Source organism: Thiomonas bhubaneswarensis (assembly GCF_001418255.1).
GTDB lineage: Bacteria > Pseudomonadota > Gammaproteobacteria > Burkholderiales > Burkholderiaceae_C > Thiomonas > Thiomonas bhubaneswarensis.
Genome location: NZ_LIPV01000004.1, coordinates 168921 through 226033, shown reverse-complemented (window position 1 = coordinate 226033; position 57113 = coordinate 168921). Strand labels below are relative to the sequence as shown.

General features: G+C 64.2%; 52 protein-coding genes, 2 pseudogenes and 1 other annotated feature (2 of these 55 cut by a window edge). Of the genes and pseudogenes, 13 read left to right on the top strand and 41 right to left on the bottom strand.

Translation table 11 applies throughout. The features are described 5' to 3' along the window. The 10 genes in view from ASC45_RS07130 to fliO are tightly spaced (at most 43 nt apart) and all read right to left on the bottom strand, a layout consistent with a single transcriptional unit that may run on beyond the window. Positions 1 to 190 carry the 5' portion of a flagellar motor protein gene (locus tag ASC45_RS07130; protein WP_055450345.1) on the bottom strand. Its footprint begins 554 nt before the window's first position, so the window shows 190 of its 744 coding nt (coding positions 1–190); its start codon is at positions 188 to 190; its stop codon lies off the left edge, out of view. Positions 191 to 233: 43 nt separating this feature from the next. After that, positions 234 to 1001 carry a FliA/WhiG family RNA polymerase sigma factor gene (locus ASC45_RS07125; RefSeq protein WP_245609983.1) on the bottom strand — a complete coding sequence of 256 codons (768 nt, stop codon included), beginning with the start codon at positions 999 to 1001 and terminating at the stop codon, positions 234 to 236. A 19-nt stretch (positions 1002 to 1020) separates the two neighbouring features. After that, a complete protein-coding gene (locus tag ASC45_RS07120) occupies positions 1021 to 1869 on the bottom strand; it encodes a MinD/ParA family protein (RefSeq protein WP_055450343.1) in 849 nt (282 codons plus the stop codon). Positions 1870 to 1889: 20 nt separating this feature from the next. Beyond that, positions 1890 to 3323: a flagellar biosynthesis GTPase FlhF gene (flhF, locus tag ASC45_RS07115; protein ID WP_055450342.1), complete on the bottom strand. Its 1434-nt coding sequence runs from the start codon at positions 3321 to 3323 to the stop codon at positions 1890 to 1892. Between the two features lie 17 nt (positions 3324 to 3340). Beyond that, positions 3341 to 5446 carry a flagellar biosynthesis protein FlhA gene (gene flhA, locus ASC45_RS07110; protein ID WP_055450341.1) on the bottom strand — a complete coding sequence of 702 codons (2106 nt, stop codon included), beginning with the start codon at positions 5444 to 5446 and terminating at the stop codon, positions 3341 to 3343. A 6-nt stretch (positions 5447 to 5452) separates the two neighbouring features. Then, positions 5453 to 6574 carry a flagellar biosynthesis protein FlhB gene (gene flhB, locus ASC45_RS07105; protein ID WP_055450340.1) on the bottom strand — a complete coding sequence of 374 codons (1122 nt, stop codon included), beginning with the start codon at positions 6572 to 6574 and terminating at the stop codon, positions 5453 to 5455. Between the two features lie 21 nt (positions 6575 to 6595). Then, positions 6596 to 7387 (bottom strand): flagellar biosynthetic protein FliR, encoded by a 792-nt coding sequence (gene fliR / locus ASC45_RS07100; RefSeq protein ID WP_055450339.1) that lies wholly within the window; start codon positions 7385 to 7387, stop codon positions 6596 to 6598. Positions 7388 to 7403: 16 nt separating this feature from the next. Beyond that, positions 7404 to 7679, bottom strand: coding sequence for a flagellar biosynthesis protein FliQ (gene fliQ / locus ASC45_RS07095; RefSeq protein ID WP_055450338.1), 276 nt, complete (start codon positions 7677 to 7679; stop codon positions 7404 to 7406). A 13-nt stretch (positions 7680 to 7692) separates the two neighbouring features. Next, the gene (gene fliP / locus ASC45_RS07090) at positions 7693 to 8460 is read right to left on the bottom strand and encodes a flagellar type III secretion system pore protein FliP (protein WP_174514705.1); all 768 of its coding nucleotides are present in this window, start codon (positions 8458 to 8460) and stop codon (positions 7693 to 7695) included. Then, complete coding sequence (gene fliO / locus ASC45_RS07085) at positions 8457 to 8897, bottom strand: flagellar biosynthetic protein FliO (RefSeq protein ID WP_245609982.1); 441 nt, start codon at positions 8895 to 8897, stop codon at positions 8457 to 8459. The genes fliP and fliO overlap by 4 nt, the downstream gene beginning before the upstream one ends. Before the next feature lie 131 nt (positions 8898 to 9028). Between fliO and ASC45_RS07080 the strand changes: the two genes are divergently transcribed. Continuing rightward, the gene (locus ASC45_RS07080; RefSeq protein ID WP_055450412.1) at positions 9029 to 9412 is read left to right on the top strand and encodes a YccF domain-containing protein; all 384 of its coding nucleotides are present in this window, start codon (positions 9029 to 9031) and stop codon (positions 9410 to 9412) included. 171 nt (positions 9413 to 9583) lie between these two features. On the opposite strand, the gene ASC45_RS07075 is transcribed toward ASC45_RS07080, so the two are convergent. Together ASC45_RS07075 and ASC45_RS07070 are read right to left on the bottom strand one after the other, a co-directional pair. Further along, entirely contained in the window at positions 9584 to 10090 is a 507-nt protein-coding gene (locus tag ASC45_RS07075) for an HNH endonuclease (protein ID WP_211263354.1), read from the bottom strand. A gap of 533 nt (positions 10091 to 10623) precedes the next feature. Continuing rightward, positions 10624 to 11949 carry a UDP-glucose dehydrogenase family protein gene (locus tag ASC45_RS07070; protein WP_055450336.1) on the bottom strand — a complete coding sequence of 442 codons (1326 nt, stop codon included), beginning with the start codon at positions 11947 to 11949 and terminating at the stop codon, positions 10624 to 10626. Between the two features lie 402 nt (positions 11950 to 12351). Between ASC45_RS07070 and ASC45_RS07065 the strand changes: the two genes are divergently transcribed. The 6 genes from ASC45_RS07065 to ASC45_RS07040 all read left to right on the top strand — a co-directional run bounded on the left by ASC45_RS07065 (position 12352) and on the right by ASC45_RS07040 (position 21758). Continuing rightward, positions 12352 to 14070, top strand: coding sequence for a PHA/PHB synthase family protein (locus ASC45_RS07065; protein WP_082454307.1), 1719 nt, complete (start codon positions 12352 to 12354; stop codon positions 14068 to 14070). A 66-nt stretch (positions 14071 to 14136) separates the two neighbouring features. Further along, the gene (locus ASC45_RS07060; RefSeq protein WP_055450335.1) at positions 14137 to 15585 is read left to right on the top strand and encodes a bifunctional enoyl-CoA hydratase/phosphate acetyltransferase; all 1449 of its coding nucleotides are present in this window, start codon (positions 14137 to 14139) and stop codon (positions 15583 to 15585) included. Between the two features lie 2 nt (positions 15586 to 15587). After that, positions 15588 to 16775, top strand: coding sequence for an acetate/propionate family kinase (locus ASC45_RS07055; protein WP_055450334.1), 1188 nt, complete (start codon positions 15588 to 15590; stop codon positions 16773 to 16775). A gap of 20 nt (positions 16776 to 16795) precedes the next feature. Next, entirely contained in the window at positions 16796 to 18220 is a 1425-nt protein-coding gene (locus ASC45_RS07050) for a dihydrolipoyl dehydrogenase (protein ID WP_055450333.1), read from the top strand. A 21-nt stretch (positions 18221 to 18241) separates the two neighbouring features. Continuing rightward, complete coding sequence (locus tag ASC45_RS07045) at positions 18242 to 20629, top strand: plasma-membrane proton-efflux P-type ATPase (protein WP_055450332.1); 2388 nt, start codon at positions 18242 to 18244, stop codon at positions 20627 to 20629. Between the two features lie 10 nt (positions 20630 to 20639). Then, a complete protein-coding gene (locus tag ASC45_RS07040) occupies positions 20640 to 21758 on the top strand; it encodes an alpha/beta fold hydrolase (protein WP_055450331.1) in 1119 nt (372 codons plus the stop codon). A gap of 21 nt (positions 21759 to 21779) precedes the next feature. On the opposite strand, the gene ASC45_RS07035 is transcribed toward ASC45_RS07040, so the two are convergent. From ASC45_RS07035 to ASC45_RS07025, 3 genes are all read right to left on the bottom strand, one after another. After that, positions 21780 to 24032 (bottom strand): nitric oxide reductase activation protein NorD, encoded by a 2253-nt coding sequence (locus tag ASC45_RS07035; RefSeq protein ID WP_245609981.1) that lies wholly within the window; start codon positions 24030 to 24032, stop codon positions 21780 to 21782. Positions 24033 to 24042: 10 nt separating this feature from the next. Next, a complete protein-coding gene (locus ASC45_RS07030; RefSeq protein WP_055450329.1) occupies positions 24043 to 24849 on the bottom strand; it encodes a CbbQ/NirQ/NorQ/GpvN family protein in 807 nt (268 codons plus the stop codon). Positions 24850 to 24938: 89 nt separating this feature from the next. Continuing rightward, the gene (locus tag ASC45_RS07025; RefSeq protein ID WP_055450328.1) at positions 24939 to 26324 is read right to left on the bottom strand and encodes a ribulose-bisphosphate carboxylase; all 1386 of its coding nucleotides are present in this window, start codon (positions 26322 to 26324) and stop codon (positions 24939 to 24941) included. Positions 26325 to 26449: 125 nt separating this feature from the next. On the opposite strand from ASC45_RS07025, the gene ASC45_RS07020 reads away from it, so the two are divergent. Beyond that, the gene (locus ASC45_RS07020; RefSeq protein WP_055450327.1) at positions 26450 to 27415 is read left to right on the top strand and encodes a LysR family transcriptional regulator; all 966 of its coding nucleotides are present in this window, start codon (positions 26450 to 26452) and stop codon (positions 27413 to 27415) included. Positions 27416 to 27613: 198 nt separating this feature from the next. Here ASC45_RS07020 and ASC45_RS07015 read toward each other — a convergent pair. Continuing rightward, positions 27614 to 28871, bottom strand: a protein-coding gene (locus ASC45_RS07015) for an IS3 family transposase (protein ID WP_141655747.1) whose coding sequence is annotated in 2 segments (ribosomal slippage) — positions 27614 to 28586 and positions 28585 to 28871 — 1260 coding nt in all. Because the reading frame shifts where the segments join, the coding sequence is not laid out codon by codon here. Then, positions 28478 to 28593: a sequence feature (AL1L pseudoknot), on the bottom strand. (Overlaps the previous gene by 116 nt.) A 49-nt stretch (positions 28872 to 28920) precedes the next feature. After that, a pseudogene (gene istA / locus ASC45_RS07010) lies at positions 28921 to 30015 on the bottom strand (IS21 family transposase); the annotation flags it as partial. A gap of 199 nt (positions 30016 to 30214) precedes the next feature. On the opposite strand from istA, the gene ASC45_RS07005 reads away from it, so the two are divergent. After that, positions 30215 to 30904, top strand: a complete 690-nt coding sequence (locus ASC45_RS07005; RefSeq protein ID WP_055450325.1) for a hypothetical protein — start codon at positions 30215 to 30217, stop codon at positions 30902 to 30904. Positions 30905 to 31220: 316 nt separating this feature from the next. Here ASC45_RS07005 and ASC45_RS16020 read toward each other — a convergent pair. Further along, positions 31221 to 31415, bottom strand: a pseudogene (locus ASC45_RS16020) (IS3 family transposase); the annotation flags it as partial. 138 nt (positions 31416 to 31553) lie between these two features. Continuing rightward, positions 31554 to 32180, bottom strand: a complete 627-nt coding sequence (locus tag ASC45_RS15485) for a LysE family transporter (protein WP_072242998.1) — start codon at positions 32178 to 32180, stop codon at positions 31554 to 31556. A gap of 92 nt (positions 32181 to 32272) precedes the next feature. On the opposite strand from ASC45_RS15485, the gene ASC45_RS06995 reads away from it, so the two are divergent. Beyond that, positions 32273 to 33235: an IS5 family transposase gene (locus ASC45_RS06995; RefSeq protein ID WP_055450324.1), complete on the top strand. Its 963-nt coding sequence runs from the start codon at positions 32273 to 32275 to the stop codon at positions 33233 to 33235. Between the two features lie 158 nt (positions 33236 to 33393). Here ASC45_RS06995 and ASC45_RS06990 read toward each other — a convergent pair whose 3' ends face one another. The 15 genes from ASC45_RS06990 to ASC45_RS06935 form a co-directional block, all read right to left on the bottom strand. Next, positions 33394 to 34623, bottom strand: coding sequence for a YcaO-like family protein (locus tag ASC45_RS06990; protein ID WP_167344844.1), 1230 nt, complete (start codon positions 34621 to 34623; stop codon positions 33394 to 33396). Next, positions 34610 to 35395 carry a nitroreductase family protein gene (locus tag ASC45_RS06985; protein ID WP_055450322.1) on the bottom strand — a complete coding sequence of 262 codons (786 nt, stop codon included), beginning with the start codon at positions 35393 to 35395 and terminating at the stop codon, positions 34610 to 34612. Before ASC45_RS06985 ends, ASC45_RS06990 begins: the two co-directional genes overlap by 14 nt. Next, positions 35392 to 36315: a 4-hydroxy-tetrahydrodipicolinate synthase gene (gene dapA / locus ASC45_RS06980; protein ID WP_055450321.1), complete on the bottom strand. Its 924-nt coding sequence runs from the start codon at positions 36313 to 36315 to the stop codon at positions 35392 to 35394. The genes ASC45_RS06985 and dapA overlap by 4 nt, the downstream gene beginning before the upstream one ends. 94 nt (positions 36316 to 36409) lie before the next feature. Then, positions 36410 to 36547, bottom strand: a complete 138-nt coding sequence (locus tag ASC45_RS16015; protein WP_245609980.1) for a hypothetical protein — start codon at positions 36545 to 36547, stop codon at positions 36410 to 36412. A gap of 170 nt (positions 36548 to 36717) precedes the next feature. Continuing rightward, positions 36718 to 37758 carry a TauD/TfdA family dioxygenase gene (locus tag ASC45_RS06975; protein WP_055450320.1) on the bottom strand — a complete coding sequence of 347 codons (1041 nt, stop codon included), beginning with the start codon at positions 37756 to 37758 and terminating at the stop codon, positions 36718 to 36720. Between the two features lie 2 nt (positions 37759 to 37760). After that, positions 37761 to 39230 (bottom strand): FAD-binding oxidoreductase, encoded by a 1470-nt coding sequence (locus tag ASC45_RS06970; protein ID WP_055450319.1) that lies wholly within the window; start codon positions 39228 to 39230, stop codon positions 37761 to 37763. Continuing rightward, positions 39227 to 40054: a hypothetical protein gene (locus tag ASC45_RS06965; protein WP_055450318.1), complete on the bottom strand. Its 828-nt coding sequence runs from the start codon at positions 40052 to 40054 to the stop codon at positions 39227 to 39229. Before ASC45_RS06965 ends, ASC45_RS06970 begins: the two co-directional genes overlap by 4 nt. Continuing rightward, positions 40051 to 41211 carry a M20 metallopeptidase family protein gene (locus ASC45_RS06960; RefSeq protein WP_055450317.1) on the bottom strand — a complete coding sequence of 387 codons (1161 nt, stop codon included), beginning with the start codon at positions 41209 to 41211 and terminating at the stop codon, positions 40051 to 40053. The genes ASC45_RS06965 and ASC45_RS06960 overlap by 4 nt, the downstream gene beginning before the upstream one ends. A 1-nt stretch (position 41212) precedes the next feature. Beyond that, positions 41213 to 42211: a class I SAM-dependent methyltransferase gene (locus ASC45_RS06955; protein ID WP_055450316.1), complete on the bottom strand. Its 999-nt coding sequence runs from the start codon at positions 42209 to 42211 to the stop codon at positions 41213 to 41215. A 623-nt stretch (positions 42212 to 42834) separates the two neighbouring features. Continuing rightward, a complete protein-coding gene (locus ASC45_RS06950; RefSeq protein WP_245609979.1) occupies positions 42835 to 43998 on the bottom strand; it encodes an aminotransferase-like domain-containing protein in 1164 nt (387 codons plus the stop codon). Between the two features lie 999 nt (positions 43999 to 44997). Beyond that, complete coding sequence (locus ASC45_RS16270; RefSeq protein ID WP_483855327.1) at positions 44998 to 45318, bottom strand: reverse transcriptase domain-containing protein; 321 nt, start codon at positions 45316 to 45318, stop codon at positions 44998 to 45000. Beyond that, positions 45252 to 45707, bottom strand: coding sequence for a hypothetical protein (locus ASC45_RS16265; RefSeq protein WP_483855326.1), 456 nt, complete (start codon positions 45705 to 45707; stop codon positions 45252 to 45254). Before ASC45_RS16265 ends, ASC45_RS16270 begins: the two co-directional genes overlap by 67 nt. 605 nt (positions 45708 to 46312) lie before the next feature. Continuing rightward, a complete protein-coding gene (locus ASC45_RS15700; RefSeq protein WP_156346980.1) occupies positions 46313 to 46474 on the bottom strand; it encodes a hypothetical protein in 162 nt (53 codons plus the stop codon). A gap of 5 nt (positions 46475 to 46479) precedes the next feature. Further along, positions 46480 to 46923 carry a GNAT family N-acetyltransferase gene (locus ASC45_RS06940; protein ID WP_055450314.1) on the bottom strand — a complete coding sequence of 148 codons (444 nt, stop codon included), beginning with the start codon at positions 46921 to 46923 and terminating at the stop codon, positions 46480 to 46482. After that, positions 46913 to 47410 (bottom strand): carboxymuconolactone decarboxylase family protein, encoded by a 498-nt coding sequence (locus tag ASC45_RS06935; RefSeq protein ID WP_055450313.1) that lies wholly within the window; start codon positions 47408 to 47410, stop codon positions 46913 to 46915. Before ASC45_RS06935 ends, ASC45_RS06940 begins: the two co-directional genes overlap by 11 nt. Before the next feature lie 71 nt (positions 47411 to 47481). Between ASC45_RS06935 and ASC45_RS06930 the strand changes: the two genes are divergently transcribed. Further along, complete coding sequence (locus tag ASC45_RS06930; protein ID WP_055450410.1) at positions 47482 to 47964, top strand: MarR family winged helix-turn-helix transcriptional regulator; 483 nt, start codon at positions 47482 to 47484, stop codon at positions 47962 to 47964. A gap of 93 nt (positions 47965 to 48057) precedes the next feature. Here the strand turns inward: ASC45_RS06930 and ASC45_RS06925 are convergent, their stop codons facing one another. Continuing rightward, positions 48058 to 49065, bottom strand: coding sequence for a LysR substrate-binding domain-containing protein (locus tag ASC45_RS06925; RefSeq protein WP_072242996.1), 1008 nt, complete (start codon positions 49063 to 49065; stop codon positions 48058 to 48060). Positions 49066 to 49173: 108 nt separating this feature from the next. On the opposite strand from ASC45_RS06925, the gene ASC45_RS06920 reads away from it, so the two are divergent. Then, a complete protein-coding gene (locus ASC45_RS06920; protein ID WP_055450312.1) occupies positions 49174 to 49488 on the top strand; it encodes a carboxymuconolactone decarboxylase family protein in 315 nt (104 codons plus the stop codon). A gap of 15 nt (positions 49489 to 49503) precedes the next feature. Continuing rightward, positions 49504 to 49905 (top strand): tautomerase family protein, encoded by a 402-nt coding sequence (locus ASC45_RS06915; RefSeq protein WP_055450311.1) that lies wholly within the window; start codon positions 49504 to 49506, stop codon positions 49903 to 49905. 69 nt (positions 49906 to 49974) lie between these two features. Here ASC45_RS06915 and ASC45_RS06910 read toward each other — a convergent pair whose 3' ends face one another. The 6 genes from ASC45_RS06910 to ASC45_RS06880 all read right to left on the bottom strand — a co-directional run. Then, positions 49975 to 50583, bottom strand: a complete 609-nt coding sequence (locus ASC45_RS06910) for a hypothetical protein (RefSeq protein ID WP_055450310.1) — start codon at positions 50581 to 50583, stop codon at positions 49975 to 49977. A 544-nt stretch (positions 50584 to 51127) separates the two neighbouring features. Then, on the bottom strand, positions 51128 to 51730 hold the full coding sequence (locus tag ASC45_RS06900; RefSeq protein ID WP_141655746.1) for a DUF7686 domain-containing protein: 603 nt from the start codon (positions 51728 to 51730) through the stop codon (positions 51128 to 51130). Positions 51731 to 51746: 16 nt separating this feature from the next. Continuing rightward, positions 51747 to 53969: a S8 family peptidase gene (locus ASC45_RS06895; RefSeq protein WP_055450307.1), complete on the bottom strand. Its 2223-nt coding sequence runs from the start codon at positions 53967 to 53969 to the stop codon at positions 51747 to 51749. Beyond that, on the bottom strand, positions 53966 to 55132 hold the full coding sequence (locus ASC45_RS06890) for an AAA family ATPase (RefSeq protein ID WP_055450306.1): 1167 nt from the start codon (positions 55130 to 55132) through the stop codon (positions 53966 to 53968). Before ASC45_RS06890 ends, ASC45_RS06895 begins: the two co-directional genes overlap by 4 nt. A 449-nt stretch (positions 55133 to 55581) precedes the next feature. Beyond that, positions 55582 to 56973: a TraB/TrbI/VirB10 family type IV secretion system protein gene (locus ASC45_RS06885; RefSeq protein WP_055450305.1), complete on the bottom strand. Its 1392-nt coding sequence runs from the start codon at positions 56971 to 56973 to the stop codon at positions 55582 to 55584. A gap of 11 nt (positions 56974 to 56984) precedes the next feature. After that, positions 56985 to 57113, bottom strand: the 3' end of a protein-coding gene (locus ASC45_RS06880; protein ID WP_055450304.1) for a TrbG/VirB9 family P-type conjugative transfer protein. It continues 837 nt past the right edge of the window; only the last 129 of its 966 coding nucleotides appear in the window; its start codon lies off the right edge, out of view; the stop codon is at positions 56985 to 56987.

Genomic DNA, 57113 nt, shown 5'->3' with positions numbered 1-57113 from the left:
GCAGCATTTTGAGCGAGCGGAAAAACACCTTGAGCGGGAACTGCAGCATGGTCGCGCCGGTGGTGCCGCCGATCACGATGAGAAAGGCCGTGCCCTGGATGATGGAGCTGATGTGGCCGCCTTCGAGCATCTGCCCCAGCAGGATGGAGCCCAGCGCAACCACGATGCCGATGACACTCAGAATGTCCATGAAGATTCCCCGTCCCTGTTCTGCCGTTTTTCTGTCTGGCCTGTCATCGTGCGGCGCGACGGCCCGATCCGGTTGCCGGTTGCTCGTGCGCCTGCAGCCTGGCCCTCAGCCGCATCACCGCCTGTTTCATGAGCTGGCTCACGCGCGATTCGCTCACCTCGAGCACGCGGCCGATGTCCTTGAGCTGCAGATCTTCCTGGTAATACAGCGACAGCACCAGCTTTTCGCGCTCGGGCAGGTCGAGGATGGCGGCCTGTAGATCGCGCTCCAGCTCGGCGTCCTGCAGCAACGCCTCGGGCAGCAGGCTGGCTTCGTCGGGCGTGCGGTCGGCGTAATCACCGCCGTCGTCGGGCGTGAGGTCTTCGAGGTAGACCAGCTGCATGCTGGTCTCGGCCAGCGCGTCGTAGTACTCGGCCAGCTCCCAGCCCAGATGCGCGGCGATCTCGCCGTCTTCGGGGTGGCGGCCCAGGCGCTGGGTGAGCAGCGCCTCGGCGCGCTCGATCTGGCGCTCCTTGGCGCGGCTGCGGCGGGGCAGCCAGTCGAGCTTGCGCAGTTCGTCGTAGATCGCGCCGCGGATGCGAATGGCCGCGTAGGTGGCGAACTGCGCCGGCGACTGCATTTCACCGCGGTCGAGCGCGTCCCAGAGGCCGATCATGCCCGCCTGTTCCAGATCGGAGAAATCGACCGATGCCGGCAGCTGCGCCGCCATCTGGCCCGCGATGCGCCGCACCATGGGCAGGTGCTTGGCAAGGCGCTCCTCGCGGGTTTCAGGGGCGGGGTAGAGGCCGGGTTTCATCCGATCGGGAGCCATGTGGTCGGTGCAGCGCGCGTCAAGCGGCCTGCTCTGCCCGCAGCCACTGCTGCATGAAGAATTCGATGCGGCCGCTCGGCCCCTGCGGCAGCGGCCAGTTTTTCACCCGGGCGGCCAACGCGGCAAAAGCGGCGGCGGCGGCGCTCTGTGGTGCGGATTCGACCACGGCGCGCTGGCTGCGCACCGCCGCGCGCAACGACGCGTCCAGCGGAATGCTGCCCAGCAGATCGAGCGAGACGTCGAGGTAGCGATCGGCCACGCCGGTAATTTTGGCAAACAGCGCCTGGCCCTCGCGCGCATCGCGCACCATGTTCGGCAGCAGGTGAAAACGCTTGAGACCGTGATGTTTGCTGAGCACTTTGATGAGCGCGTAGGCATCGGCTACCGAAGCGGGCTCGTTGTTCAGCACGACAATGAGATCCTGCGCGGCGCGGCTGAACGTGAGCACATCACCGGCGATGCCCGCGGCACAGTCCACCAGCAGATAGTCCAGAGGAACGTCGAGACTGCTGACCGCGTCGATCAGCCGCGACTGGGTGGCCACGTCGAGCGCGGCCATACTGGCCACGCCGCTGGAAGCCGGCAGCACCAGAATGTCCTGCGGACCGCGCACCAGCACGTCGCTGAGCTGCTTCTCGCCTGAGAGCACATGGCTGATGTTGTAGCGCGGCGTGAGGCCCAGCAGGATGTCGATATTGCCCAGACCCAGATCGGCATCGAACACCATCACCCGCTGGCCGCCACGCGCCAGGGTGATGGCCAGGTTGGCGACCACATTGGTCTTGCCCACGCCGCCCTTGCCGCTGGCGACGGTGATGACCTTGGTCGGGGGGCGCTGCAGGCGGCGCAGTCCTTCGGCTTGATCCATGATGCGTTCTCTAGTGAGGGTCAGGCCGAGGGAGATGACGCGGCCGCAGCGGCAGCGGACATGACGGGGGCGGAGTCGAAACGGGTCACGGGGTCGTGTTCCAGCAAAGCCGTGATCTTAGCCAGCGAAGGCACATGCAGGTCTTCCGGCACGCGCTGGCCGTCGGTGTAGAACCATAGCGGCACGCTGCTTTCGACCAGCCATTGCAGCGCGGCGCCGAAGCTCGGGCTCTCGTCCAGTTTGGTGAGAATCGCCGCCGCAACGGGCAGGCGGCGGTACAGCGCCCAGAGTTCGGCATACGCCGTCGGCGCCAGGCCCGCGCCCACCACCAGCAGGCGGGTGACGCTGTCGCCCAGTGCCTGCAGCCATTGCATCTGCTCGGCCATACGCACGTCGCGCGGGCTCAGGCCGATGCTGTCGATCAGCACATAGCGCCGGTCGGCGAAGTCGCGCAGATGCTGCTGCAGCTCCTCACCGTCGCGCGCCACCGCCACTGGCACGCCCAGAATGCGGCCGTAGATCTTGAGCTGTTCCACGCCGCCGATGCGGTAGGTATCGGTGGTGATCAGCGCCACCGTCCCGGTGCTGTGGCGCAGCACCAGCCGCGCGGCGAGCTTGGCGATGGTGGTGGTCTTGCCGGCCCCCGTCGGGCCGACCAGGGCGTAGATGCCGGGGGCCGACACCGGATCGGCCGCCACCTGCAAGCCCTTGCCGAGATACGCGGCCAGCGCGCCGCGCAGGTTCAGCGCCTGGCTGCCGAGCTGCCGCGCCCGCGCGGTGGAGAAGCCCAGGGACTGGAGCTGTTCGCCCACGGGGGTCAGCGGCCCGGCGTCGGCCAGGCCCGACATCTGCGACTGCATCCACTGGCGCAGATCCTGCAATTCATGGCGCATGGCGCCGAGTTCGTCCTGCGGCTCGGTGCGGCGATCGGTCCGGTGCGGCGGCGCTTCGGTGCGCTCGACACGACTGCCCGGCTGCGCGGCATGTCTTGGGGCGACGGCCAGAGCGGCTGCGTCTTTCTGTTCCAGGGTGATCGGTGCCATCGGCGCCGCTTGCATGGCGGCACTTGCGCTGGCGGACGCCGCCACGCGCGCCACGGCGGGTAAGGGCAGATCGTCGGCGGGCTTGGGCGTCGCATGGGCTGTTCCCTCCCGCCCTGCCGCAACGCTCGGCATGGCTGCAACGGCACTGACCTGCGCTGAATGCGGCTCGCTGCCTGTTGGCTTTGGAGTCGTGTGGGCTTGCGGCGCCGTTGCTGGTGCCGCGGGCTTCGCCGCCTCGGGTTCATGCTCCTCCGACGGAAATCGGCTGGCGTCGAAGTCCACCGCCGCCATAAGTTCGACGCCGCCGACGATTTCCCGATTCGACAGAATCACCGCATCGGCGCCGAGGTCGTTGCGGATGCGGGTGAGCACCTCGCGGGTGTTGGTTCCGGTGTAGCGTTTGATTTTCACGATTGAGGCTCCAGCGTTTACGCGCCCAGCGTGGCGGTGACCTTGACCTGTTTCTGGTCGGGAATTTCAGCATAGGACAGCACGCGCAGGCGCGGCGCACTGCGCGCCAGCAGTCGGGCGAGAAACTGTCGCAACGGCGCGCTCACCAGCAGCACGCCGCTGGCGCCCTGCGCCTCCATGCGCTGCATCAGCTCGCGCGCCTTGTCCATCAGCCGCTGCGCCAGCCCGGGCTCGACCGAGGGCTGCTGCGGATCGGAGCGCAGGCTGGAAAGCAGAATCTGTTCCAGCTGACCGTCGAGCACCGCAGCGGAGAGTTCCTGCCCGTTGGGCGACAGGCTCTGCACGATGTAGGCGCCCAGCGCCAGCCTCACCCGCGCGGTGAGTTCGTCGGTGTCGTTCACCTGTGCGGCGTGTTCGGCCAGCACTTCGGCAATGGTGCGCATGTCGCGGATGGGCACGCCCTCGGTCAGCAGGTTCTGCAGCACCTTGCGCAGCCGGTCGGCGGAGATGAGCTTGGGCACCAGGTCTTCGACCAGCTTGGGCGAGCGCTTGGACAGGTGCGCCAGCAGACCCTCGACTTCCTCGCGCCCCAGAAGCTCGGCGGCATGGGTCTGCAGCAAGTGGTGCAGATGCGTGGCCAGTACCGTGCTGGGATCCACCACGGTATAGCCCAGGGTCTGCGCCCGCTCGCGCTGCTCTTTGTTGATCCACACCGCGGGCAGGCCGAAGGCTGGATCCTTGGTGGGTGTGCCCTGCAGATCGCCCATCACCTGCCCGGGGTTGATGGCCATGAGCAGATCGGGAAAGATCTCGCCGCTGCCCACATCCACGCCCTTGAGGGCAATGCGATAGCCGCCGGGCCGCAGTTCGAGGTTGTCGCGGATGTGCACCGAAGCGACGAGAAAGCCCATCTCCTGCGCGAACTTCTTGCGCACGCCACGAATGCGCCCGAGCAGCTCGCCGCCCTGATTGCGATCGACCAGCGGAATGAGGCGATAGCCCACGTCCAGCGACAGGGTGTCCACCGGCTCGATCTGCTCCCAGCTCACTTCCTCGGGCTCGATCGGCGCCGCCGCCTCGGGCGCGGCCTGAGCCGCCTGCGCGGCGCTGGCTTGCTGCCGCTTGTGCTGCCACCACAGCACCCCACCGAGTACCGCAGCCGCGCCGAGGAAGGCCAAATGAGGCATGCCCGGCACCAGACCGATCAGCCCCAGAATGCCCGCGGTGATGGCCAGCACCCGCGGGTGGGTGAACAACTGGCCGACGAGTTGCCGCCCGATGTCCTGCCCGGTGGACACATTGCTGATGACGATGCCCGCGGCCATGGAGATGACCAGCGCCGGAATCTGCGACACCAGCGCGTCGCCGATGGACAGCAGGGTGTAGTTCTGCGCTGCTTCGCCCAGGCCCAGACCGTGCATGAACACGCCAATGATGAGGCCGCCGATCAGGTTGATGAACAGAATGAGAATGGCCGCCACCGCGTCGCCGCGCACGAACTTGCTGGCACCGTCCATCGCGCCGTAGAAGTCGGCTTCCTGGGCCACGTCGGCGCGGCGATTGCGGGCTTCTTCCTGGTCGATCAAGCCGGCGTTGAGGTCGGCGTCGATGGCCATCTGCTTGCCCGGCATGGCGTCGAGGGTGAAGCGCGCACTCACCTCGGCGATGCGCCCCGCGCCCTTGGTGATCACCACGAAGTTGATCACCACCAGAATGGCGAACACGATGATGCCCACCGCGTAATTGCCGCCCACGACGAACTTGCCGAACGACTCGATCACCGCCCCGGCGGCGCCCTCGCCGTTCTGCCCGTGCAGCAGGATGACGCGCGACGCCGCCACGTTGAGCGACAGCCGCAGCAGCGTGGTGAATAGCAGTGCCGTGGGAAAGGCCGAAAAATCCAGCGGCCGGGTGAGATAGAGAGTCACCAGCATGATGATCAGCGACAACACGATGTTGAAGGTGAACAGCATGTCGAGCACGACGGTGGGCAGCGGCACCACCAGCATCATCAGGATGAGCACCACCAGAATGGGGGCGGTGAGCATGCGCCAGTCGACGCGCCGCAGCAGGGTGCGCCAGGCGGGAAGGCCGGAAGGATTGGGGGAAGTGGTGGTCGCCATGGCGGTTTATTCGTTCACTGCAAAGTCTGCGGGGATCGCCCAGTCGTCCGGCGCCTGGGCCATCTGCGGAGCCGCGCGTAGCTGGAACACATAGGCCAGCAGCAGCGCGACGGCGTTGTACAGGGCCACCGGAATTTCCTGCTCAAGCTCGGCGTGATGGAACAGCGCGCGCGCCAGCGGCGGCGCCTCGATCACCGGCACGCCGTGCTCGGCCGCAATCTCGCGGATGCGCGCTGCCACCAGGTCGGCCCCCAGCGCCAGCACCACCGGGGCACGGTTCTTCCCTTCCTTGTAGGCCAGGGCGACGGCGTAGTGCGTCGGGTTGGTCACGACTACGTCCGCCTTGGGAACGGCCGCCATCATGCGCTGGCGCGCACGCTCGCGCTGCAAGGCCCGCATCTTCTGCTTGATCTGCGGATTGCCTTCGCTCTCGCGCATTTCGTCCTGCATGTCCTGGCGGCTCATCTTGAGCTTTTTGTTCATCTGGAACAGCTGCCAGGGCACGTCCACCGCGGCCACCAGCAGCGTGCCCGCAGCCATCCACAGAAACGCATGCGCGGTGATCTGGCCGAGGCGCATCTGCGCAAACTCGGGCTCCACCTGCAGCAGCCCCAGCAGCGCGCCGCGCTGGTGCCACAGCACGATGCCTCCGATCACCGCGATGACGATGGCCTTGAGCAGCGCCTTGCCCAGTTCGCCCAGACCGGTGACGGAGAACATGCGTCCCAGCCCGGCGATCGGGTCGAGTCGGCTGAAATCGGGTGCCAGCGCCTCGGTGCTGAACACCCAGCCGCCCATGGCCACGCCCCCTGCGGCGCTGACCACGAAGGTGAAGGCCAGCACGGGCACCAGCACCATGACGCCGATGATCAGTACCTTGCCCGCCGCCTGCAACATGGCTGTGGGGTCTTGCGAGGCGGCCGCCGAAACCGTCAGCCCGGTGTGCAGCAGGTCGCGCCCCATGTCGAAAAACCAGCCGCCCGCGGTGGACACCACCGCCGCCATGCCCAGCAGCAACAGGCTGGAGGTGAGATCGCGCGAGCGCGCCACCTGACCCTTCTCGCGCGCCTGCTGCTTGCGTTTCTGCGAGGCCGGTAAGTCCTTGTCCTGTGCGCTGTCTTCAGCCATACGCCACCCTTATCGCGCCCTTCACCGCGCCCCGCCCTGCTGCAGCACCTGGCTCGACAGGCTCAGCCCCACGTCCACCAGATGCTGCACCACGTTCTGCATCACCGGCATGACCAGATACAGCGCCAGAAAGCCCATGATGAAAAACATCGGAAAGCCCACCGCGAACAGATTGAGCTGCGGCGCCAGCTTGGTGAGCACGCCCAGCCCGAGGTTGGCGATGAGCAACACCCCGACGACCGGCGCCGCCAGGGCCAGACCCAGGCTGAAAATCGCCCCGCCGCCCTGCGCCAACGCATACCAGGTCTGCATCGAAAGCCCGAGATTGGGCGCGACCGGCAGCAGCGTGAAGCTGCGCGCGATGACCGCCAGCAACACCAGATGACCGTTCACCGCCAAAAACAGCAGCAGGGTGATCATGTTGAGAAAACTCGCCAGACTGGTGACCTGCACGCCCTGAACCGGGTCGAACAGGGTGGCGAAACCCATGCCCATCTGCAGGCCGATCACGCCCCCGGCGAACTGCACCGCGCTGAGAATCAGCGTCATGCTCAGCCCTATGGCGCCGCCCACCAGCAGTTGCTGCACCACCAGCATCCACGCCCCGGCGGTGCCGAACTGCACCGGCGGCATGGCCGGCAGCGCCGGGACGATGGCCACGGCCACCAGCACCGCCAGCCCGACGCGCAACAGCACCGGCATGCTGCCCATACCGAACACCGGCGCCGCCGACAGCATGGCCAGCACCCGCAGGAACGGCCAGAAGAACGCGCCGATCCACAGCTCGACCTGGGTGCTGGTGAAATGAATCATGGCGTGCGCCTCGGCCTCATCCGCCGCTAATGAGATGCGGAATGCTCTCGAACAGGCGGATGGTGAAATCCATCATCACATGCAGCATCCACGGCCCGGCGAGCACCCCGGCCAGCCCCATGGCCAGCACCTTGGGCACGAAGCTCAGGGTCATTTCGTTGAGCTGGGTGGCCGCCTGGATCAGGCTCACGAGCAGGCCCACGACCAGCGCCACGCCCAAGAGCGGCAGCGCCACGAGAAACGTCACCCAAAGGGCCTGCTGGGCAAGGGTGGTGATGGATTCGGGGGTCATCGTGGCCTCGCGTTCAATGGCTGAAACTCTGCACCAGAGAGCCGATCACCAGCTCCCAGCCGCCCACCAGCACGAACAGCATGAGCTTGAGCGGAAACGACACGGTGACGGGCGACAGCATCATCATCCCCATCGACATCAGCACCGCCGCCACCACCATGTCGATGATCAGAAAGGGAATGAAGATGACGAAGCCGATCTGGAACGCGGTCTTGAGTTCGGAGGTGACGAAAGCCGGGATCAGCAGCGTCATGGGCGTGTCTTCAGGCTTGTCCAGCGCCTTGTGGCCCGAGAGCTTGACGAACAGCGCCAGGTCTTCCTGCCGCGTCTGCCCCAGCATGAAGGTGCGCAGCGGCGCGGCGCCGCTCTGCAGCGCCTGCTGCATGGAGATTTTGTTGTCCATCAGCGGCTTGACCGCCACGTCATTGACCTGATTGAGCACCGGGCTCATGACGAAGAAGGTGAGAAACAGCGACAGCCCGACGATGACCTGGCTGGGAGGCACCGTGGTCGTGCCCAGCGCCTGTTTGAGCAGCGACAGCACGATGACGATGCGGGTGAACGCGGTCATCATCAACAGCATGGCCGGCAGAAAAACCAGCGCTGTCATGAACAACAGCGTCTGCACGCTCAAGCTGTATTCAGTGCCGCCGCCGACCGCCGGGGTGGAAGTGAAGGCCGGCAAGGCCTGCGCTTGCGCCCACAGCGGCACGAGCACCAGCGCGCCGACGAGCGCGCGCGGCAGCCAGCGCATCACGGAGAACAGGCTACGCCGCATCATGGCTTGGCCTTCCCGCGCTGCTCGACGGCACGCCGCAGCCAATCAGGGAAGGTCGCGGGCAGCGCCGCGCTTAAGCCCTGTCCCGCCGATGGCGGCTCCAGCGGCACCGGCGTGCTCAGCACATGCAGGCAGCTCAAGCCCTGCGCGCTCGACCCCAGCAGCAATTGCTGCTCGCCCACCTGCACCAGCAGCAGCCGCTCGCGCGGCGCCAGATGCAGGGTGGAGAGCACCCGCATCGGCCCACTCGACGCGCGACTGCCCGGCTGCAGGCGCTTGAGCAGCCACAGCGCGGCGACGAACACCGCGATCACCGCAACCAGCCCGCCGAACACTCGCAGCAGTTCGGTCCAGCTCATGGGATCGGGCAAGGCAGAGGGCGACATGATGGTGACGGTTTCCTGACGTTGGGCTGCCCTGCCGTCGGTCGATTGACGCAATCAGGGAGAAATCCCCGGCTTGCCCTCTCTCGACCCGTCATTCGGCAGGACTTCTGCCCCTGTCATTGCAAACCGTGGGCCAACGGCGCGCTTCAAGCAGAATGCACCTGTTTCATCACATGGGGACCTTCATGCGACTGATCGGCAACATCCTGTGGTTCGTGCTCGGCGGCTTCGTCATGGGCCTGGCCTGGTGGTTCACCGCGCTGGTCTGCGCCATCACCATCATCGGCATCCCCTGGGCGATTGCCGCGTTTCGCATCGGCACCTTCAGCTTCTGGCCCTTCGGCCGCAAGGTGGCCGACAAACCGGCGGGAACGCTAGGCGGCGGCATCAGCGCCCTGGGCAATCTGATCTGGGCGATCCTGTTCGGCTGGTGGCTGGCCCTGGGCCATCTGGTGTCGGCGGTGCTATGCGCCATCACCATCATCGGCATCCCCTTCGCCCTGCAACACATCAAACTGGCCGGCCTGGCCTTCTTTCCCTATGGAAAGGAAATCGTGCCGATCGCCTGACAGGAAGCCGCTGACTTCAGTTATGGGGATGGGTCAAACTCGGCGGCGTCGCCTGCTACGGAGCTAGACCTGACCCCATTTGTTCTGTGACCCCGTTTGTTTTGCTAGAGGTAACCGGCCTTGCGCGGCTTTATGCACAAGGTCCGGTTGACCGAAGGGTTCGGCGTCATCTCATTCAATGCGGTCGCTCTTTGCAAGGTTGTGGCGAGCGCAAAGCAACTGAACGTTTGCCGCGGTCAAAGACGTGCCGCCCTTCGCGAACGGGAGAATATGGTCGAAGTGCAGTTCGTCACTTGAGCCGCAGAGAGAGCACTTGCCGCCATCTCGTTTCCATACTTCGAGCTTTACGGCCGTAGGAATAAGTCTTCGGCGCTCAGCATTCACGCGCGGGGGCTGCGCAAAGTCTTCCTCACCTTCAACCGCAACCAGTTTGAACTTGCACACGACGCGAAACTCATCTTTCTCAAGCCAGGAATCGACGAGGTGGAATACGCCGTTGTAAGACCAAATGCCTGGTTTGATCTTCTCGTACACGCGGACTCGCTCAGGTAGGCGGCCACCGGCCTTTGATGCTTGGGCCGCAGCGTGAAATTTTCCGTTCTGCGTTGGGCTGCCGGACGGATAGGAAAGCGGTTGATCTACGACCTTCGGATTTGGACACGATGCGCCCTTCGGCATGTCGTGCCCCTCGTAGATAAGCGTAGTACCTGAATCCTCTAGGCGATCTCGGTACGGAGCATTTGGTCAAACCGACATCAGAATGACGGAGTGGTTGCCCCCAAGACCAAAGTTCATGCCCTGTTGAAGGCTCGCACCTTCGCGGCGGCACATTTCGATGTAGGAGATGACGTTATCGCTCACGGTAGGCACTTATGACGCCGAACGTAATGCATACCGCAAATTCTGCGAAATAATATGACCCGTGCGGGATATTCTGGCTGTGTCGGCTGCCCGAAAAATGTGATGAATCATAGACTTGCTTGCGCCTCCTTGATTTTCAGAGTCTGATAAAAAACCGTGAAACCCGGCAACCCTACTTGTCACTCCGTACTGCGGGGGTCCTCTTTGGGGTCAGGGCGTGCTTTGGGGGTCAGGTCTAGCTCGGTAGCATCGTTTGCTATTTGAGTTGGACTTTCCCCCGACTTTGGAGGCAGACCGTCGCCACATAAACGTACTTGATGGCGACACTCGACTTCCATGATCCAAAAGATTCAGCCTCGCCCAATCCCGTAATAGCGCAATCCCGACGCGCGTACAAACTCCGGGTCCCAGATATTGCGGCCGTCGAACACCACGCAGTCGTGCAGGGTGGCGGCCAGAGCGGTGAAATCGGGGGAGCGGAAGGCGTGCCATTCGGTGATGACGGCCAGGGCATCGGCGCCGTCGAGGGTGGCGCGCATGTCGGCGGCGAAGGTCAGCGCGGGATGCTCGGGCAGCAGCCGACGGGCCATGTCCACGGCCACCGGGTCCCAGGCGCGCACCTTGGCGCCGACCTGCAACAGCGCGGTGATGAGGTCGAGGCTGGGGGCGTCGCGCATGTCGTCGGTGTTGGGCTTGAACGCCAGCCCCCAGATGGCGAAGGTCTTGCCGGCCAGCGCGCCCTGGTAGTGGTCGCCGATCTTCTCGAAGAGCCGCAGCTTCTGCCGCTGGTTGACCGCATCCACGGCTTCCACCAGCTCGGCCTGCAAGCCGAGTTCGCGCGCGGTGTGCGCCAGCGCCTTCACGTCCTTGGGAAAGCACGAGCCGCCGTAGCCTGCGCCCGCATACAGAAAGTGGCTGCCGATGCGGTGATCGACGCCGATGCCCTTGCGGATTTGCTCGATGTCGGCACCGACGGCCTCGGCAATGCGCGCCAGCTCGTTCATAAATGAGATGCGCGTGGCCAGCATGGCATTGGCGGCGTACTTGGTGAGTTCGGCGCTGGCGGCGTCCATCACCATGATTTTTTCGTGATTGCGGTTGAACGGCCGGTACAGCTCGCGCATGGTGGCGATGGCCTGCGGGTCGTCGCTGCCGAGCACGATGCGGTCGCCGCGGGTGAAGTCTTCGATGGCCGAGCCTTCCTTGAGAAATTCCGGGTTGCTCACCACGCCCAGCCGGTGGCTCGCACCGCGTGCGGTGAGTTCGGCCTCGACCAGCGCCCGCACTTTCGGAATGGTGCCCACGGGCGCGGTGGATTTCTGCACCACCACCAGCGGCCCGGTCATGGCGCGGCCGATCTCGGTGGCCGCGCCTTCCACCTGCGACAGGTCGGCCTGACCGTTGGGCAGGGACGGCGTGCCCACGGCGATGAAGCACACCTGCGAGCCGGGCAGGCCTTCGGCGATGCTGGGGCTCAGAGTCAGACGGCCCTGCTCGATGTTGCGCCGCACCAGATCGCTCAGGCCCGGCTCGTAGAACGGCACCTCAGCGCGGTCGCGCAGCGCGGACAGCCGGGCCGGATCGCGCTCGATGCAGACGACCTGATTACCGACATCGGCAAAACACGCTGCGGTCACCAGACCGACATATCCTGCTCCAACGACTGTGACGCGCATGGCTGGCTACTCGCTATTTCAAATGAGAGTGCTATTTTGCAGGAAGCCCGGCCAGGAGCGCGTGACAGCGCGCGTTGCAATTGGCGGCACTTGCTTACCTTCCCGGCTTGACCCCGGTCAAGAACCATGCTGCAGTGCCACATTCCAATGGTTTGATCCATCGAGGGAAAGACGATGAGCACTATCCAGCCCCGAGCGCGGCGCACAGCGGCCGCTGCACGCCCTCCGCGCTCCCTGAAACGGCCCGCGGCGGCTAGCTCCGCCCAAGAGGTCGAAGCTAGCCTGCCCTTGCCCAAGCCTGCAGCGGCCGAGCCGCCCAAGCCCGCCGCCATCCCGCCCCTGCCAGTCGAGGCGTCGGCGGCGTCGGCCGCGCCGCCCGACCGCGATCAGGCCCAGCGCGACATGATCGACCGCGCCATCCACGCTCTGCTGGCGCGCGCGACGATGGGGCTATCGCCCGCGGCGCTCGGTCTGGCCTTTGCCGACTGGGGCATGCACCTGGCGGCTTCGCCCGGCAAGGTCGCCAGCCTGGGCGTGCTGGCGGCGCAGATGCAGGGCCAGTGGTTGCGCTATGCCTTCGATCTGGGGGCGCACGCCCTGCTCACCGACGCCACCCCCTGCCCCGCCTGCGTCACCCCACCGGCCTCAGACCGGCGCTTTGCTGCGCCGCAGTGGCAGCAGTTTCCGTTCAACCTCATCGCCCAGCGGTTTCTGCTGCGCGAACGTCTCGTCGACGCTGCGGCGCATGGGGTGCGCGGGGTGTCGCCGCATCACGAGCAGGTGGTTGCCTTCATGGTCCGGCAGTGGATGGACATGCTGTCGCCAGGCAATTTTTTCTGGACCAACCCCGAAGTGCTGGAGCGCACCCTGAGCACCGGCGGGGCCAATCTGGCTCAGGGGCTGCGCAACTGGCAGGACGATGCCCAGCGCCTGCTCGACAACCGCCCCCCGCAGGGCGTGGAGCAATTCCGCCCGGGGCACGAGGTGGCCGCGACTCGCGGCAGGGTGGTGCTGCGCAACCGGCTGATCGAACTGATTCAATACAGCCCGACCACGCCCACGGTGCATGCCGAGCCGGTGCTCATCACCCCGGCGTGGATCATGAAGTACTACATCCTCGACCTGTCACCACACAACTCGCTAGTGAAGTATCTGGTCGATCAGGGGCACACGGTGTTCATGGTGTCGTGGAAGAACCCGACTGCGGACGACCGCGATCTGGGCATGGACGACTACCTGCGCCTGGGGCCGCTGGCCGCGCTCGAAGCGGTGAATGCCATCGTGCCGGGGCGCAAGGTGCATGGCGTGGGCTATTGCCTGGGCGGCACGCTGCTGTCCATCGCCGCGGCGGCGCTGGCCGGGCGGGGTGACGAGCGGCTTGCCAGCGTGAGCCTGTTCGCCGCGCAGACCGATTTCACCGAAGCCGGCGAGCTGACCCTGTTCACCGACGAGAGTCAGGTGAGCTTTCTCGAAGACCTGATGTGGTCGCAGGGCTTCCTCGACACCGCGCAGATGGCCGGCACCTTCCAGATGCTGCGCTCCTCCGATCTGATCTGGTCGCGCATGATGCGCGACTACCTGCTGGGCGAGCGCGCGCCGATGAACGACCTCATGGCCTGGAACGCCGACGCCACCCGCATGCCTTACCGCATGCACAGCGAATACCTGCGCAGCCTCTACCTGCGCAACGCCCTTGCCGAGGGCCATTACAAGGTCGATGGCAAGCCGGTCGCAGTGGAGAACGTCACCGCGCCGTGGTTCGTCGTCGGCACCGAGACCGACCATGTCGCGCCGTGGAAGTCGGTCTACAAAATCCATCTTCTGGCCGACTCGGAAGTGACCTTCGTGCTCACCAGCGGCGGGCACAACGCCGGCATCGTGAGCGAACCCGGTCACCCGCACCGGCATTACCGCTGGGCGGTGCATCCGGGCGGCCGTCCTTACGTCGATCCCGACCACTGGGTCGCGCTGGCGCAGGCCGAGGAGGGTTCCTGGTGGCCGCGCTGGAGTGCGTGGCTGCAGAGCAAGGGCAGCGGCGACCGCGTCGCCCCGCCGCCTTGCGGCAGCATCGATCACCCGCCGCTGGCCGACGCGCCCGGCGACTATGTTCTGCAGCGCTGATCCCGTCACGACTTCCGCCGCCCACCTTCGCCGACGGCCTCACCGACGACTCCGCCGAGCCACTCCATGACCGACACCCTCTGCAACCGCACCTTCGACGATATCGCCATCGGCGACCACGCCAGCCTGCAGCGCACCCTCACGCAGAACGACATCGCCACCTTCGCGGTGATGTCCGGCGATGCCAACCCCTCGCATGTGAACGCCGATTTCGCCCAAAGCACGCCGTTTCGCCAGGTCGTCGCCCACGGCATGTGGAGCGGCGCCCTGCTGTCCAACCTGCTCGGCACGGTGCTGCCGGGGCCGGGCACGGTGTATGTCGACCAGTCGCTGCATTTCCACCTGCCGGTGATGCTGGGCGACACCGTCACCGTTTCGGTCACGGCGCGCGAGAAATGGGCCGACACCCATCGCATCCGCTTCGACTGCGCGGTGGTCAACCAACGCGGCGAGACCGTCGTCTCCGGCGAGGCGCTGGTGCAGGCACCCACCGAAAAGGTCTGCCTCGCCCGCACCCAACTGCCGCAACTGCGCCTGGTCGATGACGGCCCACGGCTGCGTGCACTGGTGGAGCAGGCGCGCGCAGGCTGCGCCGGGCATAGCCCGATGCGGGTGGCCGTGGTGCATCCGGTCAACGCGGTGTCGATTCAGGGTGCCATCGACGCCGCACAGGCCGGGCTGATCGAGCCGATCTGGATCGGGCCGGAAAACCGCATCCGCGCCGCCGCGCAAGAAGCGGGCATCGACCTGTCGCCCTGGCAGCTCATGCCCACAGAGCACAGCCACGCCGCGGCCGCGCTGGCGGTGGAACTCGCCCGCAATGGCAAGGTCGGCGCGCTGATGAAAGGTGCGCTGCATACCGACGAGCTGATGCACGCCGCGTTCGACGCGCAAAACGGCCTGCGCACCGGCAGGCGCGCGAGTCATGTGTTCGTCATCGACGCCCCGGCGGCCGACCGCCTGCTGTTCATCACCGACACCGCGATCAACATCGACCCTGATCTCGACACCAAGCGCGACATCGCACAAAACGCCATCGAACTGGCGCAGGCGCTGGGCATCGCCACCCCGCGCATGGCCATACTCGCGGCGGTAGAAACGGTCAACGCCAACATGCAGGCCACGCTGCACGCCGCCGCGCTGTGCAAAATGGCCGACCGCGGGCAGATCATCGGCGCCATCCTCGACGGCCCGCTGGCCTTCGACAATGCCATCTCGGCAGCGGCGGCCAAGACCAAGGGCATCACCTCCCCGGTAGCCGGCGTCGCCGACATCCTGCTCACCCCCGATCTGGAGTCGGGCAATATGCTGGCCAAGCAGCTCGAATACCTCGGCGGTGCCACCATCGCCGGGCTGGTCATCGGCACCCGCGTTCCCATCATCCTCACCAGTCGAGCCGACGGCGTGCCAGCGCGCCTTGCCTCCAGCGCGCTGGCCGTACTGCTACGGCAGGCGCAGATGCGCGCCGTCGGCCTGCTCGACGCGCCGCCTGCCGCCTCCACCCAGGGGGCCTGACCATGTCCAGCCCCACCCTGCTCTGCCTCAACACCGGGTCGGCGAGCCTGAAGTTCGCGCTATTCCCGCTTGACTCGTGCCACGGCCCGCTTTTGCCTGAGGCGCTGCTGCGCGGCGAGATCGACAATCACGACGGTCAGGCCACGCTGCGCTGGACCGATGCGCAGGGCCAGCGGCACCAGGCTGCATCGGCACAGCCGCGCGGCGACATCCAGGCCGAAGTCGATGCCCTGCTCGACACCCTCATCAAGCCCGCAGGGTTCGGGACGATTGCCGCGGTGGCGCACCGCATCGTGCATGGTGGCACCCGCTTCACCCGCGCGCATCGCATCACCCCCGAGGTACGCGGCGCGCTCGACGCCCTGCGCAGCCTCGCCCCGCTGCACCAAGGGCCGGGGCTGGCCGGGGTGGACGCCGCCACCGCCCGGCTGCCCGAGGTGCCGCAGATCGCCTGCTTCGACACGGCCTTTCACGCCACGCAATCCGACCTGTCGCGGCGCTACGCCATTGCGCGCCCCTGGCACGACAAGGGCTTCAAGCGCTACGGCTTTCATGGCCTGTCTTATGACGCCCTCACCCACAAGCTGCCGCCGCTGCTAGGCGAACGTGCGCGTGGCGCGGTCGTCGTCGCGCATCTGGGCGGCGGCTCCAGCCTGTGCGGCCTGCGGCAGTTGCGCAGCGTGGCCACGACCATGGGCTTCACCGCGCTCGACGGGGTGATGATGTCCACCCGCAGCGGCGCGATCGACCCCGGCCTGGTGCTGCACTGGATCACCGAAGAACACCTCGACGCGCGGCAGGTCACCGACATGCTCTACCACGACAGCGGGCTCAAGGGCGTATCGGGTATCAGCGGCGACCTGCGCACCCTGGAAGCCAGCACCGACCCGCGCGCGGAGGAGGCCATTGCGCTGTTCGCCGCCAGCGTGGTGCATCACATCGGCGCGCTGGCCGCCGACATCGGCGGGCTCGACGCCCTGGTGTTCACCGGCGGCATCGGCACCCACAGCGCCCGCGTGCGGCAAGAGGTGTGCAACGCCTTAGCCTGGCTCGGCCTGCGCCTGGACCCGCTGGCCAACGCCGCTGGACAGCCCTGCATCACCCACGGCGACAGCCCGGTTCCGGCCTACGCCCTGCCCACCGACGAAGAAGGCGTGATGGCGCTGCAGGCCGTAGCGCTGCTCGACTGAACCCACCCCATGGAGGCGCTATGACCGCTTCGTTTCAGGCTCCCCTCACCGGCGTTCCCGAGCAGGTGGATGTGCTCGTGCTCGGTGCTGGCGGCGCGGGCTATCCCGGCGCCTTTTTTCTCGCCAAGGCCGGGTTGTCGGTGCTGATGGTCGATCCCATCGGCAACCTCGGCGGCGACTGCCTGGCCGAGGGCTGCGTACCCTCCAAGGCGATGCGCGAGGCGGCGCTGGTGCGTGGCCTGGCGGACAAGTTCGCGGGCTTCGGCCTGCGCGGCAGCAAGCCCACGGTGGATTGGCCCGCCGTGCTCTCGCACAAGGATCGCGTGCAGAACACGCGCTATGCCCAGCACGCGCAGGAGATCGCCGACAGCGGCGTGTTGTTCGTGCAAGGACGTGGGGCCATCGTCGCCCTCGACCAGGCGCGCATCGACACCGACGACGGCGCGTCGCGCACCGTGCGCTTTCGCCACCTGATGCTCGCCACCGGCTCGGCACCGGCGCGCCTACCCATCCTCGGTGCCGATCTGGCGCTGACCTCGCACGATCTGTTCCGCCTCGGCGCCGATCTGCCGCTGCCGCGCCATCTCGTCGTCATCGGCGGCGGCTACATCGGTGTGGAGACCGCGTCCATGCTGCAGGCGCTGGGCGTGGAATGCACCGTGCTGGAGTTCGCGCCGCAGTTGCTGCCCGGTTTCGACGCCGAGTTGGCCGCTTCCCTGCTGGCGAGTCTTTCGCAGCGTGTGCATATCGAACGCTCGGCCCAGGTGCTTTCCATCGCGCGCGAGGGCGACGGTTTTTATGTGCGCTACAAGCAGGACGGCGGCGAGCGCAGTGTGCATGCAGACGCCGTGCTCATGGCCACAGGCCGCGTGCCGGTGCTGCCCGAGGGTGTCGAGCATCTGGGGCTGGCGCTCGATAGCGGCCATGTGGTGGTCGATGAAACCCTGCGCACCTCCAACCCGCAGGTCTGGGCGCCGGGTGACGTCAACGGCCGCAGCATGCTGTTTCACTCTGCCGTGCGCCAGAGCCTGGTGGCGGCGCACTGCATCGCCGCAGGCGGGCAGGCGGTGGATCTCATGCACTTCGGCGCCGTGCCCATGACCGTGTTCACCGAGCCGGAGCTGGCGCATGTGGGCCAGACCGCGGCCCAGGCTGAAGCCGCGCTCGGCGCCGGTGCGGTGACGGTCACCCGCTACGACTACGCGCAGGACTCGCGCGCACAGATCTACTGCGAGACGCAAGGTTTCATCAAACTGGTTTTCCGCCGTGCGGATGGCAGGCTGCTCGGCGCTCAGATCGCTGGGATGGACGCCGCGCAGCTCATCACGCCGCTGGCTCTGGCGCTGGAACAGGGCTCGACCGCCGCCGCGCTGGCCGATGCGGTATTTCCCCATCCCATGCTCAGCGAAGGCATCAACAAAGCGGCACGCGCGTTCCGACCCTAACCCGCGGCCAACGAGCCGACCATGTCCGCCACCCCCGATGCTCAAGCGGCTGCGCGCACCGCGCAGGCCGACGGCCTGCCGCAGACCGATACGGCCACAGGCCTTTCCGCCGCCGAGGCCCGTACACGGCTGACGCGCTTTGGCCCCAACGCCATCGCCGAGCAAACGGTTCCCGTCTGGCGGCAACTGCTGGCCAAGTTCTGGGCGCCGGTGCCGTGGATGCTCGAAGCCGTGATCGTGCTGCAGATACTGCTCGGGCGCGGGCTGGAGGCGCTGGTGATCGCGGCGCTGCTGGTGTTCAACGCCGTGGTCGCCCTGGTGCAGGAGCAGCGCGCCAAGGACGCGCTGGCGCTGCTGCGCAGGCAATTGCATGTCAACGCCCGGGTGCTGCGTGACGGGCAATGGCAGCAGGTTCCCGCCGAACAGGTGGTGCCGGGGGATGTGGTGCACATCCGGGCGGGCGATATCGTGCCGGCCGATCTGGTCTTGCTCGACGGCGCCGTGTCGCTCGATCAGGCCGCACTCACCGGCGAGTCGCTGCCTGTTGACGCAGGCTCGGGCAAACCCGCCTACACCGGCGCCATCGTGCGCCAGGGCGAGGCCAGCGGCACAGTCAGCGCCACCGGTGCCCACACCTACTTCGGCCACACCGCCGAGCTGGTGCGGGTCTCCAATGCGCCCAGCCATATGCAGCGCACCATCTTCGCCATCGTCAAGCGGCTGGTGCTGTTCGACGTGGTGCTGGTGGCCTTGGTCATTGGTTTTGCGCTTTGGCATCACCTGCCCCTGCTCGATACCGCGGTGTTCGCCCTCATGCTGCTGGTGGCCTCGGTGCCGGTCGCGCTGCCCGCCACCTACACCCTGGCCACCGCGGTGAGCAGCCAGTGGCTGGCGCATCGGGGCGTGCTGGTCACGCGCCTGCCGGCGGTGGAAGAAGCCGCGGCGATGGACACGTTGGTATCCGACAAGACCGGCACGCTCACGCAGAACAGCCTGCGCTACGCGGGCGCCGTGGCGCTGGCGCCGGGTGCGGACGAGAATGCCGTGCTGCGCGCTGCCGCACTGGCCAGCGACGATGCCACGCAAGACCCGCTCGACCTGGCCTTGCTCGCCCCGGCGCGCGAGCGCAAGCTGCTCGACGACGCCCCGATGCGCACCGCTTTCCACCCCTTCGACCCCGCCACGCGGCGCAGCGAAGGGGTTTACACCGTGGACGGCCAGACCTGGCGCGCGGTCAAGGGTGCGGCCACGGTCATCGGCCCGCTATGCCATCTGGACGCGGCGCAGCAGGCTGCGCTCGAAGCCGCCGAACAGCAGCTCGCCAGCAGCGGAGCGCGCGTGCTCGCCGTCGCGGCGGGAACGGACGAGGCGCTGCAACTGCAAGGCGTGGTCGGCCTGTCCGATCCGCCCCGGCAAGACGCTGCCGATCTGATCGCGCAGATCGCGCAACTCGGCGTGCGCGTGTGCATGGCCACCGGCGACTCGGAGCAAACCGCCCGCGCCATCGGCGCGCAACTCGGCCTGGGCGATCGGGTGTGCCATATCGGCGCCGGGAAGACGCTCGATCCGTCGCAGTGCGACCTGTATGCCCGCGTGCTGCCGGAAGACAAACACCACATCGTCGCCGCGCTGCAAAAAGCCGGGCATGTCACCGGCATGACCGGCGATGGCGTCAACGATGCCCCCGCACTGCGGCAGGCCGAACTGGGCATCGCCGTGGCCAGCGCCACCGACGTGGCCAAGGCCGCAGCCGGCGTGGTGCTCACCGACCCCGGCCTCTCCGGCGTGCTCACCGTGGTGCGTGCCGGGCGGCAGGTGCACCGGCGCATGCTCACCTACACCCTCAACAAGGTGCTGCGCACGCTGGAGATCGTGATCTTTCTGACCTTCGGTCTGATGCTCACCGGCCATTTCGTCATTTCGCCCTTGCTGATCGTGCTGATGCTGTTTGCCAACGATTTCGCCACCATGAGCATTGCCACCGACCGTGTGCGACCTGCCGCGCTGCCGCAGCGCTGGCAGGTGCGCAAGCTGATGGGCGCGTCCATGGTGCTGGCGGGCTTGAGCCTGCTGTTCGCTGCGGGGCTGTATGTCTGGGCGCGGGCACAGGGCCTGGGCCCGGCGCAGTTGCAGACCGTGGTGTTCCTCATTCTCGTGTTCGGCAATCAGGCCGGCATCTATCTGCTTCGCAGCGACGGCCCGCTGTGGCAGCTCGCGCCTTCGAAATGGATGGCCGCCGCCAGCGTTGGCGATCTCGTCGTCGTCTGCCTTTTGGCGGGTCTGGGCGTGCTGATGGCCGCGCTGCCCTGGTTCGTCGTGGGCACCATCCTGTTCGCCACGGTCGTGTTCACCCTGTTGCTGGACGTGCTGGTCAAGCGTCCGCTGTTCCGCTACTTCGCCATTGCCTGAAGGAGGCTTTATGTCCACCGCCCCAACAGCACCCGTCGCCCCCAATATCAACGTGCCGTTTTTCTGGCCCATGCAGCTCGCCGCCAGCCTGACCGAGCAGGGGTTGGATCTGCTTGCACGCAACGTGAAATTCCTCGACGAGGAGCTGCGGCTGCACGGCGGGCTCAAGCCCCGACTCGCCACGGCGCACAGCGAGCGGCTGAAGCTGCGCACCCTCGATCTTTGCGACTACTCGCAACCAGCGGCTGCGGGCACGCCGACGCTGGTCATCGCGCCCTATGCCGGGCATACCTCGATGATCGCCGACTATCACGACGGGCAGAGCCTGATGCAGACGTTGCGGGCCGCAGGCGTCGGCCCTTTGTTCCTCACCGACTGGCACAGTGCCACGGCGGACATGAAAGACCTGGAAGTGGACGATTACCTGGCATCGCTGCTGGCCTGCGTCGACGACCTCGGCGGGCGCGTCAACCTGGTCGGCCTGTGCCAGGGCGGGTGGACGGCGGCGATGCTCGCCGCGCGCTTCCCAAGTAAGGTCAGCAGCCTAGTGCTGGCCGGCTCGCCCATCGACACCCACGCCGGTCATGGCCCGCTGCTGAAGATGGTCAAGCAAAGCCCGATGAGCTTCTATGAAGATCTGGTGGCCAGTGGCAACGGCCTGATGCTGGGCAAATACATGCTGGCCGGCTGGAAGAACATGCACCCTACGCAGCACTACGTGCAGGAGCACATCGACCTGTACGAACACATCGACGACCCGGTCTGGCTGAGCAAGACCGAGGCCTTCGAGCGCTGGTATGAGAACCCGCTCGACCTTCCCGGGCGCTGGTACCTGCAGGTGATCGACCGCTTGTTCAAACAGAATCAGCTTGCCCGTGGCGAGTTCGTGGCGCTCGGACGCCCGCTGCAGCTCAAAGACATCACCTGCCCGCTTTACCTGCTTGCGGGCGAGAGCGACGACATCACTCCGGCGGAGCAGGTGTTCGCGGCCAAGACGCTCTGCGGCACACCTGCGGATCAGGTCGAAGCCCAGACGGTGCCCGGCGGCCATGTCGGGCTGTTCATGGGCAAGCGAACCCTCGATGAAAGCTGGCCGAAGATCGGCGCGTGGATCGCCAGGCAGCGCTGACGGGCCATGGATCGGGACACACTACTTCGTCAGCGCTATGAACACTTCAGGCAGGCGCTCGGGCAGGCGCTGGATGTTGTCGATCACGGTGTAGCGGCGACCGAAGATGTCTGACACGTAGGCATCGGCCTTGGGGTCGAGACTGATACAGTAGGTGAAGATGCCCTCGCGGTCGAGCTCCTTCACCGCCTGACGCGCATCTTCGATGAGGTGGCGCTCGTCCTGCACGTCGATGTCGGCTGGCTCGCCATCGGTAAGGATGAGCAGCAGTTTTTTGTCGCTGCGTCGCGCGGCGAGGTAATGACTGGCATGGCGCATGGCCGCACCCATACGGGTGGAATAACCGGCCTGCATCGCGGCCAGCCGCGCCTTGACCGTGTCGTCCCAATGCTCGCCAAAGCCCTTGATGTGCAGGTAACGCACCTCGTGGCGGGTGTTGGACTGAAAACCGGCGATGGCCAGCGGGTCGCCCAACTGGTCGATGGCCCAGGCCAGCAGCGATACCGCCTCTTGCGAGAGTTCGAGGATGGTCTGCTCGCCGCCTGCCGCCTTGTCGTTGAGCGAGGCGGAAAGGTCGAGCAACAGCGTGACGGCGATGTCGCGGTCGTCGGTGCGATGACTCATGTTGATGCGCGGATCGGGCGCTGACCCGGCCTTGAAGTCGATCAGCGAGCGAATGGCCACGTCGAGATCAAGCTCGCTGCCCTCCTCCTGATAGCGGATGCGCACCTTGTCCTGCGGCTTGAGCAGATCGAGCAGGCGCTTCAGCCGTTTGGCCAGCGGAGCGTGTTTTTGTAGCAGGCGGTCAATCATCACCGCCTGTCCGGAAGGATGAAGCGCCTCGTAAACGCTCACCCAGTCAGGCCGGTAGCTATGGCTTGTGGAGTCCCATTCGGGATAGTGGCGTGGCGGCAGGCGCTGGGGCTCGGCCTGCACGTCGTTGTGGCGCTCGGTGTCGAAACTCTCCTCTTCGTCGCCCTGCTCGATGAAGCGCCACAGGTGCCGGTTGTCGTCGCGGTAATCGATCACGGTGTCGTCGAAATACACCTTGGCGAACTGGTCGTTGGGGCGGCGGGTCTTGGCAACATAGGCCAGCGCCAGGGCGGCCATCTCTTCGGTCGAAGACGCGCCACGCGCCAACGCGGCGCGAAAACGGACGACAAAGTCGTTGAGGTCGGCGTCGAGATAGCCATGCTGCGTGTCGAGCATGGCCCGCGACAGCAGCGCCAGCCGGTGGCGCAGGCAGGAGAAGGTCTCTGGATCGCAGGCGCCTTCGGCTGGCCTGGGATGCAGGGCAAGCAACAGCGGCCGCATGCCGGGATACTCGCGCATGACCAGGTTGTCGATGCGGCAGTCCTCGAAAAACTCGACGGCCATGCGCTGGAAGGGGCTCCAGTTGTCGGCGATCTGCGGCTGCGACCAACGGCGGTGACCGGCCATGTGTGCGAGGGTGACGCGGTAGCGATCGAGCCCGGACACGCCGTGTGCATCGTCCTGCACATCGGGCAGACGGATGCCGAGGGGGTCGTAATACGGCACGGGCTTGCGCAGTTCGTCAAAGGCGGTGGAATAGGGAATCAGCAGATCGCCGTCGCGCCAGAGCCCATGCAGATAGAGGTCGAGCTTGCGCTCCACGTCCACCAGCAGCGTGCCGTGGCGCTCGCGCTGCAGCACGGCGCGCGCATCGGCCGACTGCAGGCTGAAGTAGTCTTTCTGCCGCTCGGGGTGGCGGGCGTAGTGACGCACACCGTAGTCCACCCACTTGCGCAGGCCACCGATGTCGAGTTGCGCGAGCAGAGTTGGCGCCTGAGCGAGAAAGTCGGGTAGTCCGGGGCTGGGGTAAGTGCTGTGGAAGCCGTGGATGGAGCCGGTGGTGCGCTCCATCAGATCCGCCACGATGTCGAGGTAGTGCTGCAGTTGCCCTGGCGCCTGCAGTCGCCGCGACACTGGCGCCAGCGTTTGCAGCAAGGCCGCGATGGCCCGGCCGTTGGGCGACCGCTGCATGCGCCGCACCAGATCCATGACGGGTGCAAGCATGACCTCGCCCGCGCTCCGGGCCGTGGAGGGCCAGGCTTCGAGAAACGCCAGCAGCGGTTCGGCCCCGCGCCCCAGCTTGCCCAGCGACCTGGCCGCCTCGAGATAGGCATCGACGCCTTGGGGCGTCAGCGCGCCAAGCGCGTCGCTCATGCAGGCGTCGAACACCTCGAGCACCTGAGGAAACCGAGTGTCGAGCCGAGCCAGATAGGCGTCCATCACCGAGGCTGCGCTACTCACGGCCGTCGTCTCAGGCGAAGATCGCGTCGATGGCGTGATCGAGCGTGGCGCGGATGTCGGCGTCGTCGGTGATCGGGCGTACCAGCGCCATGCGGCAGGCGTCGGCCGGATCGACCCCGTCGCGTATCAGCTTGGCGGCATAGACCATCAGACGGGTGGAGATGCCTTCATCCAGCCCATGTCCCTTGAGGTTGCGTGCCGTCTGCCCGAGCTGCACCAGCCTGGCCGCCAGCTCGGGCGCCACACCGGCTTCGGTGGCGAGAATGGTGGCCTCGAGCGTGGCCTCGGGGTAATCGAAGTCGAAGGCGGCGAAACGCTGTTTGGTGGACTGTTTCAAGTCTTTCATCAGCGACTGATAACCGGGGTTGTACGAGATGACCAGCTGGAAGTCGGGATGCGCTTCGATCAGCTCGCCCTTTTTGTCCAGCGGCAACACACGACGATGGTCGGTCAGCGGGTGAATGACCACGGTGGTGTCCTGCCGCGCCTCGACGATCTCATCCAGATAGCAGATGGCGCCGATGCGCGCAGCCGTAGTGAGCGGACCGTCGAGCCAGCGCGTGCCGCCGCCCTCCAGCAGATAGCGCCCGACCAGATCGGAGGCGGTCATGTCTTCGTTGCAGGCCACGGTGATGAGCGGCTTGCCCAGCTTCCACGCCATGTATTCGACGAAGCGCGATTTGCCACAGCCGGTCGGCCCCTTCACCATCACAGGCAGCCGGTTGCGGTAGGCCGCCTCGAACAGCGCGACCTCGCGGCCCTGCGCCTGGTAGTAGGGCTCGGCCTTGATCCGGTAAGCGTCGGCCTGATGCGTCATGATTCACCTCGGTCGGGGGCACACCCCGTGAAAAAAGAAGCCCCCGGCTTGCCGGGGGCGAAGGTCATGCCGAATGATTCACAACCGGCTTACTTGTGCACGCCCAGCTTTTCGCGCCAGCCGGGGTAGAGCTTGTCGGCATCACCCGGGAAGGACTCGAACGCGCGGGCGAATTCCTTGTGCTCCTTGGCATATTCGATCGGATCGGCACCGGCCTTCCAGCACTCGTAGGCTTGACGCAGCGACTTGGCACCTGCCGCCGGCGAGTCGATGTGGCCATAGGAGCCGCCACCCGCGGTGTTGATGACGTTGCCATGGCCAAGGTTCTCGAAGAAACCGGGCAGACGCAGCGCGTTCATGCCGCCGGAGATGATCGGCGTGGTGGGCTTCATGCCGTACCACTTCTGGAAGTACACCGGGCCCTGGCACTCGTCGCGCTCAATCATGTAGGCGATGTTGCGGTCGTCGCCCTCGCCTTCCATCTTGCCGTAGCCCATGGTGCCGACGTGGATGCCCGAAGCTCCCTGCAGACGGCTCATCTTGGCCAGCACGAAGGCGGTATAGCCGCGCTTGGAGCTGGGCGAGGTGATTGCGCCGTGACCGGCACGGTGATAGTGCAGGTACTGGTTGGGGTACTGGCGACGGGCGGTGGTGACCATGCCGGGGCCACCGACGTAGCCATCGACCAGGAAGGCCAGCTTGTCGGCGTCTGGACCGAAGACTTCGAGCGCGAAGTCGGCACGGGCGCACATTTCGTGATAGTCGTCGGCGGTGATGTTCATGGAGAACAGCTTGGCCTCGCCGGTCTCGTCCTGCGCGCGCTTCATCGCGTCGTAGACCAGCGGAATCACCTTCTTCACCGGGGCAAAGACCTGGTTGCCCTGGGGTTCGTCGTTCTTGATGAAGTCGCCACCCAGCCAGAACTGATAGGCCGCCTGCGCGAACGGCTCAGGGCGCAGCCCGAGTTTCGGCTTGATGATGGTGCCCGCGATGTAGCCGCCGTCCTTGATCGGACGACCGAGGATGCGCCACAGGTTGGAGATGTCGGTGGCCGGGCCGTCGAACATCTGAATCGCGCGCTCGGGCACATAGAAGTCGATCATCTTGCCGTATTCCACGTCGCCCATGCCCTGGTTGTTGCCGATCACCAGAGTGAGGAAGGAGACGATCATGAAGCGACCATCGGTGAGGTTGCGGTCGAACAGCTCGATCGGATAGGCGATGCGCATATCCTCATTGGCCTCGTCGATGTAGTACACCAGCGCATCGACGCCCTTGGTGAAATCGTCGGTGGTGCTCACCTCGACGTTGGTGCCGGTGGACGACTCGGCCGCAAAGTGGGCGGCCGTGGCCAGATAGTCGTAGCCCGCCTTGGGCTTCATCTTGTAAGCCACCAGAATGTGTTTGCCACCGGCGATGAGGTCCGCCTCTTTCAGATCGAGATTGGCGTAGCGGCTGGATTGGTCATGAGCCATGTCGTTTCTCCGAGTGTAGAAAACGGGCCGACGCGGCCCGATGCGATTCCAATGGCGCCGAACTATAGGATCGATCTTTGATAAGATAAACTAAGACTTTGTTAGATTTTCTATAGTATTCAGTGATGATGAAAATCACCCTGAGGCAGCTCGAGATCCTTCAAGCCGTTGCGCGCACCGGCAGCTTTTCGCGCGCGAGCGAAGCATTGCATCTCACACAACCCGCCGTGTCGATGCAAATCAAACAACTGGAACATCTGCTGGACATGCCGCTGTTCGAGCATTCGGGCAAGAAGATCCGACTCACCGAAGCCGGTAACGAAACCCTGCGCAGCGCGCAGTACGTCTTCCGCGAACTGACCAATCTCGAACAATCACTGGCCAATCTCAAGGGACTCAAAGGCGGCGTCCTGACGGTGTCGGCCGTGAGTACCGCCAGCGTGCTCGCCGCCCGGCTGATGGCCATGTTCCGCAGCCAGAACCCGCAAGTCCGGATCAGCCTCAACGTCATCAACCGTGAAACCCTGCTCAAGCATCTCACCGAAAACATCAGCGACCTCGCCCTGATGGGCGCGCCACCCGAGGGCTATCACCTGAGCGCGACTCCCTTCATGGAAAACCCGCTGGTCATCATCGCCTCAGCCCATCATCCCCTGGCCCGGAAAAAACGCATCCCGCTTGCACGTCTGATCAAAGAACCCCTGGTCGTGCGCGAACCCGCCTCCGGCACACGCAGGGCTCTGGAAAACTTCCTGCTCGACCAACACCTGCCCTTCAGGCCGGCCATGGAGATGAACAAGAACGAGGCCATCAAGCAGGCCGCCGAAGTCGGCCTCGGCGTAGGCCTGGTCTCGCTGCACACCGTACAGGCCGAACTGGCCTCGGGCCAGTTGTGCGTGCTCGACGTCGAGGGCTTTCCGCTCAAGCGGCAGTGGTACCTGGTCCAGCGTGAAGACAAACGCCTCAGCCCCGCCGCCCAGGCCTTTGCAGACCTCGTTCTCGATCAAGCCTCAAAGGTTCTGGCGCCTCAGAGCAACATCAAAACGCGTAGAAAACCCGATCCTGTGGCGCCGTCTCCCGAAGTCAGGTAGAAGCCTTTGCACATCATCTGCAAAATGCTCGCGCCAAGCCCCAAATGAACCGCACCGGGTTTCGAGGAGGCTTGTTGGCTTGAGTCGGGCCGTGTTGGCCTGACAGTCAAGCGGATGGTTGGTTTTCAGATTCTCTCTCATTCAGCCCCCCGCAGGGGCCGCCGGAGACGCCCCCCGGTTGGGCCATGCCTGCATGGGTCAACCCTCCTGTTGCGCTGTCGCGTGGGCAGCCGTGATGGCGGGCACGGTCTGGTCTTGGCCTCGCCAGTAATTGGCCTCGGCCTCGGTTGGCGGGATGTAGCCGATGGGCTCGAGCAGCCGGTGGTGGTTGAACCATGACACCCATTCGAGCGTGGCCAACTCGACCGCCTCGCGCGTCTTCCACGGCCCGCGCCGGTGGATGACCTCCGCCTTGAACAGCCCGTTGATCGTTTCCGCCAGTGCGTTGTCGTAAGAGTCTCCCGTGCTGCCCACCGAGGGTTCGATGCCGGCCTCGGCCAGGCGTCCGCTGTAGCGGATGGAGACGTACTGGCTGCCGCGGTCGCTGTGATGCACCAGGGTGCCATCGCGCTCAGAGCGGCGCGCATAGAGCGCCTGCTCCAGCGCGTCGAGCACGAAGTCGGTCTGCATGGACGCGCTCACACGCCAGCCCACGATGTAGCGCGCAAAAACGTCGATCACGAAGGCCACATAGACGAAGCCCTGCCAGGTCGACACGTAGGTGAAGTCCGCCACCCACAGTGGGTTCGGCCGGTCGGCCTTGAACTGGCGATTCACACGGTCCAGCGGACACGCCGCGCGGGCATCGGGCACGGTGGTGCGCACGCCCTTGCCGCGGCGCACGCCCTGCAGTCCGAGACGACGCATCAGCCGCTCGACCGTGCAGCGCGCCACCGTCACGCCTTCGCGCAGGAGTTGGCGCCAAACCTTGTCAGCGCCGTAGACCCGCAGGTTCTGCTCGAACACGCGCTGCACTTCGGGCAGCAACTGCGCGTCACGCTTGGCTCTGTGCGCGAGCAGCGCGGGGTTGCGCTGGCGTGCCGCGTGGCGCCGGTACGCCGACGGGGCGACCTGCAAGGCGGTGCAGATCGGCTCGACCCCGTGAGCACCCCGGTGCTCATCCATGAAGGCGTTCACTTCTTGTGATGGCGGTCGATCCGCGCAGGGCGCAATAGGCGCTGGCCAGCTTCAGGATCTCGTTGGTCTTGCGCAGCTCGCGCACCTCACGCTCGAGTTCCTTGATGCGCTGCTGCTCGGACGTGGTCGGACCGGGGCGCCTGCCGCTGTCGCGCTCGCCTTGACGCACCCATTTGCGCAGGGTCTCGGCCGTGCAGCCGATCTTGCCGGCAATGGACTCCATCGCCGCCCACTGCGACGGGTACTGGTCTGCGGCATCGAACACCATGCGCACCGCGCGCTCGATGACCTCGGGAGAATACTTCGGGGACTTCCTCATTATGGCTCCATTCTCTCAATCGAAGGAGCCTCCTCAAAAACCGGGGCGGTTCATGGCTGGCCACCAGCGCGTCGCCTGCGACCACGTCCACGCGGCCGGGGTACAGCCGCGTGCTCACCATGTGCCCGGCCCACTCGCAGGGCACCGAATAGCGGTTGCGCGCCACGGTCACCAGGCAGGTGCTGCTGACTCGCGCAGGGCGCTCCACGTAGCCGTCAAACGGCGCTGGCATGCCCATGAGGTGCTCGCGCTCGATCTGCCACACGTCAGCGATGCTCAGCTCCCGGTGCTGCGGATGGGGCGTGTCCGCCCACACCGCCTTGCAGCGCTCGGCCAGCCACGCGTTGAGTTCGGCAAAGCGGGTGAACTTGCGCTCTCGTGCCTCCAGCCATACCCGCCGTCGGCTGTCCTGCACGTTCTTCTCCACCACCCCCTTCTCCCAGCCCGAGGCGACGTTGCAGAAGTCCGCATCGAACAGGTAGTGGCTGCACAGGGCCGCAAAGCGGGCGTTGACCACCCGGCCGCGGCCCTTCTTGACTTTGTCCATCGCGGTCTTCATGTTGTCGTAAATGCCCCGTCGGGCCACGCCGCCCAGCGCTGCAAACGACCTCGTGTGGGCATCGAACAGCATCTCGTGACCCTGGCTGGGGTAGGCCACCAGCCAGAACGCGCGCGAGGCGCACAGCTTCAGGTGCGCCACCTGTGCTTGGTGGTACACCCCGCCCACCACGATGCCTTCCTCGCTCCAGTCAAACTGGAACGCTTCGCCCAGCTCGAAACTCAGCGGCACAAACGCCTTCGTGGTGTCCTTGCCCGAGTCCTGTCGCCACGCCCGGATGAAGTCCGTCACCGCGCTGTAGCCGCCCCGGTAGCCCTGGGCCTGGATCTGCACAAACAGCGCCCGCGCCGTGCGCCGCTGATCCCGTGCCCGGTGGGCATCCGTCTTGAGCGCCGCCACCAGCGTCGCCTCGAACGCCGAGAGCTTGCCCACCTTCTGCGCCCGCTCATACCGCGGCTGGGTCGCCGCGGGCGCCTTGAGCCACTTCTTGACGGTGTTTCTCGATAAACCCGTCTTCCTCGCGATCTCGCTGATCGAGACCCCGTCGCGCATCTTCATGCGCCTGACCTTGCCCATCATGTCCATGGTGATTACCTCTTGTTTGCTCCTGCTGAGAAATTCAGCAGTCGCGTGATACACCCTGGTCAGTTTTGAAGCGGCATCCCCGCCTTCAGATGGTCAGTTTTCGGTCGGCGTCAACATTTGAGGGGGGGGTATTGAGGCGGCAGGGTCATGCGGCCCGACCTGCTACTACCGATTGAGGGCCGCACCATTGGAGCAACACATGATCTTGAAACAACGACCGCCCGAGCCGACCGGCGCGCTTACGATGCACGCGACCGAATATCACCCCGAACTTCAGGCGCGCATGGATGAGCTTGCCGCCCTCGACGCCCGCGTGGAGGCGAACCGGGCGCGGCAAGCCGAAATCGATCGAGCTTTGAATCACAGCGCTGGGGCACCGGAAACCGCGCCAGCAACGGCGCTCGACATCGTTGCAAAGCTGCTTCGCCCAGGCGGCACCACAGAAGCGCCAGTGCCCACGGCTGCTGAGCGCGCTAAGTCGCTTCGCCAAGAATGGACGCGACTGCGCGACGAAATCGATCTTCTTCAGCGCGTCCGTGCCGACATGGTGAGCCGTATCAACCTGGAGCGTGACCGGGCGTGCGCTCGCCGCCTGCAAGAGGCCGATGCGACCGAGCAGCCGGAGGCGCTGCAAGCCGCCGCCAGTGCGCTGCTCGACGTGCATCGGAAGGGGCGAGCATTGGCTAAGCACTTGCAAAGCCTGGGCTATCCTGTGGTGGCACCCCACTACTTCAGTAGGATGGAACTCTCGCAGACCTTAGAGGGCCTGCTTGAGCGGGCGGCCAAGGGAATGGAAACCGAGCTGCCTGAGCCGCCGCCGCCCTATCGCGGGCCGCCTGTCCAGAAATACACGGAGCGGAGGTTCATTCGATCCGAGTCAAACTTCTGAATGCCGCCCGCCCTACACGAAGCCCGGCCAAGCGCCGGGTTTTTTGCGCCTATCGCCGCACAAGGGTAAGACCGATGGTAAGACCGTGCAAACGCTGAAAAGAAAAAAGCCCATGAAATCATGGGCTTAGTTCATAGCATTGGCGGAAAGGGAGGGACCGATTTTCCACGATGAATCAACATATTGCACGGTCGATGCCATGATTCATACCATGAAGACAACCTTGATGTCCGGCAGGTCATGGCGCTGCATCCGAGCCCGTTTCACCGCGCTCAGTCCTTGTGGTCGGTAGTGACGAACACCGAGCTCCAGGATTTCACCCTTGAACGCCCGAAACGCTCCTGCAATCTCGTGTGCGCTTGCTGATGGAGTTTGCCTCAGCTTCTGCGGGAGGGATATAGCCCAGGTGCTCCATCATGCGATAGTTGTTGAATCACGCAACCCATTGCAGGGTGGCCAGCTCGACGGATTCCTTGGTCTTCCAGGGTGCGCGGCGATGAATCAGTTCTACAAACATCGCCGGCTTCATTCGTCGTTGGGCTACGTTAGTCCGATGCAATTCGAACGTGCTTGGCTTGGCGCCCAGAACAGGCAGGCCGCGTAACGGTCTCAGTTATGGGATCCAGAAAGCCCGGGCAAAATCACCGTTCTACAGCGACCGGGACGTCGCCAATGCTGATACCAATACGCTAGCGCCCAATAGGCCAACGAGCGCACCCGCGATCTTGCTAGCGATCGGGCTCACATCTGTATACCATTCGCGCACCCGTTTTCGAGAAAACAAATAGGCTAGCCCGGAATGCCATGCCGCACCATTAAAAACTAGAAGAATAGCGGTCGCAGCCGTTAGAGCCCAGCCGGCGTTTACGGGTAACAAAGCGGCGAAAGCGCTGCTAAAGAACAGGCCGGATTTCGGATTAGTTACATTTGTAAACAAACCGAGTTTGAACGCATCCATGGGCGAGATTTCCAAGCGGTTCGCATCTCTTGCGTGACCGGAGCGCCATAAGCGTGAAGCCACATATAAGAGATAAGATCCCCCGGCGATCTGCACGAACAACTTAAGACTAGGAGCGGCATGGAACAGCGTGCCAATACCAGCGATTGCCAAGACTATCCAAAGGCAAGCCCCAAGAACGATGCCGGCAACCGCGCTGGCTGTGGTCTTGTGATCAACGGAGCTGGCTGCTAATTGAGCCACAAGAAATGTATTTGTTCCAGGGCTCATCAAAGCACTGGTATGCAAGATCCAGACCGCAAGAAGAACCTGAAACATTTGAGAAAATATAAATTAGCTAGTTAGGGATGGCGTTCAAAAAGGCCCCGCTGTCCCTGGCGTCGTGACGATGTCGCCAAGACAATGTGCCCATGAAACAAGCTGACCTTGGCCTGGACTTGACCAGCCGCAACACCCGCAAGGGCAAGTTTCTGGACGAGATGGAGCGCGTGGTGCCGTGGGCGCAGCTGCTCGCGCTGATCGAGCCGGTTGCTCAGCGCAAGGAGCGCGGTCGCCCGCCGTTCGGCGCCGAGGTGATGCTGCGCATCCACTTCCTGCAGAACTGGTTCGGGCTGCCGGACGTGGCGATGGAAGAGGCGCTGTTCGACGTGCCGCTGTACCGGCAGTTTGCTGGTCTGAGTGGCATGGCGCGGCTGCCTGATCGCGTGAGCATCCTGCGCTTTCGGCACCTGCTGGAACAGCACGAGTTGGCGCCCAAGATGCTTGAGGTCGTGAACGCCACTCTGGCAGCCAAGGGGCTGCTGCTCAAGGAAGGCACGGCGATCGATGCCACGCGGATCGCCGCGCCCAGTTCGACCAAGAACAGCACCGGCACGCGCGATCCGGAGATGCACCAGACCAAGAAGGGCAACCAGTGGTACTTCGGCATGAAGTGCCACATTGGCGTCGACGCCGACAGCGGCCTGGTGCACACGGTGGTCGGCACCGCGGCCAACGTCAACGACGTGACCCAGGCGCATGCGCTGGTGCATGGCGAGGAAGCGGACGTGTTCGCCGATGCCGGCGATCAGGGCGTTGAGAAACGCGAGGACACGCAGGACATCCGCGCGCGCTGGCATGTCGCGCTGCGACCCGGACTGCGCAGGCTGCTCGACACGACCGATCCGAAGGACGCGATCGTGGAGCAGATGGAGCACGTCAAGGCGCGCATCCGTGCCAAGGTCGAACATCCGTTCCGCGTGATCAAGCGCCAGTTCGGCCATGTGAAGGTGCGCTACCGCGGGCTGGCGAAGAACACGGCGCAATTGCACACGCTGTTCGCGCTGTCCAACCTCTGGATGGCTTGCCGACAACTGATGGCGGCGCAGGGATGAGTGCGTCCGCCGCGCGCGGAAACGGCCACCGACGAGGTCAAAACGACCATCACGGGGCGTATCGCAGCGCGCAAATCGCTCGCAACCTCTGACGAGAATCATCTCGTGGCCTTCATCGTTCCGTCGCGTCGGCGTTCGGCCGATTTTGGACACCATCCCTAGGAGAAGAAATGGAGTTCAGGGTGCGCGGCGAGCGCTTCATCTCGTGCTCCTCGGTAAGCCCTCAGGCGAGGCGATGCCAGTTGCCAGGGTTCGGAACCCAGTGGCGTCTTGACAAGTGAGGGGGAAATCGCGCGAATGCATGTGAGGCCGAATGCACCAATCACTGAGTGGGACATGTCCACCAGGTAGGTGGGGAATCCCTTGCGCATGAGATGGGTGAACAGATCGCCCTGAAAGTCCCCTCCCAGTTCAGGCGGGTCCGCGCGTGATGTTTGGTCGATCAAGAAACCCAGTCGCTTCGCCACGTCGGGAGTCTGGTAGTGAACCAAGTTCTTCATGGCACCCTGAGCATTCGAACTGACTTCAAAGGGGTGCCGCCGGTAATGGAGGAAGCTGCGAAACATCTCTTCAAAGGCCTTGGATTGCGCATCCACTCCGCGCCGGTTCGCGCTGGCGCCCTTCAGCAGATGTGGCAGTCCGTCGGCGCGGAAAGCCAGCCAAAGTACGACCGGCACATCCAGCCCGAAATTGAGACCCAGGCAGTGCAGTTCGTACCCCGCCTGCACCATGCTTTCGAGATGAGGATGAAGGCTGAGCGGCAAGTTATCCTTCGGCAACGAGCGGCAGGGAGCGCCGTACCAGAATGCCAACGCCAAATGGTCACGTTCGATCAATTCCAGTACGGCTGACTCGGCGGCAAGCCCGGCATCAGAATGGATCGCCATGCCGACCGAAGAGGTCTTCGATACCTTCGACGTCATCGACATCAGCGCCAGGTCCAAGTGCATCCAGAGCGTCGACTTGGACACCGGATCCATGGCCTCCACCCAATCGTGATCCGCTTCCGGATCGAAGGGAGCAAGGCTAAATCCGGGGATCCGGTACTGCTCATCCAGATAGCCGAGACATTGACGCGGATCCACGGCATTGGGTGCCACATCTGACCAAGGGCCGCGATGGCGAATACGCGGCTCGAAATTCACTCCGCAGAATCGCTCTAACGCCTCGCAGAGCGCCTTGAGCACCGCGTCATCTTTGTCACCCGAGAATCCGAATCCGCTCAGCGGTGGCGTCAACAACCCTGTCCTGCCGAAGGCATTGATCCTAGCTCGGTAGAGAAAATACGACTGACCCCGGTCCTCCAGGCACTCGCCCCTCAGGTCGTTTACCACGCCAAAGGGACTCACACTACGACATAGCGCGTCGATCATTTCAGCACGGGTCATGCAAGGACGCCTCGGCGAAGAACGACTGTAGGTCACGCGCGAAAGGCGACCATGTTCGGTCTCGGGCGACGGCACCGAACTTGACGCCATAGTGTTCGCGCCAGGTGGAGATCGGGTCGCCGGTTACTGCCAGGTAGCCCTGATCCTCGATCTGTCGCGATCCTGCTTCGAAGTAGTCTCGAACCACCGAAGGCTCTGGATTGGTCCGCCGGTCTACATGCAACACGGCCTCGATTGGATATCGCGGTTTCGGCGCGGGCGCTTCATCCGCATGTCCGACGGCGATCAGGTGCAGCGGCATCGCCTCCCCGATCGGCACGTTCAGGAGTTCCGCCACCCGCTTGAGTCCGGTATAGGGACTGGCGATGTAGGAGACGCCCAAGCCGGAGGCCTGGAGCGCCAGCACCAGACTCTGGGAGAAGATGCTCGCGTCCGCAACGCCAACGACGAGCTTGCTCGGCTTGTTGATCTGGTTGGCCATTCCCAGTAGCCGTGCCAGAAGATCCTGGCGCCCCCAGTCGACACAGACCATCAGCAAGGTGGGGGCGTCCGCGACATAGGGCTGACAGACCATTTCGCGTAGCACTGCCTCGCGCAACGCGCGCTCGCGGATCCAGACCACCGAGTATGGCTGATGGTTGGATGTCGACGGTGAACGTTGGGCAAGCGCTATGCAACGTCGAATCACCGCATCGTCCGGCTCGCGTCGTTCGTACTTCCTGATGGTCCGTTGCTGCTCGATCAAGGTCAGGGCATCTAGGTGTGCCGTCATACAGCCGACTCCGCCTCTGATTCGCATTGCAGACCCAGTCCGTCAATAATTTGCACGGCCCGTTTCGAAGCCGGCCCTAGAGGGAGTCGCACGGTTGGTGACGTGCCGAGAAGTCGGCTCACGGCCAATTTCATGGCGACGGGATTAGATTCACAGAAGAGCGCACGAACCTTCGGCCGCATGCGCCGATTTAGTGCAGCGGCTTCATGGAGATGTCCAGTCGAAACCATGTGGTGCAACTGCACCATCTCACGCGGATATACGAGCGATGCCGCGCAAATTGACCCCCGACCTCCATGCGTGCAGCAGTCGAACAGCAAGGAGTCCTCGCCGCTCAGGACGGTGAAGCAGTCCGAGTCCGCAAAGCGATGCGCTACGTCGATCAGCTGCTGGATGTCTGCGGTCGCTTCCTTGATACCGATTACCGCCGGCACGTCCTGCACCAGCAATTCAATGTCCTCGAGGGACAGGTTAAGCCCGGTTCGCAGAGGTATGTTGTAAAGAAACAACGGGCTGCCAACCTCTGCAATTCGCTGGTAGTGTGCAAGCAGGCCGGACCGATTGGGGCGTACGTAATAAGGAGTGACCGATAGGCAGGCGTCAGCGCCCGCCTGATGGGCGTGCCGGGTGAGGTCGATAGCCTCGCGCGTGTCGTTGGATCCCGTCGCGGCGATGATCTTGAAGTCGCCATGGGAGGCTGCCTGCTCGATGACGAAGGAGATAACCGCCTTGTGCTCTTCGACCGTCAAGGTGCTGGCCTCGCCCGTGCTCCCGCAAGGAACGAATCCGGCGACACCCTGCTGAGCATAGAAAGCGACCAGGCGGCGCAGCCCTTCCCAGTCGATCTCCATCGAGGCGTGGAACGGAGTGATGAGCGGCACGAAGATGCCGTCGAACGGACGATAGGCGGAAATATTCATGACTAGAGACTGGGGTGATTGCTAGAGGATGGAAATGGGAGCGGCGCCGCTCCCATTTCCTGCATCGGAGGCTAGCCCCGATACGTCATCGTGTTTAGGCGGATTCGGTGATCGCGGATTCGGCGATTGCCGATTCGGTGATTGCCGATTCGGTGATTGCCGATTCAGCGATGGCCGATTCCAGGATTGCGGACTCGACGATCGACAGTTCCAGCGTTTGGACGTTTCGCATGTTGACTTCCTTTTTGCTAAGTGGATTGAAGAGCGTGCTAATCAGCACGTTGAGCGACAGCCGCCCGAGTTGGTCTCGGACGTCCGATCCTTGTGGCGGGCCACGCGGCCGCGTGGCCCGCCACCGGATGACACGGAAAGCGACGTCGTGGTGTCACCTCCCTTTTTGTTTCAGATCGCAGCGACCTCCGATTGTTTGAGCATTGCCACGTAGACTTTGCGTGGTCCTTGGAATGGATTCCTGCCGTGGGCGACGAGGCGGTTTTCGACTAGCATGACATCGCCGGATCGCCAAGCAAACTCCACCGTGTTGCGGTAAGTCACGTCAATAACGTGATAGATCTCTTCTTTGGAAATTGGACTTCCGTCGCCGTAATACGCCTGATAAGGCAGTCGAGACCGATCGGGATAGAGCACGCTGCGGAACAGATAGAGCGGAAGATCCCAGCTGCGTGCGTTGAAGTGTTGCAGCATCGCCTGGTTGAACCAAGAAGCCTCACCGGTCCGCGGATGATGGATCGTCGCTGGCAGCACGTTGCTAACGCTGAGATCGCCGTTGGGAAGCCACTGGAAATCGAGACCGCGCTCGCGGCAGCGGTTCTCCACGTCGACCCTTGAAGTGGACTGGAATGCGTCGGCCCAGTTAAGGTGCTGGTACAGCGGAATGCGCTTCTTCAGACTCTCTCGCCACGCCCGCTTCTCCTGGAATGTCCTGACGTATTTCACTCCGGCGCGAACGAACTTCTCGCGCACCTTGGGGTCTAGTTCTTTGAGAATTTGCCGTGAATCGACGATGGGGGTCTCCCCGCCCTTCAGCGCGGCTTGGTGGCAGTAAAAGAAGATTAGATCCGGGTAGTTCTTTTGGTATGCCAGTTCGTTGTGCATGCGGATGCGACGGAAGGACGGCAGCTCGGTAGAACTAAAGACCACCTGGTTGATCCGGGTCCGGGGAACGGCGCCTCCGATGTAGTCGAGAACTTGGCCGTCGAAGACTTGCACGAAGCGGCTGAAATCGTCGGCCGATGTCACCGGCAACCCCCGGAATAGCAGTGCGCCGTGGCGGTCGAGCAGACTACCGAGTTCATGCTGACAGGAACCGGCCCAGGTCAGCACCTCCTCAAGCGAACTAGGTGCATTGCCCACCGGGCTCACTACGAGCGGCAATTGGCGGTCGTTCAAGGTCGAGTACGCGATGTCCAGTGTCGTCGTCATGGCTATGAGGTCAAGGAAGTGTTGGCAGCGGCTGGAAAGAAGATTCCAGGGTTCATCAGGCCTTGGGGGTCCAGGGCGGTCTTGAGCGAATGCATCAACGCCAGTTCCACGGGACTCTTCGAGTCTCGCCATGGCGTCGACTTGGCCCGTCCAATGCCGTGCTCCGCCGACACGGACCCGCCCAGTTCCCGCACCAGCCCATAGACCACTGCGTCGATCCGGTCCGTCATTTCGGACATGAAATTGACGCGGCCAGCGCCCGGGCTGACATTGAAGTGCAGGTTGCCGTCCCCCACGTGGCCGAAGACGACCGGCAGAAAATCGGCGTCCAGTGCGACGAGTCGACTCCTCGACTCCTGCAGGAAGCGCTCCAGCGCCGATATCGGAAAGGAGAGGTCGTAACGCAGCGCCGTGCGCTGTCGGGATAACGCCAACGGCACCCCCTCCCGGATCGCCCATAGGGAACGCGCCTGTGCGGCAGACTGCGCGATGACGACGTTCCGAATGATGTTGGTATCGAGCGCATAGGCCAACCGCTGCTCCAGACGGTGCGACAAGAGCGCTTGCGATGATGCTTCGCCATCATGTCGTCCCGCAGAGGCGTCGCTACATTCGACCAGCACCACCCAGGGATGAGGGCGACACGCAGGCAGGTTCAAATGAGGCAACTGCTCAGCCACGGCGTCCAATGCCGCAGGGGAGATCAACTCGAAGGTGGTGAGCACTGCGTCGAACTCCTCACGCAGAACGTCGAAGCAGGCCATTGCGCGATCCGAACTGTCCAATATGAGCATGCAGGTAACGACATCTGTCGGCAAGGCACGCAGTTGCAATACGGCTGCGGTGATGAGACCAAGCGTGCCTTCCGATCCGATGTACAAGTCCCGCAGGGAGTACCCGGTGTTGTCCTTCCGCAGCGTTCGCAGACCGTTCCAGATGCGGCCATCGGGAAGAACCACTTCGAGCCCGAGGCAGAGCTGCCGCATACTTCCATAGCGAAGTACTGTCGTGCCGCCGGCGTTGGTGGCTAGGTTGCCGCCGATCGTGCAAGTGCCTTCCGAAGCAAGGCTCAGCGGGAAGAGTCGTCCGGCGGCCCGGGCGACTTCCTGGACACGAGCCAGCGTCACACCGGCGCCGACAGTCAGCGTGTTGTTGAGCAGGTCAACGTCGCTAACCAACGTCAGGCGTCCGAGGTGCATCACGACACTGGGCTGTGCGCGTTGCGGCGTCGCGCCGCCACTAAGGCCCGTGTTGCCCCCTTGTGGTACCACGCCGATGCCTGCGCAGGCGCAAAGCCGCACCGCCTCCGAAACCTCCGACGTCGATCCTGGGCACAGCACGGCCAGCGCCTCACCTCGCCAACGACCACTCCAGTCGGTCAAGAACGGGGCGACCTGATCGGACGTCGTCAGCACGTGTGCGGTCCCAAGTACCGTGCGGCAGGCGTGGAGGAAGTTGGATGATGTTGTCATGCCAGCACGTCTATGGATTCAGGCGTTGACATGCTGTTGCCGCCCCGCGAGAACCGCGTGCAGCCGCAGGCCGGATGCCGTGCGCGCGGACGATCGATCGACGCACATGCCGGAACGTCGTCCGGGAAATAGATCAACAGCGCCTCCTCGTCGCGCATCTCGGTCAATGCCAGACTAACCCGGGCACGGTAATGGTCAACCGTTTGGGCGCCGGAAGATGGCACCGACAAACAGGCCCCGAGGAAGCTCAAAGGCAGTAGTCGGCTACCGAAGAACCAAAGGAGCTGGCAGGCCATGCAGACTTCGGAGTCGGCCCGACGGGCGACGATTAGATAGCCTGTACCCAGGTCGACGTCGTGCAGAGTGAGTTTGGCGCCGACCCGCTTCGAGAGGGTCGCGGGTAAGGTATAGGTGGCTGCGGCACCGGAATGGACGAATATCTCGCAGCGCGAAGGCAATGAGACAGCGTCTGGACTCCCTTCGAGGACGAGTTCGAAGGGCCTTGCGTCGCGGCATTCGAACCGATTGCATTGCACAGTCTCCCAACGGAGCACTTGCCGGTCCTCGAGATCCGCAATGACCCGGCGTGCGCGGCGATGAAAGTGTCGGCCGAAGAGGAACAGTAGGTCCTGGTGGGTGCTGCCCGCGCGGAGCTGCAGCATCAAGAGCTGGAGCAACGCCGGCGGAAGGCCATGGGTCGGCAGGCCGATCTCGCAGAGGTTTCCTTGACACAGATATACGCGCCCGGAGTCCGCATACCAGGAGGTACCATCCCGCAGGCGCAGGATCTCGATCAGGTCTCCGCTATATGGATCTGCCGTCATCGCTCCCCCAATTCCTGCTCGGTAAGGGCGAGGAAACATCGGACGCCCGTCGCCAGGACTTCGTCGGGCCCACGAAAGTCCCGTGTGTGCAGGGGTGCCCTGGACGCCGGATCGTCGGCGCGGGTTCCGAGAAGGAACATTGCGCCGGGGCATCGGGCCACGTAGGCCCCAAAATCTTCGGACGCCGGCGATGGTTGCGCCATGGAATGAACAGCGTCCGCTCCCACTGCGGCTGTGAGCGCAGTCATCACGGTTCGATCTACGGCGTCGCTGTTCACCAGTAGCGGGTATCCGTCGCCGAGCTCCAGCTGGATCGACAGGGAGGGATGCTCGGTGGCGAGCTGTTCGACAATGTCCAGCAACCTTCGCCCATGCTGCAGCGCGCCACCTGCGTGCGGCGATCGGATGATTCCTTCCGCATGCACCAGCGTCGGCCGCACATTGGCCGCCGTGCCACCGCCGATGGTGCAGAAGGAGCAGGTGCCCCCGATGGACTCGTCGACGACCGCACCACCGGTTAATGCGGCGATGACGCGGGAGAGGGCTAGTACCGTGTCTCCGTCCGGTCCGGACATGGCGCTGTGGCCGCCTCCGCCTCGCACGCTCAGCCTGGTCCGAAGGCTCTCCGACATGAATGCGCCAGATCGATACGCGACATGGCCGACCGGAAAGCGCGGCGAAACGTGCAGCGCGTAGATGCGCGACACGGAAGGCTCGACCAGCGCGCCTTCCGCGATTAACCGTCGAGCACCGCTGTCATGCCCAAGGACTTCTTCCGCAGGCTGGAAGATCAGCCGGACGCGTCCTCGCAGACGCGCGCGTACTTTCGTCACCAGTTCGCTGGCCAAGCCTAGGAGGATAGCCATGTGCATGTCGTGACCGCAGCCGTGCCACGCCGCCATCGGTGCGCCATCCGCCGCGGGGAAAGGCAAAGCGTCCATGTCTGCGCGGAATGCGATGCAGGCACCATCATGGCCGGAATCGATGTCGACAACCACACCGGTTCCTGCAGCGACCCGTGGCGACAATCCAAGCTCCCGCAACTGAGCCAGCAGGTATGCCTGCGTTTCGAACTCTTGCCACGACAACTCTGCGCGTTCATTGAGCGCTTGTCGCCAGGTGCCCAGCCTTTCTGGCAGAGCGAAATCGATCTGCATCTCACCCCCCCGGCAGTGCCTTCTTGAACAATCCGTATAGGTGGTGGGGACCGGGCGAGCCTTGGTCGCGCAGCAAGTCCTCCATGGCGATCAATCGTTCGAACTGCCGCGGGTCATGGATCTGTTCGCGGAACCGGTCGTCGAATAGAAAGTACGCGGATGCCGAGGGCAGGCTGTGGATAGAAAGCGTCTCGGCGCCAGCTTCGGCGAAAAGATCGCCAAGTTCCTTCGTCGTGAATGCGTGCAGCGGCAGTCCCTCCCAGCCGATAATGTTGCCGGTCTCGAGAAAGGTGAACAGCGTGTCGAGGTCGGCATGGTGCTGCTCCTTGAGGATCCTGAGGTAGCCGAGGCGGCTGTCAACGCTGACGAAAATCAGGCCCCCCGGCCGTGTGATGCGGCACAATTCACTGATGCCGCGGACGTAGTCTGGCGCATAGGACAGCGGATCTCCCATGCAGAGCACGAGATCGAAGCTCGCATCGGAGATGTGTCCGAGATCGTCCACCGAAGCTCGCAATGACTGTACCGAGGGCACATGTGCAAACTTTCGGACTGCGACCGCCAGCATCGATTCAGCAACGTCCGACAGCAGCAAGCTGGATGCGCGCCCTGAGAAGAAGCCTGCCCATTTGCCCGTCCCGCAGCCGATGTCCGCGATATCCAGTCCTGTGCGCTCATCCAGCGCCTGCTCAAGCAAGGTCCTGCCGGTCCGGTGTGCAATGGACCAGATGGATGAATCCGAGAATTCGGCGTCGTAGCCGACCGACGTGGCGTCGAAATACGTGGCGGCCTCCTCGACCTCCTGCGGGTTGATCATGTTTGTGTGCATACGAATCTTCTCCTTGTCTTTCTCTGGATCTCTCTGCGTGTCATAATTGATCTTTTTTTGCCTCGCCAAGATCTGGCGGCTGGTGGCCGTCGGGAGATACAGCTGCTGACCGAGCGTTTGGTGGGTATACCCAGACTCCTCGGTGATCTCCGGGGCGATGGCATTCGTCACGCAGGTGACGAGCCGGACCGGCTGTGTCGAATTCCAATCGGCAGGGAGGGCGATCTGCCGTTTGTCGGCGTTCCTGGCGGTCTGCGTGGTGGAGACACGGACGGGAGCTCATCCTCGTATAAATAGGAGAAAACTCCTTCGATGACGAGTCACACGCTGTGTGGCCAATAGTCCAAGCCCAGGCTGACTGTTGAGCCACCCCGGGCGGGCGCGAAAGGCGGTTTTCCGGGCTAGGCGTTGCGTCGCGCAGTGAACGGTTCTCTATATCTCCGTTGCCCAGTCCTCGCAACTTGATCTCACACGTACCGAGCATGCCGGAGCCCAAAGCGGTCACGACCTGAGTCCGCCGCAACACCTCGCCCAACGCGCAGTCGCCGAAGCCCGCGAGGTCTTCCCCGGAAACGATGAACTTCGAGGTGGGATCTTCTCGTTTATCTCCTTGGTTCGGTCCCGGCACCTCTACGGCACCTAACCGAGCAAGGCCAGCGGATGACGGTGGAGATAAATTGCCTACACAGCCCTGTTCCTGCGCCTGGACGAGCGCAGGACGCGCCGCCGCGGCGAATGCGCCAGCAGCGCGTCGGCGTAAGAACCGGCATTGCTGCATGGCGCTCATGCCGACCTCAACACCGCCCGATCCCGGGAGCGGATCGTTCGGCCTCGCGAATGACTTCCGCTAGACGGGTTACACCAGCATCGATCTGGGAGGGTTCGACGGTGACGAACGACAGGCGCAGGGTTCGCGGATCAGGGATACCGGCATGGAACGCCGCCCCAGGCACATAGGCGACGCCGCGAGAAGATGCCAGAGGAAGGAGTTCGGCGGCGTCCCAACCTTGAGGCAACCTCGCCCAGATGAACATACCGCCCCCTGGGCGGGTCCAGTCGAGCAGACGACGATCCGGGAATGCTCGCTCCAACGCGGTGAGCATCATGTCGCGGCGCTCCCGATAGAGATGTCGCACTGCGGGCAAAGCCTCTGCGAGGAAGTCCTCGCCGAGCGCCTCTAGCGCGATGCGCTGGTTGAAGGTAGCAGTGTGCAAGTCCGCGGCTGTCTTGCCCTGCAATAGTCTGGGCACCAGGGCCAATGGCGCCGCGAGATAGCCGAGGCGTAGTCCGGGGGCCAGGATCTTCGAGAACGATCCCAGATAGACTGTTCCCTCGGGTAGCAGCGTCGCGACTGGAGCGGGCGGTGGCTCGTCGTACCACAGGTCGGCGTAAGGATCATCCTCGACAACCGGCAGGTTGAGTAGCGCCGCCACGCCAGCGAGGTCGGCTCGCCGGGCCGGACTGATGCAGCGACCTGACGGGTTCTGGTATGTGGGCAGCAGGTAGAGGAAGCGGGCTGCCCGACCTTCCCGCAGGAGCGCGCTGGCTCGTGCGGCCAGATCCGCTGACAAGGGGCCTTCGACATCGCAGGCAACACCGATCAATTCGGGCTCGTACGGTGCGAACGATTGAAGTGCGCCGACATATGTGGGCGTCTCCACAAGGACTGGCGAGCCCGGATCGACTAACGATTTGGCCACTAGGTCGAGACCCTGTTGCGACCCGTTGGTAATGATGATTTGCTCAGGCCTGATGTGCAGACCTCGTGCCGAAAGATGTGCGACCACCCAATCGATCAATGGCGCGAAACCCTCGCTGGCGGCGTACTGCAGCGCCGCACTTCCATCGCGGCGCAGCACACGCTCGCAAGCGGCCGTGATTCGCTCAATGGGAAACACCTTTGACGAAGGCATCCCCGCCGCGAAGCTGATTACGCCCGGCTGCTCGGCGAGTTTCATGGCTTCGCGGATTGCCGATGCACGCATGCCTGCATGTCGACGCGAAAGTATCCAGGGGAATTCGAATGACGGGGTCATGAGGCACCATCACAACGAAAAGGGTTACGCCCTGAGGGTGTATGGAGTCGCCGCGATCCGCGCTCCAGCGCATAACACCTATGCATCAATCCCCCCCGTCACTGGATTATTGGGCCGAACGTCTCCAAAAGTCGAAATCAGATGTGGTGACGATCTGCAACGCAGGATAGCGTTAGGGCTATTGCGCGACTAGATGGATGTTTAGATTCTTTATGTAATAGATGTTACTAAGGATTTCTAATGGTGCTGGAGCATGGCAGAATTTTTCACGGAATTTAGAAAGAGCCGTCTTCTGTCTGTTGGCGATCGCGGTAGGGATGCCTGCCGGTTGCCCGCCCTCCCGCACAGATCCGTACGTGCCCAATTAAGGCATACGGCTCCTACCTCGGGTTCGGACGGCGAGCCGGTCTTTCGGCCAGGGATGAAGCACGTGCGGGGGCGGGAGCCATGCGGCGGCGAGTCGATCCATCTTCGCCCACGTGACGCCTGCCTTCTGGCTGCGACGCTCCAGGGAGCGTCGCCAGAGTGACAAGACGTGGTGCTGGTACGCGCAGACGGCCTGCGCGTTGGTGGGCACCGCGTGGTACGCGAAGTAGCCGGTCACAACCGTGCGCAGCCATTTCCCCTGTTCGGGGATGCTGGCGCCGTTGGGGCAAACCATCTTTGACCGCCTGTAGCGCCAGGCGCATGCGGTCACGTCGTGTATGCCGGCGCAGCAGGAATGCACCTCGCCGCGACCGCCCACAAATGAACGTGAACCCCAGGAAGTTTAATGTTGGTGGTTTGCCCAGACCCTTGCGCTGCCGATGCTCGATCGCGTAGCGGCCGAACCCCAGCAGCTGGGTCTTCTCCCCATGCAGTTCGAGCGCGAAGCGCGCGAACCGCTCTCGCATCGCGTCCCAGAAGCGGCGTGCGTCAGCTTCATGCTCGAAGCCGACGACCAGATCGTCTGGCATAGCGCACGACGATCATGTCGCCGGTCGCCTCGCGCCGTCGCCATTGCTGAGCCCACAGATCGAAGACGTAGTGCAGGTAGACGTTGGCCAGCAGCGGCGAGATCACCGCGCCTTGTGGCGTCCCCTGTTGCACAGCGCTCCAGTTCCCGTCTTCAAGGACGCCGGCCGTGAGCCATTTGCTCACCAACCGGACGATGCGCTCGTTACCGACCCGGTGCCTCACGAAGCGCAGCAACCAGTCATGGTCGACCGCGTCGAAGAAGCCCTTGATGTCAGCGTCGAGCACCAGTTCACTCGCTTGCCCTTGATCGCCACGCACAAGGCGTCCAATGCGTCATGCTGGCCGCGACCGGGCCTGAACCCGTACGAGAAGCCGAGGAAGTCTTCCTCGTAGATCGCATTGAGCACGGCGACGACTGCACGCTGAACGACCTTGTCCTCCAGCGCGGCAATGCCCAGCGGGCGCTGGCGCCCGTCCGGCTTCGGTATGAACCGTCGCCGCACGGGCTGCGCCCGGTACCCGCCACGATGGATACGAGCATGAAGATCGCCGAGGCGCTCTTCAAGTCCTTGCTCATAGTCCTGCCACGTGACGCCATCCGCTCCGGGTGCGGCACGGCGTTTGAGCGCCAGAAACGCCTCACGGAGCAGGTCGACGGTAACGTGGTGCAGCAAGGCCGTGAGCGGTTGCTTCTTCCTCAGCCTTGCGGCTTGCCGTACGCGGTCGAGCCCCGGGGACACGCTTGCCCGGCTCTGAGTCCGGCGCGTGCGAGAGTCTTCCGCGTTTCCCTTGGTCCCCGTCCTTGGCTCCACCCACTCCGAAGCCGGAGAGCCGGCCTTGTTCGCAGGTTTCATCGCTACTACGACGGAGTCCGACTTCTCCAACCCGTGCGTCATCGGCTATGGCTCCTCGCCTTCCCGATGCGGGCCGTCGGGCCAAGACTGGCGGCGACGGTCGGGTTGGAGATCTCCCGGTTTCCGTTCAAGGAGCGTGCGCGCGTGCCGGGTTCTACGACCACGCCGGGTCGGTCGTGCGCTCGCGATAGCGCGCGCGACCATGTAGCCTTCCACAAATCGGACGGCGTCGGCACCCTGGGAAGAAATTCTTTCGCGGCTCAATGGCTGGCCCGCACGTACCCCTGTCAACGCTTCGCCGGGCACCTCGCGGTGCACTGCGCATGACTCGGGGCCAGTGTGGTTCGCTACGCCTTCACTGCAAGGGACTTGCACCCTCTGCTCCTTGCAGGTCTCCCGGCGCACCCGATGCAATTCTGACCACCTCAGTTTTCGCTCGGCGGCAGCGGGCATGCAGCAAGGTCACGATCGACGACGAGGAGCCCGGGATGCATGAGCTTCCAGTGCGCGACCAGCTCGATGGCAACGCGTCGGCTGTGCGAGATGCCGCCGCGTGGGCTCGCGGAGACATGCAGGAGCGTCTGCATATCGGTCAGCCCGTGACGGCCGTGACGAACCGAAGCGCCGTCGCGAGCAGGCCGCACCGGAAGTAGAAACGATGGCCAAGCGCATTGCTCATGGGTGTATCGAGCATGAGCTTGGCACATCCCAACACGCGGGCCTGGTCCAGCAGATACACGATCAGTCGCTCGCCATAGCCCTTGCTTCGGCAACCCGCATCCGTCACAAGGTCATCGACATAGAGGAATGTTCCGTGAACAAGGTTCTCTTGCTGCCGATATCCTGCGAGGGCCACTGGTGTCCCTTCCGCGTAGAGCGCGACGAGTCGGTATCCGTCCTCGCATTGGCGCGCCCAACGTTCCAGGAACTCTCCGGCATCGGCGAGATGCGGACGCAGCTGGGCCATCAGGGGGTAGACGGCACGCGCAGCCTCGATGGTCTCGACCGCCTCCACCGTGCAGGCGTCAACGCGCATGCGCCTGCTCCCCTTGAAGAAGGTGCGCGGCCGGAATCGGTGGAGCGAATTGCAGTCCTCCAGCGATCCGGTTCCAGGCATTGATGTTGGCAACGGCAGCTGTCAGGTGCGCGACCTCCTCCATCACGAAGTGCTCGAGAAGGTCGGTGAAGTCGGCATCGTCGATCGGAGCCATGGACATCCTCGTCAACGCCTCGGCCCACGCCAGGGCGGCGCGCTCACGCGCCGAGAAGATGTCCGCTTCGCCCCACGTCGCGACGAGATCGAGCTTTGCGACCGGCGTCGTCAGCTTGCGGGCTTGATTGAGGTGGTACTGGAGGCAGAAGGCGCAGCCGTTGATCTGCGAGACGCGGATCTTGATCAGTTCCGTGAGCGGCTGGTCCAGCCCGGACTCGGCAACGGCGCGTCCGAGCGCCCGCATTGCGACGACCGTTTCCGGTGCCAGGCGCTCATAGGACGCGTAATCCAGTCTTGGGGAGTTGGTCATGGGGGCTCCTGATCGTGCATGAGCGTAATATTCGAATTCGAACAATGTCATCGTATTCGAATTCGAACACTATGCGCAAGAAGCCAGCGGGAGCGGCAGTCATTCCGGAAGCCGGCGAGGGCAAGCGTGGGCATGCGGGACACATCGGCTACCTGCTTCGCCAAGCCGAGGTCGCGCATCGGCAGAGAATGGAGCGGGCACTGTCCGAAGTCGGGTTGACGCCGCCCCAGTTCGCCGTGCTGACCATGTTGGTTGCCTATCCTGGCGCGTCCGGCGCGGACGTCGCCAGGTTGTCTCTGCTGACGCCGCAGACCGTCAGCGTGATCGTCGGCAATCTGGAGCGATCAGGCGCACTCCAGCGCAAGCATCACGCGACACACGGCCGCGTCCTGCAGATGGAGGTCACCGAGTCCGGCCAGCAACTCTTGGCGCACTGTCGTAAGGGCGTGGACGCGGTCGAGCGGGACTTGCTCAGCGGCGTGAGCGCTGCGGACGAAGCAGCAATCCGCAAGTGGCTGGTCCACGTCGCGACGCTGAGCCCGTTCGAGCGCTGAGCGGTGCCAAGAGGCCGCATGGCGTGCCGTGCACGTCGAGACGGGAAGGCCCGTTCCCCGATGTCCCTTCGGGTGGCGTTACGCACACGGGCATCAACGCCGAATGGCATCCGGCCCCGGCGCGCGCTCTGCGGCGTCGCGCTTTTCACGTTCCTCGCGCGGCGCGGACGAACCACCCCCGTCTGAAATATGCGCCCGCATGCCGCGGTCGACGCCCTCGGGCAAGGCCCGGATCAGCGCATCGCACAGGAGGTCTTCCAGCCGTCGCACGGCTGGCGCGAGCGCTGGCCCCGCGCGATGAAGCCGCAGGCCAGCGGCCGATAGCTCCGGCAGGCCACACATGGCGGGATCGAGAACGCACAGGTTGCCTGGCAGACCCGCCTCCGTCCGTACGGTCACGCCCAGGCCCGCGGCGACGGCCGCCCAGATCCCCGACAGGCTCGCTGTCGTGAAGGCCACGCGCCAGGCGATGCCGGCGCGGTCGAGCGCCGCCGTCGCTGCCTGACGCATGAGACAAGGTGCATCGAACACGACCAGGGGCAGAACGCCGCGATCCGTGGTGCGCGCGAGTTCGGGGTGGGCCGCCGCGCCAATCCAGCGCAGCGGCAGGTCGGCCAGAGAATGACTGTGAGGAGTGTCGAAGCCGTCGTCCCAGGCCAGCGCAAGGTCCAGCCGGCCCGCCGTCACGAGGCCGAGCAGATCGGCGTTGCGCGCGACCCTTGCCTCCACGCGTACGCGAGGATGCGCCCGTGCGAAATGGCCCAGCACATCGGTCAACACGATTTCGCCGAAGTCCTCCTGCAATCCGAGGCGAACGCAGCCTTCCAGGTCCACTCCGCGTACGGCGGCAACGGCTTCGTCGTTGAGATCGAGCAAACGGCGCGCATAGCTCAGCAGCACCTCGCCGGCGGCGGTCGGCACCATCACGCGCCCGGCCTTGCGCAGAATCGGTGCGCCGATTTGCTCCTCGAGCTTCTTGAGCTGTGCGCTGACGGCAGAGGTCGATCGGCCCAGGCGGTCGGCGGCCTTGGCGAAGCTGCCCAAGGCGACTCCGGTGCTCAAGGTCCGAAGTCCATCGAGATCCAGATTCAGGCGGCCCATGCAAGCATCCCGTTTTATAGGATCAATGATCCGAAAGTTTCCGCTTTTCCGGATGATTGTAGATGCCTAAGATGGGCTCACTCAACGACATCCCGGAGGAAATCGCTCATGGAACCGACGCCCCACGAATGGCAGCGTCTGATCAGCGAGCAAACGCCCAAGCTCGCGGAACTCACCGACAAGGTCTTGTTCGGTGACGTCTGGACCCGCCCGGGCCTGTCACAGCGCGACCGCAGCCTGATCACCGTGGCCGCGCTCATCGCCTTGAATCGGGCCGAACAGTTGCCCGTCCATCTGCGGCGGGCCAAGGACAATGGTTTGACACAGGCCGAACTCGCCGAACTCGTTACGCACCTGGCCTTCTACTCCGGGTGGCCGACGGCGGCAACGGCCGCCAGGTTGCTAGCAGAAACCGCGGCGTAATCCCAGGAGTGCTCCATGCCGATCACGCGCATTTCCCTGCTTGCCGGCAAACCGCCTGAATTCTTGCAGGCGCTGTCCGACAGCCTGCATCGTGCCTTGGTGGAAGCGTTCGACGTGCCGCCGGCCGACCGTTTCCAACTCATCGAGCAACTGGCGCCGGGCGAACTCGTGTTCGATCGTCACTACCTCGGCGGCCCGCGCTCGGCCGACTTTGTTCTCTTCGCCGTCACCGCGGGGCGCCCACGCGACACGGCAACGAAACGGGCGTTCTACCGTCGCCTGGCCACCCTTCTGGTCGACAATCCGGGAATCCATCCTGCCGACGTGATGGTGGTTGTCCGGACGAACGCGCTGGACGACTGGTCCTTTGGCTACGGTGCCATGACCATGGTCGACGGGACTGGAGGCACGCCGTGACTGGCCTGCCGTCGACCGACGATCAAGGAATCGAAGGGGCACGCTCCATCGGCGAGCTCTGCGGTGGAGCTACGTGTGCGCCGACGCCCCTGGGATCGGGCGGAAGGACCCCTTGATGCATTCCGGATTGATCACCGCAATCTGAATATGATTGCGCTTCCGGAAGCCCGCGCCGTCGTAGAGTGGCTCATCTTCAGGGAAAGGAGCTCGCACGGAATCGTAAGGAGCCAACCCGTTTTCTTTCCGGTACAGATGAAGCGCCTGGATCACTTGGCAATCCAACTCGCGCTTGAAGCGATCCTTGCCCCCTGTATTGTCCGGCACGGGCTGGCCTGAAGCCGCATAGGTCTCGACGAGAGTGGCGTGCGCCTGGGCGATCTCATCGAGGCCCGTACGCGTGGTCAGGTCAAGGCATAAACCAAGATCGATGATGGCGCCGACGACGCCTGGATTCTTGATCTTCTTCTTTGCATTCCCATCCTGCGCCCATTCGAGTGCGCGCTGAGGGTCGCCTTCCCAGAAGTAGATGCCGTGCCCGAGCCACTCGAATCGACCCCGGGAATGCTCAAGGTGAGCGATGCTCCTGCCGATCACGTCTTGAGCAATCGCGTCTTCCGTGCCATGAAAGCCGAGCACAAAAGCCGTGTGGCGCTGATAGAGCGCCCAGTCGTTAGCCACGAATCAACGTCTTGGCTTTCCCGCCCTTGGTCAATACACCAAGCCGCACGAGGAAGCTCTGTGCCGCCTCCGGAGACGACGTGACCTGCTTTCGATAAGCAACCATATCATCGAGCAGTGCCTGTCCAGTGAGAAGAACGCCAGGCACGCGAGCGACGCTCTCTACCGCTCGCGCGGCGGAAACGACGGCCCTGCGGCGCGAAGCTCTTGCCGTCTTCCGAGCAGGCTGTTTGGTCCGGGAACTCATGGCCTCCATTCTAGACGCCAGCCCTCCCCCGCGCCACCTCCTTCGACAACCCCACCGCTCCCGCATCCGGTATGGCGGCAGGATCATCGTCCGGTTGACCAGCACGTTGAACGCGTAGCCTGGCCGGATGCCCAGCGTGGGCTGGATGTCCAGGTTCCGGTTGAGCACATTGGTGCCGACATTGTTGAGCCACGCGCTAGGGCGACACCCCGAGCGTCGCCAGGTTCGCCAAATCGAACGGTGCCTCGCGCTGCACGGCGTTGACTGCTGCCTCCCTGCACGACCGGCTGCGCGTTGTCACGCCGCGTCGCTCGGGTCGAGGATCTGAAGCTTGAACTGCCACCCCTCGAAAGTGCTCAACATGCGGCCGAACTCTTCCCACGAGATATCGCGCCCGTCAACGATCAATGCAGGCGAGAAAAAGCCATCGCCATCCATCTCGCAGGAAATCCGTCCACTCACAGACTGGCCTGCGATGTACAATTCGCCGCGATCTTCGCAAAGGTACGAAACGCTCAACGCACGGCGGATACGCTCGATCAGCTTCGCCATGAGTTCCCAGAGATCCGCCTCGGCGTCGCCGATGGCCTGGAACTGGTAGCCGCTACGTGACCCACCTCGCAGTTCGAACGCTTCAAGACTGCAGATGTCTCCGAGCAGTCGGGTGGAAAAGTGGAATTCATGCACTGCCTCTGCATGATCCGTCATCGTGATCGGTTCGAACTGGACATGCTCGAAATCAACGTCGCATCGTTCCGCCATGTCTTGGTTGACGCACCGCAAGCAAAGCGTCCGAAAAGAATCAGCCGAGCCATAGTGCACGAGATCATGGTCGGGAGTGGGCTTCTGGCATCCTTCGCAAAGGGTCATTCCGGTTCCCTCTTCCAAGGCCGTCTTCATGTTATCCATCGTGTGACTACTTGACCCGAATGGGCAGCGACACCTGCGGCTGGATCGGAACCAAGGTCTTGGCGTAAGCGCGCAGGATGTCGTTATAGAGATCAGCGTGCTTCGGAGCCTCAACCGACAGGATCAATGCGTAGCGGATCCTCTCGGCGCCGGTGGCGCGTCCGCCGCCGTCGCGGGCGTTGTAGTGGATATCGAACACTGGGTTCTTCAGGCTGGAACCTCGGAAGGTCTTGGCCCCGTGCAGCACGGTTTCCCACTTACCCTGATCGGATCGGCGCTCCTGTTCTGTTGCGAACTTCTTCAGGTCGAAGAAGCCCTTGGTATCCGCATTGCTCTTGCCATCTTTGACCTTCTCGTCGTTGGGACGGAAGACAACTTCGAGGCCAGCCTTGGTGTAGGCCGCGGCATCCTGCGGATCAGTGGGCGATGCGTAGCAGAACGTCGCCTTCAGGCGCACATTGCCCGTCAACCCTTCCTTCGGCAGTGGGAGGCTGGCGCGCAGGTATTTACTGGGCTTGAGCTCACCCTGGTAGACCACCCTGGCTACCCCGTCCGGACATGTGATGATGTCGAGAGTGTCCTCGGGGATCTTGCCCCAACCCACTTCGATGGGGTCGTGGTCGCCGAGATCCGCTGCATGAACAAGCAAGGCTTTGATGGCGAGCGGCGTCAGATCGCTGCCCAGGATCGCGCGAATCCCGACTGCGCTGCGCAACAGATACGGTGCCGCGAAACTGGTACCCAATTGCGGCGACAGCACCGGCTTCACGTTCGGCGCCAGGACATGAAAATATTTCGCCGCTGGGTTGCCGCCGAACGCCATCAGGTCTGGCTTGACGACGCCGGGGCTGCGGCCCGGACCGATCGCGCTGTAAGGTGCGCGCGCCCAGCCGGTGCCGGTGTCATCCGCAGCACCAACCGAAAGCGCATTCACGCAATCTGACGGAACCTGCACTCTGTTGTAGCCGAGTTCGCGGTCCCGTTCTCCGTTGTTGCCAACGGCTACGGTCATGAGGGTGTCGCCATCACTCAGCAAGTCGTCGATCACGGAAGTCCACGAATGCACTTCCTGGTCTTGCACTTCGAGGTCAGGCCCCAAACTCAGATTGATGAATTCGTAGGAACGTGACAGCAGGACCTGTTCGATGAGGCCGAGCGTGCGATAAAGCTCCAGCGGGTCTTCGCCCCCTGCTTCCTGATCGAGCACGCGAAGATGGTCAACTGGGGCAAAGGGCCTACCTGCCGCTCCGTTGGGCTGGATCGGGCCGAACAACACAGCCGATGTCACGCCCAGGCCGTGCTCCGGGCCGTCCGGATCATCGTCGGCGTCTTCGTCGAGCTTGCGATACGAGCGCAGCCAGGGTCCGATCGGGTGATGCTTGGGCAAGCCGCCGTCCAAGACGGCGACGCGAGGTTCGGACGAGAGCGCCTGCTCGGTGGGAAGGCTGCACCCCACCGCAGGACCACCGCTGCGTTGCAGCGGACGGATACCACGCAGCTTAGGCACCGGTCGGATCACACGGACAAACGCGAAACCGGCTAGCTTCTCAACGTCACGCGGCTTGCCCTCGACCGGCACGAACCACAGGTTGCCGGCCACGAAATCGACTTCACTGTGGACATTGACGTCGTCACGCTTGGCAAACCTCACAAAGGCCTTCTGAATCAATCCAGGATCTTCACCTGGCAGCAGATGCAGACCCACCTCGAAGAAGCGATCCTTCGGACTGCCCAGGCTTACGATGCGCTCCGCCGGCGCGAAGGCTGCGAACTGTTCGATGTGTGCCAGATCGTCGCCCTCGTCAGACTGCGCGGCGATGGTCTCAGTCCACTGGGCGAGGTTGCGAAAAGCCTGGCGCTTGCCGGCGACGAACAATTCGGTCGTCGTGGTTTCCTGCGGTTGTCCCTTGCGGGTCCAGGCCTGCGGTTTGACCCTGACAGTGCGGCTGCCAACGGACTCCAGCCCGGTGCTGCGCAACAGGCCGATCGGGAAGTAAGAGCGAGCGATGAAGCTGGGATTCATCATCAATCGGGCGACGGCGAAGTCGCCCGGACACGCTTCGGCAGGCAGTTCATCCAGCGCTTGCGCCGCGCTGCGGAATTGGGGAGTCAGTCGCTCCCGTGCCTGCGCGAAGGTGTAGACCTCGGCCTTGCGAGGCATGCGCCTTGGGCCGACGATGTCGTGAGTTAGCAACTCGCCCCGACCGATCAGGAAATTGGTTCGATTCATGCGTCAGCCTTTCTCCGGCCCGTGGTCTTCCGTGCGGTCGGCACACCGTTGGTGTACTTCCGGATCGTGTCCCGGCTCACGCCCGTGACGTCCGCGATGGCGTGTTGGGACAAGCGCGTTTCCTTGGCTAACATCACCGCCAGGTTGATGCGGCCCTGCTTGTCGAGCGCAAGCGCACGCGCCTTCATGAAGTCCTCCACCAGATCGGCATCGGTGCCAGCGCCCAAGGCCACGGCGCGCCGGAAGCGTTGCACATCCCGCTCGATGTCGCTGAAGGAGTACCCGGCGAACGCAAACGCCAGGATGTCGATCCAGCGAGCAAAAAGGGCGTAGTCCGGCCCCAGGAAACGCTTGAGGGCTTCCTTGATGGACTGCTCACCCGGCGTCTTGAACTGGACCTCCAAATCGAACCGGCGCCACAACGCCGGATCGATCAGCTCCGGATGGTTGGTCGCGGCCAGAAGCAAGCCACTGGCAGGCCATTCATCGACCTCCTGGAGGATCACCGTGACCAGGCGCTTGAGTTCGCCCACGTCGGTGTCGTCGCTGCGCCGCTTGGCGATAGCGTCGATCTCATCCAGCAGCAGCACGCAGGGCTCACGCTTGGCGTAATCGATTGCCGCGCGCAGGTTCGCCCCGCTCTTGCCCAACAGGCTGCTCATCACAGCGGTCAGGTCGAGCACGTACAGCGGCACATTCAACTGCGCGGCCAGCCAGCGGGCCGTCAGTGTCTTGCCAACTCCGGGTGGCCCCACAAAGATGGCCGAGCGGGTCGGCGTCAACCCCATGGCCTGCAGTCGGTCACTCTGGCGGCGCTCCTCGATGAGCTGCCTCAAGGCATCATCGACATCGCTGGACAACAGCGGGGTTTGTTTCGCCGGATCATCCTTGAACACTTTCAGGAGCGAGAGTCGAGATTCGTCGTCAACAGGCATGGCCCCGGCCTCCGGGCGCGGAGGCGACAGCCTGCGCATGGGCGAGACGCTACGTGCCGGCTTCGACTTCAGGTACAGCTCAAGTTGCTCGGCCAGATCGGGGGCCGTACCACGGTATTTGCGAACCAGCCTTGCAGCGAACAGGCGCACATCCTCCGTCTGCTCGGCCAAAGCCAGACGAACCATCTGGGCTAAATCTGATTGCTCTTCCTTAATTTTGTCCAACATTTCGATAACAATATGATTACACTATATTTTTTATGCAATCCAAGCGGACGACTTGTATTGTCTCACAGAACGACAGGAAGCTGGAATGCAAAGCCGAAAGGCCGCAGTACCGTTGGTCCCTGGCCGTCGCCGGCCCGGGCGAGCCGCGTTGAAGTGTTCACCTGTATGCGCTCGATGGCGTGGCTGTGGCCGCCACGGCCCTCGTCGATGCCACCGTGCCCGCACTCCTGACCGAGCGAAGTCGTCGCTTCAGCAGACACAGGCCACGTCCGTCACGCAGGCGATCAAACGCAGACATACGGGGTGTCCCCTATCCGGGGGATCAGGCTGTCGGTGCAGGTTGCCCGAGTTCACCGTGATCGGTGCCCCCTTCCCCCCTTCTGCGGCCGACCGTGCGGCGTCCGTCCCAGCAATGGGCACCATGCGGAACGCCAGCGACTTCCACCCTGCTACCGCACCTCGTATGGCGGCAGGATCATCGTCCGGTTGACCAGCACGTTGAACGTATAGCCTGGCCGGATGCTCAGCGTGGGCTGGATGTCCAGGTTCCGGTTGAGCACATTGGTGCCAACGTTGTTGAGCCCCTCGGCCATCGCTGCCGCGGCCTGCTGGCTGGCGCTCGGCGTCGTGAGGGCGTTGGCGTTCTGCGGCTGGCTGAGCTGAGCGCCAACGCCCAGCAGACTCATCAGAATGGCGCTGCTGAAGACGCGCATGTAGTGGTTGTCCACCTGGTCGTGGAATCCAGCCTGCCCCTCGGCATCCGTGCCTGCCATGCCCTCGAGGTCGATCATCGCTCCATTGGGGAAGATCAACCGATTCCAGGCCACGAGCACGCGGCTTTGGCCATAGGCCACCTGGCTGCTGTACTCGCCGATCAGGCGAGTGCCCTGCGGAATCAATACCACGCCGGGATCGAGGCTGTCGTAGACCGTCTGCCGCACCTGGGCGGTGATGCTGCCGGGAAGATCGCTGTCGATTCCGGTCAGCATGACCGCGGGGATTACGGAGCCCGCGAACAGCTCATCGTGGCCGATCGGCGGCCGCACGGCGGCAGGCAAGTATCCGTTGTCCACCTTGGAAGCGGCAGCATCAAGGAACGCGGCATCGGCCAGTTGTGGTGATTGTGGCGCGGCGCCTGACTGTTGCGTCCCGGCCAGCGCCTTTTGCAGCGCGGCGTTGGCATTGCCAAGGTCCTGCGGGGCGGCAGCCGCGGCGAGCTGGCGCAAGTCGTCCGCCTTGTCGCCCTGCGGTTGCCGTTGCGCTCCAAGCGCCGGCGAGCCCTCGGGGGCCGTCTTGGACAACTTGGCACTCTGCGCGGCCAGCACGGCGCCTTCCAGGCCCTTGTAGTGCTGCGCGACCAGCCACTGGTGGTATTTCTGGGCTGCAGTCAGTTGCCGTGGGTTGCCGTTGGCCGCCAGTGCCGCGTCGTGACCGCTCAACGCCGCCCCCGGCCCGCTGGCCTTGGCCGCAGGCTGGCTGGCCGCGCTCGCCGCCGGTGCCGCGGCGCCCACCTGTCTCTCTGCGGCGCGTTGCATGGCCGAGACGTCGGGCGACGTCTGCCCGACCATCTGGCTCTGGCCATCGCCTTCGTCCGGGCCCGAAGGCTTGTTCGCCGCGGTCATGATCCCGATCACCATGCCACCGGCCACGGCCCCGCCCGCGATGAAGGCAACCCTCTTGAAATTCCTGCTCAGACGGGCGCCGCCCGCCGCTGGCGTGCTGCGGATGCTCAGCCCCTTGCGGCCCTTGGCCGTGCCACCGTCGACGTCCTGCGCCAGCAGCGTCGCATCGGCCTGCGTTGAGGCGAAGTCGTCCTGCCCGAACTCCTGATTCTGGCTCATCGCGTCAACCTTCACCGGGACCAGAAGCCGGCGGTCGGTTGCGCGTGACGGCAGGTCACGCTGTGCGAGCCCTTGCCAACCCCAACCACGAGCTTGAACTTTTGCGGCAGGCCGTCGATGATGAAATAGCCGTGCACCAG

Bases quoted from the DNA above. Each gene is read 5' to 3' on its own strand.
- ASC45_RS07125 (WP_245609983.1), bottom strand. From the start codon at position 1,001: ATGGCTCCCGATCGGATGAAACCCGGCCTCTACCCCGCCCCTGAAACC.
- ASC45_RS07120 (WP_055450343.1), bottom strand. From the start codon at position 1,869: ATGGATCAAGCCGAAGGACTGCGCCGCCTGCAGCGCCCCCCGACCAAG.
- flhA (WP_055450341.1), bottom strand. From the start codon at position 5,446: ATGGCGACCACCACTTCCCCCAATCCTTCCGGCCTTCCCGCCTGGCGC.
- flhB (WP_055450340.1), bottom strand. From the start codon at position 6,574: ATGGCTGAAGACAGCGCACAGGACAAGGACTTACCGGCCTCGCAGAAA.
- fliR (WP_055450339.1), bottom strand. From the start codon at position 7,387: ATGATTCATTTCACCAGCACCCAGGTCGAGCTGTGGATCGGCGCGTTC.
- fliQ (WP_055450338.1), bottom strand. From the start codon at position 7,679: ATGACCCCCGAATCCATCACCACCCTTGCCCAGCAGGCCCTTTGGGTG.
- fliP (WP_174514705.1), bottom strand. From the start codon at position 8,460: ATGATGCGGCGTAGCCTGTTCTCCGTGATGCGCTGGCTGCCGCGCGCG.
- ASC45_RS07080 (WP_055450412.1), top strand. From the start codon at position 9,029: ATGCGACTGATCGGCAACATCCTGTGGTTCGTGCTCGGCGGCTTCGTC.
- ASC45_RS07075 (WP_211263354.1), bottom strand. From the start codon at position 10,090: ATGCCGAAGGGCGCATCGTGTCCAAATCCGAAGGTCGTAGATCAACCG.
- ASC45_RS07070 (WP_055450336.1), bottom strand. From the start codon at position 11,949: ATGCGCGTCACAGTCGTTGGAGCAGGATATGTCGGTCTGGTGACCGCA.
- ASC45_RS07065 (WP_082454307.1), top strand. From the start codon at position 12,352: ATGATCGACCGCGCCATCCACGCTCTGCTGGCGCGCGCGACGATGGGG.
- ASC45_RS07060 (WP_055450335.1), top strand. From the start codon at position 14,137: ATGACCGACACCCTCTGCAACCGCACCTTCGACGATATCGCCATCGGC.
- ASC45_RS07055 (WP_055450334.1), top strand. From the start codon at position 15,588: ATGTCCAGCCCCACCCTGCTCTGCCTCAACACCGGGTCGGCGAGCCTG.
- ASC45_RS07050 (WP_055450333.1), top strand. From the start codon at position 16,796: ATGACCGCTTCGTTTCAGGCTCCCCTCACCGGCGTTCCCGAGCAGGTG.
- ASC45_RS07045 (WP_055450332.1), top strand. From the start codon at position 18,242: ATGTCCGCCACCCCCGATGCTCAAGCGGCTGCGCGCACCGCGCAGGCC.
- ASC45_RS07040 (WP_055450331.1), top strand. From the start codon at position 20,640: ATGTCCACCGCCCCAACAGCACCCGTCGCCCCCAATATCAACGTGCCG.
- ASC45_RS07030 (WP_055450329.1), bottom strand. From the start codon at position 24,849: ATGACGCATCAGGCCGACGCTTACCGGATCAAGGCCGAGCCCTACTAC.
- ASC45_RS07025 (WP_055450328.1), bottom strand. From the start codon at position 26,324: ATGGCTCATGACCAATCCAGCCGCTACGCCAATCTCGATCTGAAAGAG.
- ASC45_RS07020 (WP_055450327.1), top strand. From the start codon at position 26,450: ATGATGAAAATCACCCTGAGGCAGCTCGAGATCCTTCAAGCCGTTGCG.
- ASC45_RS07005 (WP_055450325.1), top strand. From the start codon at position 30,215: ATGATCTTGAAACAACGACCGCCCGAGCCGACCGGCGCGCTTACGATG.
- ASC45_RS15485 (WP_072242998.1), bottom strand. From the start codon at position 32,180: ATGTTTCAGGTTCTTCTTGCGGTCTGGATCTTGCATACCAGTGCTTTG.
- ASC45_RS06995 (WP_055450324.1), top strand. From the start codon at position 32,273: ATGAAACAAGCTGACCTTGGCCTGGACTTGACCAGCCGCAACACCCGC.
- ASC45_RS06990 (WP_167344844.1), bottom strand. From the start codon at position 34,623: ATGACCCGTGCTGAAATGATCGACGCGCTATGTCGTAGTGTGAGTCCC.
- ASC45_RS06985 (WP_055450322.1), bottom strand. From the start codon at position 35,395: ATGACGGCACACCTAGATGCCCTGACCTTGATCGAGCAGCAACGGACC.
- dapA (WP_055450321.1), bottom strand. From the start codon at position 36,315: ATGAATATTTCCGCCTATCGTCCGTTCGACGGCATCTTCGTGCCGCTC.
- ASC45_RS16015 (WP_245609980.1), bottom strand. From the start codon at position 36,547: ATGCGAAACGTCCAAACGCTGGAACTGTCGATCGTCGAGTCCGCAATC.
- ASC45_RS06975 (WP_055450320.1), bottom strand. From the start codon at position 37,758: ATGACGACGACACTGGACATCGCGTACTCGACCTTGAACGACCGCCAA.
- ASC45_RS06970 (WP_055450319.1), bottom strand. From the start codon at position 39,230: ATGACAACATCATCCAACTTCCTCCACGCCTGCCGCACGGTACTTGGG.
- ASC45_RS06965 (WP_055450318.1), bottom strand. From the start codon at position 40,054: ATGACGGCAGATCCATATAGCGGAGACCTGATCGAGATCCTGCGCCTG.
- ASC45_RS06960 (WP_055450317.1), bottom strand. From the start codon at position 41,211: ATGCAGATCGATTTCGCTCTGCCAGAAAGGCTGGGCACCTGGCGACAA.
- ASC45_RS06950 (WP_245609979.1), bottom strand. From the start codon at position 43,998: ATGAAACTCGCCGAGCAGCCGGGCGTAATCAGCTTCGCGGCGGGGATG.
- ASC45_RS15700 (WP_156346980.1), bottom strand. From the start codon at position 46,474: ATGCAGACGCTCCTGCATGTCTCCGCGAGCCCACGCGGCGGCATCTCG.
- ASC45_RS06940 (WP_055450314.1), bottom strand. From the start codon at position 46,923: ATGCGCGTTGACGCCTGCACGGTGGAGGCGGTCGAGACCATCGAGGCT.
- ASC45_RS06935 (WP_055450313.1), bottom strand. From the start codon at position 47,410: ATGACCAACTCCCCAAGACTGGATTACGCGTCCTATGAGCGCCTGGCA.
- ASC45_RS06930 (WP_055450410.1), top strand. From the start codon at position 47,482: ATGCGCAAGAAGCCAGCGGGAGCGGCAGTCATTCCGGAAGCCGGCGAG.
- ASC45_RS06925 (WP_072242996.1), bottom strand. From the start codon at position 49,065: ATGGGCCGCCTGAATCTGGATCTCGATGGACTTCGGACCTTGAGCACC.
- ASC45_RS06920 (WP_055450312.1), top strand. From the start codon at position 49,174: ATGGAACCGACGCCCCACGAATGGCAGCGTCTGATCAGCGAGCAAACG.
- ASC45_RS06915 (WP_055450311.1), top strand. From the start codon at position 49,504: ATGCCGATCACGCGCATTTCCCTGCTTGCCGGCAAACCGCCTGAATTC.
- ASC45_RS06900 (WP_141655746.1), bottom strand. From the start codon at position 51,730: ATGAAGACGGCCTTGGAAGAGGGAACCGGAATGACCCTTTGCGAAGGA.
- ASC45_RS06895 (WP_055450307.1), bottom strand. From the start codon at position 53,969: ATGAATCGAACCAATTTCCTGATCGGTCGGGGCGAGTTGCTAACTCAC.
- ASC45_RS06890 (WP_055450306.1), bottom strand. From the start codon at position 55,132: ATGTTGGACAAAATTAAGGAAGAGCAATCAGATTTAGCCCAGATGGTT.
- ASC45_RS06885 (WP_055450305.1), bottom strand. From the start codon at position 56,973: ATGAGCCAGAATCAGGAGTTCGGGCAGGACGACTTCGCCTCAACGCAG.